We start from the raw sequence: 56407 nt of genomic DNA on the forward strand, positions 1-56407 counted from the left end.
GCCCGCTCTACCTTGCGTAACCCCCTGGATCGCCGTCGCCGCGGCAAGGTTCTATCCTCTCGCAGCATTCCAAGACACTCGTGTTTTATAGATTTCGCTGACTGTCAGCGAACGGTACCCGGCTGTCTTTCAGCCAGGGCCATGCCTGGAAACAGGCATCACATAATCCTCGTCGGTGTCGGCTCTTGCCTGTGCAAGGCCAGAAAAGAGGACGGTTTCGTTAAACCAAGGGAGCACAACAATAATGACATCTCACACCACCCGTTCGCGCATCCTGATGGGCGTTGGCAGCATGACGCTGCTCTGCCCGCTGATGAGCATGGCCGAAGGCTTCGTGGACGACACCAAGGCCACGCTCAACCTGCGTAACGCCTACTTCAACCGCAATTTCACCAACCCCGCGTTCCCCAACAGCGCGGCCCCGCAAAGCAAGGCTGAAGAATGGACGCAAAGCTTCATTCTCGACGCCAAGTCGGGCTTCACCCAAGGCACGGTCGGGTTCGGTGTCGACGTGCTCGGGCTGTATTCGATCAAGCTCGATGGCGGTCGCGGTACGGGCGGCACTCAATTGCTGCCGATTCACAGCGACGGGCGTCCTGCAGATGATTTCGGTCGTCTGGGCGTGGCGGGCAAGGCACGTTTTTCCAAGACCGAGCTGAAGGTCGGCGAATGGATGCCGGTGCTGCCGATCCTGCGTTCCGATGACGGCCGTTCGCTGCCGCAGACTTTCCAGGGCGGACAGATCACCTCCAAGGAAATCGACGGCCTGACGCTGTATGGCGGTCAGTTCCGCGGCAACAGCCCGCGTAACGACGCCAGCATGGAAGACATGTCGATGAACGGTCGCGGTGCCTTCACGTCCGACCGTTTCAATTTTGGCGGCGGTGAATACGTCTTCAACGAAAAACGCACTCAGCTCGGCGTCTGGTACTCGGAACTGCAGGACATCTATCAGCAGCAGTTCTTTAACCTGCTGCACAGCCAGACCTTCGGTGACTGGACCCTGGGCGCGAACCTGGGCTACTTCATCGGCAAGGAAGACGGCAACAAGCTGGCCGGCGATCTGGATAACAAGACCGCTTATGCCCTGCTTTCGGCCCGTTACGGCGGCAGCACCTTCTATGTCGGTCTGCAGAAGCTCAGCGGCGACACGGCCTGGATGCGCGTCAACGGCACCAGCGGTGGCACGCTGGCCAACGACAGTTACAACTCCAGCTACGACAACGCCAAGGAAAAATCCTGGCAGCTGCGTCACGACTATAATTTCGCCGTATTGGGCGTACCAGGTCTGACCCTGATGAACCGCTATATCAGTGGCGACAACGTGCACACCGGCAATATCACTGACGGCAAGGAATGGGGCCGGGAGTCGGAACTGGCGTACACCGTACAAAGCGGCACGTTCAAGAACCTGAACGTCAAATGGCGGAACTCCAGTTTGCGACGCGACTTCAGCGCCAACGAGTTCGATGAAAACCGTGTCTTCATCAGCTATCCGCTGTCGTTGCTTTGATGCATAGGACCAGGCCCTTCCGCTGGTCGGGCCTGGTCCTGCGCAAGCGTCCAGACGGCGGTTCACCAACGGGCCACTTAATACTTTGGGCGCGTTGACAAGCAGCGCGAGGGCTGCCGATAATCCGGCAAGTCATACGACAACAGATGACAAAAAATAACAATCAGGAAACTTCCTCATGGCATCGGCTCACACTACGCAGACTCCCTTCAATCGCCTCCTGCTGACAGGCGCGGCAGGCGGCCTGGGCAAGGTATTGCGCGAAACGCTGCGTCCCTACGCGAACATTCTCCGACTGTCCGACATCGCCGAAATGGCGCCGGCGGCTGGCAGCCATGAAGAGGTCCAGGTCTGCGACCTCTCCGACAAGAACGCCGTTCATCAGTTGGTCGAAGGCGTTGATGCCATCCTGCATTTTGGTGGCGTTTCCGTAGAGCGGCCGTTCGAGGAAATCCTCGGCGCGAACATCTGCGGCGTATTCCACATCTACGAAGCCGCCCGCCGTCACGGCGTGAAGCGCGTGATCTTCGCCAGCTCCAACCACGTCATCGGTTTCTACAAGCAGGACGAAACCATCGACGCCCATTCTCCGCGCCGCCCGGACAGCTACTACGGCCTGTCCAAATCCTACGGCGAGGACATGGCCAGCTTCTACTTCGATCGCTACGGCATCGAAACCGTCAGCATCCGCATCGGTTCCTCGTTCCCGGAACCGCAGAACCGCAGAATGATGAGCACCTGGCTCAGCTTCGATGATCTGACCCAACTGCTCGAACGCTCCCTATACACGCCCAATGTCGGCCATACCGTGGTGTACGGCGTATCGGACAACAAGACCGTCTGGTGGGACAACCGCATGGCCAGCCAGCTGGGCTATGTTCCCAAGGACAGTTCGGAAGTGTTTCGCGACAAGGTTGAAGCCCAGCCGATGCCGGCCGCCGACGATCCGGCCATGGTCTATCAGGGCGGTGCCTTCGTGGCCTCCGGGCCGTTCGGCGACGAGTAAACATCGCTCATTTACAACCTGAACAGCCTGGAGACACGAGCGCCATGGATGCCGAACTGATTCTGGATGCGCAAAACGCTACGGGTGAGAGCCCTGTCTGGAGTGCCCGCGATCAGGCGCTGTACTGGGTCGACATCCCGGCAGGCCACCTGCATCGCTGGAGCGTACGCGATGGCAGCACTCGCCACTGGAAAGCCCCGCAGATGCTGGCCTGCATCGCGGCCGACGGCAAAGGTGGCTGGGTGGCAGGCATGGAAAGCGGCCTGTTCCACCTGCAGCCCGGCGACGGTGAAAACCTGACCGCCACGCCTCTGGTCGAGGCCACGCACGCACGACCCGGCATGCGCTTCAACGATGGTCGTTGCGACCGTCAGGGACGCTTCTGGGCAGGCACCATGTTCATGGACATGAGTGCCGGTGCCGTGGTCGGCGCGATGTATCGCTACAGCGCAGGGCAACAGACGCTGGAACCGGTGCTGAAAGACTTCATCGTGCCCAACGGCCTGGCGTTCAGCCCGGACGGCATAACGATGTACCTGTCCGACTCGCACCCCAGCGTGCAAAAGATCTGGGCCTTCGATTACGACACCGACAGCGGCACCCCGCACAACCGCCGCCTGTTCGTGGACATGAACAACTATCTGGGTCGCCCGGATGGCGCAGCCATCGACGCCGATGGCTGCTACTGGATCTGCGGCAATGACGCCGGTCTGATTCATCGTTTCACCCCACAGGGCAAGCTCGACCAGTCACTGGTCGTGCCCGTGAAAAAACCCGCCATGTGCGCATTCGGCGGCCCGGACATGGACACCCTGTTCGTGACGTCTATCCGCCCTGGCGGCGATCTGAGCGATCAACCACTCGCCGGTGGTGTGTTCGCTCTACGGCCCGGCGTCAAAGGCCTGGAGGAGCCTGTTTTCCGGGATTGATCCACACACTGAGCCACAACATTGAAGCAACAGCACTGAACCCAATAGCACCGACCAAAAACAAGAAAATCGGAGATATCCATGGACTTCAAACGCACACTTCTCATCGCTGCACTTCCGCTCGCGTTCTGCATGTCTGGCATCGCGCAGGCTGAAGTAAAAATCAAGTTCGCCGAAGTGCACCCCGCCGGCTATCCGCCGGTCGTGGCCGAGCAGAATATGGGCAAAAAGCTGCAGGAAGAAACCAAGGGCGAGATCAGCTTCAAGATGTTTGCCGGCGGCGTGCTGGGCTCGGAGAAGGAAGTCGTCGAGCAGGTGCAGTCCGGCGCCATCCAGATGACCCGGGTCAGCCTCGGCATCGTCGGCCCGGTGGTACCGGACGTCAACGCGTTCAACCTGCCGTTCGTGTTCCGTGACCAGGCGCACATGCGCACCATCATCGATGGCGAAATCGGTCAGGAAATGCTCGACAAGATCACCAACTCGAACTTCAACATGGTCGCGCTGGCCTGGATGGATGGCGGCACGCGCAACCTGTACACCAAGAAGCCGGTACGCAGCATCGCCGACCTCAAGGGCATGAAGATTCGCGTACAGGGCAACCCGGTGTTCATCGACACCATCAACGACATGGGCGGCAACGGTATCGCCATGGCCACCGGCGAGATTTTCAGCGCCCTGCAGACTGGCGTGATCGACGGTGCGGAAAACAACCCGCCGACCTACTTCCAGCACAACCACTACCAGAACGCCAAGTTCTACACCATGACCGAGCACTTGATCCTGCCTGAGCCTGTGGTGATGTCGAAAACCACCTGGACCAAGCTCACGCCCGAGCAACAGACCCTGGTGAAGAAGCTGGCGCGCGACGCGCAGATGGAAGAGCGCAAGCTGTGGGACGCCGCATCGGCTGCCGATGAAGCCAAGCTCAAGGCCGCAGGTGTGGAATTCATCACCCTGACTGCCGAGCAGAAAAAGGCGTTCTACGACGCAACCCAGGCCGTGCGTGACAAATACGGCGCGCCTTACAAGGATCTGATCAGCCGTATCGAAGCGGTCCAGACCGATCCTGCGCTGATGGCAAAAACCCAAGCTGCCCAATAAGACAGTCCGATAACGCCGCGGGGGCGAGCGAGAGCTCGTTCGCCGCCGCTGTGGTGAGCCTCCATGAAAAATACGTTATTGCGCATCAACGACACGCTTTACCGGGTCTGTATCGGGATCGCGGGTCTGTCGGTCCTGATCATGACCCTGATCATTCCCTGGGGCATTTTCGCCCGTTACGTGCTGGGCAGCGGTTCCAGCTGGCCGGAACCGGTCGCCATTCTGCTGATGGTGGTGTTCACCTTCTTCGGCGCTGCAGCCAGTTATCGTGCTGGCGCACACATGGCCGTGGCCATGGCGGTCGACCGCATGCCGTTGCAGGTGCGCAAAGTGGCAACAGTGATCGTGCAGATTCTGATGGCCATCGTTGCGCTGTTCATGATCGTCAAGGGCTTCAAGCTGTGCGCCACCACCTGGAATCAGTTTCTGGGTGAAATCCCGTCTCTGCGGGTTGGCATCTCTTATCTGCCGATTCCCATCGGCGGCATCGTGACCCTGATTTTCGTGCTGGAAAGGATGTTCCTGGGTGACCAGAGTCACCGCTCCGTCATGCGGTTCGACGTCATTGAAGAAAGCGAAGGTGCCGCATAAATGGACGCATTAGTACTGTTGGGCAGCTTTATCGCACTGATCCTGATCGGCATGCCCGTGGCCTACGCGCTGGGCTTGTCGGCGTTGATTGGTGCCTGGTGGATCGAGATCCCCGCCGATGCCCTGATGATTCAGATCGCGGGCGGCGTGAACAAATTTTCGCTGCTGGCGATTCCGTTCTTTGTACTGGCCGGTGCCATCATGGCCGAAGGCGGCATGTCACGAAGGCTGGTGGCCTTTGCCGGGGTGCTGGTGGGCTTCGTGCGCGGCGGGCTGTCACTGGTCAACATCGTGGCCTCGACCTTCTTCGGCGCCATCTCCGGCTCGTCCGTGGCCGACACCGCTTCGGTGGGCTCGGTGCTGATCCCGGAAATGGAACGCAACGGCTACCCTCGGGATTTCTCGACGGCCGTAACGGTGAGCGGCTCGGTGCAAGCCCTGCTGACGCCACCCAGCCACAACTCGGTGCTCTACTCGCTGGCCGCTGGCGGCACGGTATCGATCGCTTCGCTGTTCATGGCCGGGATCATGCCGGGCCTGTTGCTCAGCGCGGTGATGATGGGCCTGTGCATGATCTTCGCCCGCAAGCGCAACTACCCGAAAGGCGAAGTGATCCCGATGCGTCAGGCGCTGAAAATCGCCGGTGAAGCACTGTGGGGCATGATGGCGCTGGTCATCATTCTGGGCGGGATCCTGTCGGGCGTGTTCACCGCGACCGAATCGGCGTCCATCGCCGTGGTCTGGTCGTTCTTCGTGACCATGTTCATCTACCGCGACTACAAATGGCGCGACCTGCCCAAGCTGATGCACCGGGCGGCACGGACCATTTCCATCGTGATGATCCTGATCGGTTTCGCCGCCAGCTTCGGTTACATCCTGACGCTGATGGAAATCCCGATGAAGATCACGACAGCGTTCCTGACGCTGTCGGATAACCGTTACGTGATCCTGATGTGCATCAACGTGATGTTGCTGCTGCTCGGCACCATCATGGACATGGCACCGCTGATCCTGATCCTCACCCCGATCCTGCTGCCTGTCGTCGCCAGTGTCGGTGTCGACCCGGTTCACTTCGGCATGATCATGCTGGTCAACCTGGGTATCGGCCTGATCACACCGCCGGTGGGTGCAGTGCTGTTCGTGGGCGCCGCGGTGGGTAAAGTCACCATCGAAGCGACCGTGAAAGCCCTGCTGCCGTTCTACGCCGCACTGTTCATGGTGCTGATGCTGGTGACTTACGTCCCGGCTATCTCGCTGTGGCTGCCAGGCGCTGTGCTCTGAATCCTCGTGACTGACTGTCAGCCCTCGCGAGCTCTTGTTCGCGAGGGTCATGACAGCGCTGCTTTTTCCAGCCAAGGAGGCTGGTCCCGCATGTCCGCCCCTGCCCTGTTTCCCCGTCACATCGCCGTCCTGATACTGGCGCTGCTGGCCTGCTCGTTCGCCGGCAATCACATTGCCGCACGCATTGCCTTCGACCATGACACCGGCCTGCTGCTGGCGATTCTGTGTCGCTCCGGTGTCACCCTGCTGGTGCTCGTCAGTCTGGTGCTGCTGCAACGCGAACGGCTCAACCTGCCCGCCAGCACCTGGCGCTGGCAACTGCTGCTGGGCTTGCTGATCGCGACCCAGAGCTTCTGCATCTATTCGGCCGTGGCCCGGATTCCGGTTGCCTTGGCTCTGCTGGTGGTCAACGTCTCGCCGATCCTGCTGGCGCTGCTGACCTGGGCGCTGGGCGGTTCAGCCCCGACGCGCCGCGCGGCGGCCTTGATGGGCGTGATTCTGTTCGGTCTGGTTCTGGCGCTCGATGTGCCGCACCGTTTGTCCAACCCCGGCAGCAGCGAGCCCCAGTGGCTGGAAGGCATTGCCTACGCCTTTACCGCGGCGGTGGTGTTTGCCTTCGCGCTGTGGATCACCGACAACAAGCTGTCCAGCATGCGCGGCACCGTGCGCAGCATGCTGACCATGGTCGTGGTGTTCATCGCCGCTGCTGTGGCCGGTGCCAGCGGTCTGCTGCCCGGCGGCGTGGACCTGCCGACCAGCCGCATCGGCTGGACCGCGCTGGCCAGTCTGGTGTTGCTGTACGGCGTCGGTTTTTCACTGCTGTTCATCTGCATGGCGCGCCTGGACATCGCCCGCAATGCGCCGGTCATGAACATCGAACCGGTGGCGAGCCTGCTGTTTGGCTGGCTGATTCTGGATCAACTGCTCAGCAGCGGCCAGGTCATCGGTGGGTTGATCGTCGTCAGTGGCATCGTCCTGCTGACCTGGCGCCGCGCCACACCGCCTTCACCGCCAAAATCCGTCACTACCGAAGAGGCTCCGCACCATGCCCGCGAACGTTCTGACCCTTGAAGACGGCCTGACCCGGCTGACCCTGGCGCCCGAGACAGGCGGCAGCATCGTCAACTGGACAGTCCTGAGCAGCGGCCAGCCATTGCTGCGCCACAGCTCCGACGAAGCCCTGGCCGCTGGTACGCCTCGCAAACTGGCGCTGTACCCACTGGCGCCCTGGTCGAACCGGATCGGCGACGGCGGCTTCGACACACCCGACGGCTGGCTCGCCCTGTCGCCCAACAGCGTCAACGATGCGTTGCCCATTCACGGCAGCGCCTGGCAACAAGCCTGGGATGTCGTCGAGCAGACTGAAACTCATGTTTGCCTGCAACTCGACAGTCAGATTCCCTTCGCCTATCAGGCACGAGTCCGCTACACGCTGCTCGACGGCCGGTTGAGCATCGAGCTGAGCACCACACATCTGGACAGCCGTGCAGCCTGGCACGGACTGGGCCTGCACCCTTATCTGCCGCGCACGCCCGAGACACGTCTGCAGGCCAAGGCTTCGCAGGTCTGGCTGTGCGACGAGGCAGGCCTGCCCACCGAGCTGCAGGATCTGCCAGACGAATGGAATTTCCGGAACGGCAACAGCCTGCCGCACGCGAAGCTGGACAACGGTTTTACCGAATGGGACGGCCGCAGCGTCATCCGCCAGCCCGATCTGGGCTACGAGCTGCATTGCGAGGCCAGCGGCAGCGAATACTTTCTGGTCTTCTGCCCGCCGGGGCTGGACTTCTTCTGCTTTGAACCGGTCAGTCACCCGGTCAACGCCCATCACCTGCCGGGGCATCCAGGGTTGAAGCTGTTGCAGCGTGGAGAATCCATGACGCTGGGGTTCAGCCTGCTTTATCGGGCGCTTTAGCCTGTCGATTCATTCTATGACCAGCACCGACCGGCCACTCATCCTGACAAGACCGGCGGGGCTGGCACAGTCGCCGTCGATCATTGAATCGATGTCGCCCAGCACGAAGACAGTCACCGCCCTGGCCCCCTGGTAGCGGCCGTCCACGATGTATCCGGTCCCTACGACAACCGAGCCCTTATCCTCCACCTCCTGAAGCGCCGTGTTGAACACGTAAGTACTGGTCGTCCGGTCGTCCCAATTGATCACCCATGTAATGGGCGAAGCCAGATTGCGCAGCCGCGGGCAGGACAAATCCGCCTGAAATCTCTGCTCCGCCGAGGCGCTGAAACTCAGGTAAGAGGAAGGCGACTCACAAGGCCCCCAGTAGCTTTTGGTGGTGATATCAACCGGCTTACGGGTATTGGTCAGGCCCGGAGACCACTTGGCGATGTGCACGCCGTTCACGCAAGTGACCTGATTCTCCGGTTCAGCCTCAGCCCGCTCGGGCACGATGAGCAGGGTTGTGCCCACGCAGATCAAAACAACTGTGGCCAGACAAACCAGACCTGATAAAAACCGCTCGACAGTGAGAGGCATGATCGGCTCCGTGAACGTGATGATGTTCAGCTACCGGTGTATCAGCCTGCGTCGTCGGTTTCTACTGTAGGAAATGACAGGAGCCGGGATATACCATTGACATATCCCAAATAGAATTTACTCTGGATCATTCATTTCCAGCGAAGGAGATTCCTTACATGGAGCAATCAACAGTGTTCAAAAGTAATCGCAGCCAAGCCGTTCGGCTGCCTAAGGCGCTGGCGCTTCCAGACGATGTGAAACGCGTGGATGTTGTCGCTGTCGGCAGAACCCGCATCATTTCGCCAGCGGGTGAGACGTGGAACAGTTGGTTCGATGGCGACAGCGTCAGCGCCGACTTCATGACAGAGCGAGAGCAGCCCGCCGATCAGTTGCGTGAGTCGTTCTGATGTTGAAGTACATGCTCGATACGAATATCTGCATCTTCACAATCAAGAACAAACCACTTTCTGTACGTGAAGCGTTCAATCTTCATCACGGGCAGTTATGCATAAGCGCAATCACCTTGATGGAGCTAATCTACGGCGCTGAAAAATCATTGAGTCCTGAAAGAAACCTGGCCGTCGTCGAAGGATTTGCTGCGCGCCTGGAAGTACTTCCATACGATAGTAATGCTGCGGCTCATACCGGGATGATCAGGGCAGAGCTGGCCAGATCGGGCACACCTATTGGCCCTTACGACCAGATGATTGCAGGCCATGCCCGCTCTCTTGGGCTGGAAGTCATCACAAACAACCTGCGCGAATTCCGTCGCGTCGAAGGCTTGCGCGTAAACGACTGGGTCGCCTAGTACACCATTCACCGCAGATAACGCTATCTGCCCCGCCAGCCCTGATAAAAGTCCGTTCAATCCACCTTCTTTCCCCTGTGATCCGTTCCCGCTTCGCCTGCGTAACACACAGGCATACCGAACCAAAACCAGACAACGACGATCAGAAGGTGGATCATGAGCATAACTGCCAGTCTCAGGACCTTCTGTCACTTGTCCACCCCATCCAGCGATTCGCCGATAACCCGACTTTGGATCAATGAAGTCAATGCCGTGGCCCGCCAGCAGGACCGCGATAGCTTCATGCGCATTTACGATCACTTCGCGCCGCGGTTGTTGCGCTATCTCACGGGACTGAATGTGCCGGAAGGTCAGGCCGAGGAGCTGGTGCAGGAGGTGCTGCTCAGGTTGTGGCACAAGGCCGATACGTTTGACCCGAGCAAGGCGAGTCTGGGCACCTGGCTGTTCCGGATCGCGCGCAACCTGTACATCGACAGCGTGCGCAAGGACCGCGGCTGGGTGCAGGTACAGAATTCGCTGGAACAACTTGAACGCCTGGAAGCACCACAGGACCGAACGCTCGATTACAGCCAGCGTCAGGAGCAACAACTGGCTTCGGCCATACAGAACCTGCCGACTGATCAAGCCAAGGTGCTACGCATGTCTTATTTCGAGGCGCTCAGCCATCGCGAAATCTCCGAACGTCTCGGCATGCCGCTGGGCACCGTCAAGTCCTGCCTGCGGCTGGCTTTCCAGAAGCTGCGCTCCCGGATCGAGGAGTCCTGATGAACAGCTTAAGACACCCGGATGATTCGACATTGATCAGCTACGCCGCGGGCGCGCTGGCACAAAGCATCGCGCTGGTCACGGCCGCGCATCTGGAGCGTTGTCCGGTCTGCCGGGCAAGGTTGAGGGAGGCCGAACAGATCGGCGGCGTGCTGATGCAGCAGCACAGCAGCACCGTGGTGCCGTTGCGTGGACGCGCCGCGATGCTTGAAAGGCTGAATGAGCCGGCTTCGCGCCAGAGCCCGGCGATCAACCCATTGCTGGCCTCCAATGAAGACCCCGACTTGATGCCCGCGTGCCTGCAGGCGCATTTCGGCCAGTACCTGAGTCAGTTGAAGTGGAAAACGCTCGCACCCGGCGTGCAGCGCGTGCGGGCCGAAGGTATCGCGCAGGGCACCCTCATGCTGCTCAAAAGCGCGCCCGGCGTCAGCATGCCGATGCACAGTCACAGCGGCAGTGAAATGACCATGGTCCTCAGGGGTTCATTCCACGACGAAATGGGCGATTTCAAGGCAGGCGACATTGCCGATCTGGACAGTGACGTCCATCACCAGCCTGTCGCCGATGGAGAATGCATCTGCCTGCTGGCCACCGATTCGCCGCTGCGCTTTCACGGCCTGTTTGCGCGCATCATGCAGCCGTTCATCGGCATCTGACCGAACGGCTGCAACGCACCTGTCAGCGCTGAATGCCGACACCCAGCGAGGCCAGCGCGTCCCAGTAGCCTGGGTACGTCTTGCCGACACAGTCCGGATCCAGAATGCGGATACCGGCGATCTTCAGACCCGCCAACGCAAAGCACATCGCAATGCGATGGTCGGCGTGGGTGTCGATCAAGGCGTCGACCGTCGTGCCCTCCAGTGCCGGATTGGCGTTTACCACCAGATCATCGCCCTCCTCGACCGCCAGCCCCGGCGCAATCGCGCACAGGCCGTGGGACAGCGCCGAAATGCGGTCGCACTCTTTCACACGCAAGTTGGCAATGCCGACGAAACGCACAGGCTGATTATTAAACGCGGCCAGCACGGCCAGGGTCGGGATGGCGTCCTGCATCTGCGAGCCGTCGATCACCGCCGGCATATTCGGGAAACTGGCGATGATGTGGCTGGCCAGTGCGTCAGGCTGAGTGAATGCGTCGGTGGCGACACCCAGATCGATATTGCCCTGAGTCAGCGCCTGAGCGGCCCACAGGTAGGTCGCAGCGGACGCGTCCGGCTCGATGTGGAAATCCGTGGCGCGGTAGCCGGTCGCCGAGACTTTCCAGGCGGCGTCGCCAATGGCCTGAACCTCGGCACCGAACGCCTGCATCGCCGCGAGGGTCAGGTCGACGTAACCGCGTGCGCCGATCTCGCTGCCGGTCAGGGCGACTTCCAGCGGCCCCTTGCCGCAGGCACCGGCCATCAGCAACGCCGACACATATTGGCTGGACAGATTGCCGTCGATCTCGATGCGCCCGGCGGCCAGACCGCCCTTGCCCTTGATGGCGACCGGCGGGCAGCCGGTAGGAGCGCTGACTTCAACGCCCATGCGCTGCAAGGCGTCGACCAGCGGGCCGATCGGGCGCTTGCGCATGTACTCGTCGCCATCAACCACGAAGTCGCCTTCGAAATTGGCCAGCGCTGCGGTCAGAAAGCGCGTCGCGGTTCCGGCGTTGCCCAGGAACAGCGCCTGCTGCGGCGCCTGCCAGTGACCTGAACTGGTGACCACGAAGGTGCTGTCATCCGGTTCATCGACCTGCACGCCCATCAGACGCAGGGCTTCGGACATCACGCGGGTGTCGTCACTTTTCAGCGCGCCGGTCAGGCGGCTGGTGCCTTTGGCCAGACCTGCCAGCAGCAGGGCGCGGTTGGTGATGGACTTGGAACCGGGCGGGCTGACACGCCCGACCAGCGGGCGCTCGACAGGCAAAACAGTGAGAGTGGCTTGAGATCGCATGATGTCCCTGAGCGTCAGCGGAAAAATGGCGATCCTAGCACGAGCAAGGTGCCGCGTTCATGGGTGAACGCAGGCCTTTTGGCAAGAACACAGCCTCAGCCCTGGTCGCCAGACAGCTTCTGCAGCTGAGCATTGACCGCCTGCAACTGATGACGGTTGGTGGCTACGTCGGTGACATCGTAGATCACCAGACACACATGGCTGATTTCGCCCGTGGTCGAGCGCAGCGGGAACAGGGTGGTGTTCTGGTACATGAACTCTTCCTGCCCGGTGATGGGCTGGTAGTTCTTGAAGCGCACCAGATAAGGCCGCTGCTCCCAGATCGTGAAGGCTGGCGTGCCCAGCGTCACGACGTTGTCGATTTTCTTGCTGAACCATGGCTGGTTTACGTCGGGGAACAGTTCGAAGAAGGTCTTGCCGATGGCCACGTAAGGCACCACGCCCGAACGGTTCTCCATGAAGGTGTTCCAGACCGACACCTGATAATTCAGGTCGAGCACCACGATGCCCACGTCGATGTTTTGCGTGACGGCCAGCAACCAATGCAGCTCGTTGATTTCGATAGCGTTGCTCATGGGGTCAGCTCATCAGGTAGGCGAGTTTTTTGGTCAGCAGATCGACCGAGTCTTCGGTGAACAGCATCAGCAGATCAAAATGAATGTTGTGGCCTTCGACGCTGTAGCTGATCTCCACCGCCAGAGTCTTTTTCCAGCGCTGGCTGTTGATGCGGATCAACTCGTCGATGCCGCCCTGGGCACCCAGCAATTGCGGATGGCCTTGCGAGAAGGCGATATCGATCTGCTCGGCAATCCCGCTCAGGCAGGCACCGATCAGAATGGTGGACAGGTCCAGCAGCATTTCCATGTCGGAAGAGTCGGGCGAGTTGCCGCCCATCAGCTTCGACACGCCGGAAATTTCCGAGTCGTGGAAGATCAACAGCGCTTCGCCGGCGATGCCGCCACCGATGTAGCCCTGACAGACTGCAGTCAGGCGCTGATCACTGTGCGCATCGGCGAGCGCCATGTGCAACTCGCCCACTTCGAGCATGTTCACGTTCGGCACCGGCAACTGCACAAACACACCCAGCACCTTGGCCAGCAATGCAGCGGCTCGGCCCATCGCGACGTTGACGGTTTCGCGGAATGCATCCTGAAAACTGATGACGCCCTGCCCCGCCGTGTGCTGCGCGGCAACAGCGGCAGGCAGCGCCGAAGGTTTGCCCAGCAGGCCAAGGCGTTCGAGCGTGCTTTTGAGTTCGTCCGGGTCAGCCGGCTTTTTCAGGAAGGCCAGCGCGCCCAGTTCCATGACACGGCGTACGGCCTCGTCCTGCACGTCTCCGGAGACCACGATGACCTTGGCGTCCAGGTGCTCTTCACGAATCGCCGCCAGCGTCTGATAACCGTCCATGACCGGCATGGTCAGGTCCAGCAGCACGACCTTGCCCAACCCGCTGCGGATCGCCTCCAGGCCTTCCTGACCTTGGGTCGCCATCGTTACCGACACATCCCAGTCGGCAGGCAAGGCCCGCATCAACTGCTTTCGCGCCATGTTGGAGTCGTCGCATATCAATAGCGCAAGAGTGGACATCGTGTAGTTCTCACTGCAAAAAATCAGGCTGCCAGAGGCAGATAGCATGGGTACGGCAACAGGGCTAAAACGACTACAGATCAACTGGCTGCAAGACTTATGTCATGATAGATATCATATAGACATCACTCCCGCCACATCTCGACGTGACACGTTGTCATACTAGAAGAGTTTCATAAGCCGTCACGTACAATCGTTATCAGGATTGGCCTGCCGCCAGTATTTTTTTCTGGATGCCTGTCACTTCGGCCGGAATGGTCCTATGATCAAATGATAGATTTACAAATAATCATTCGATAGTAGAGGTGAATCATGTCTCTCGCCATACGCGACTATCATCCGGCAATGATCCAGAAGCAGGATTTCTGGCAAAAGCTGGGCATTCCGCCGCGCGGCGACAGCCTGTACAAGGCGCTGCGCAATGGACTGCCCTATGAAATCTTCGAACGTCTGGCGCAATACACCGACCTCAACCGCTCGACCCTGGCCGAGCATCTGGGCATTGCGCCTGCGACGTTGCAACGTCGGTTGAAGGTGCGGCAGTTCAATTCAGAAGAAAGTGATCGTCTGTTTCGCCTGGCGGCGGTGTACAAGGCGACGCTGGATCTGTTCGAGGACGATACCGAAGCCACTCGCCTCTGGCTGGCCAACCCGGTCCATGGACTGGGCAATCGTCGCCCTCTGGAAATGCTCGCAACGTCTGCCGAAGCCCAGGCCGTGCTCGACCTGATCGGTCGCCTGGAACACGGGGTCGTGGCTTGATTCCGGTCTATCGTCTGGTCAAGCGCAAATGGCTGGCCCAGGCATTCGACGGCGAAGGCGCAAAACTCTATGGAGGGCGCTGGAACAGCAAGGGCAATGCCTGCGTGTATTGCGCGGGCAGCGAATCACTGGCGTTGCTGGAAGTGCTGGTTCACTTGGGCAATGCCGCAGTTGCACAGCATTACGCAATGCTTGAACTGCAGATCGCTGAAGAACACATCCTCAATGCACGCCTCGACACCCTGCCGCCCGACTGGCGCGTGGAACCGGCGCCACCCGCTACCGCGTCGTTCGGCGATGCCTGGCTGGCGTCCAGTGACAGCCTGGCGCTGGCAGTGCCCAGCGTGATCATTCCGCGAGAATCCAACTACCTGCTCAACGTGCGGCATCCGGCGTTCGCAACCGTCGTGGCGACCGCGCGGGACCTGGATTTTGCAGTGGATGCGCGTTTGGGTCGAATCACGACCTGACGAAGGCAGGCGCGGTCTGACAGCAAACAGCGACTGCGCCGACTCTTATCAAACAACCTGCAACCCACTGAAGAAACTGGATTTTGTGGGAGCGGACCGGGCGGCGTTCCGTTTGTCCGCGAATGCTGTAGTTCAGCCGATGAATATTCGTCGGATGTACAGGCCTATTCGCGGACAAGTCCGCTCCCACCAAGTTTGCTGCGCGACAGCGCTACGTCGAAGACGTGGTGGCGCCTCCCACAGTCCGATATCAGCTGCGCGACAGCGTGATGTCGGAGACACGTGCCTCTCTCTTATCCAGCAAACCTCACTCAGTAACAGGCAGCGGCATATTCTTCGGCCACAGCAGCCAGATATTGCCCTTCTGCTTCATGTCACCGGCCAGCTTGCCTGCTTCTTCACCCGTTCCCCAGAACAGGTCGGCGCGCACTTCGCCCGCAATGGCACCGCCAGTGTCCTGAGCCGCCACCGGCCGCACGATGCTGCTGCCGTCAGGTCGTGTGGTCGACAGCCACAACAGACTGCCCAGTGGAATCACCTTGCGATCGATCGCCACGCTGTAGCCCGCCGTCAGCGGCACATTGAGCGAACCGCGCGGGCCTTCGTTGCTGTCAGGATTACGGCCGAAGAACACGTAGCTGGGGTTGCTCGCCAGGAGCTCGGGAACGCGCTGGGGATTGGCCTTGGCCCAACCGGAGATGGCGCCCATGGTGACCTCCTCCTTCTTCAACTGGCCCTGCTCGACCAGCCAGCGTCCAATGGCCCGATACGGCCGACCGTTCTGATCGGCGTAAGCCAGACGCACTTGCGAGCCATCGTCCAGACGCACACGTCCCGAGCCCTGGATCTGCAGAAACTGCAGGTCCATCGGATCAGTCAGCCAGGCGACAACCGGCGCATTCAGGCCCTTGGCACCAATGGTGGCGGCATCGTCATAAGGCTTGAGTACCCGGCCTTCCAGACGACCGCGCAGGCGCTTGCCCTTGAGTTCGGGATAGATACTGTCCAGATTGACCACGATCAGATCGTCCGGGACGCCATACACCGGCACCTTCGCCGCTTCAGTCTGAGTCAGGCTGCCGGGATAGACCGGCTCGTAATAACCCGTGATCAAACCGTCGGCGCTGCCGTTATCAGCCCGCAGGCTGTAGACCTGCAACTGGTCGTGCAGAAATGTCTGGATCTGCTCGACACTCGGCACCGGCTCCAGACCGGCTGCGGCCGCACAGGTCGGCCCCCAGACGGCGTCGGCTTTCAAGCGGGTGCATGCGCTGCGCCATGAGGTGAAACCGGCCTGCAGATCAGCATCGGACACTGCGGGCAGCGCTTCCCAACCGGCCTGAGCATACGTGGTGTGAGGCGGTTTCGGCGCAGTGGTCGGCTTGTCGGACTTGTCACACGCAGCCAGCATCACCGCCAGCGGCAGGACCAGCGCCAGGCGCCGGTGCCAGGGTTTGAAAGAGAACGTCATCAGCGCGAATCCTTGTACAGCCGCATCAGGCTTGAGTTGAAAAAACGCCATTGTGGCCCAGGCGGGCGCTGTGACCTAGAGCCTGATGGACAGTTATACGAATCCTTCATCTCATAGGTTGTGTAGATGATTGCCATTGCCAACGGTGATTTCCGCTGACGATCCGCACTTTCTAGAATGAATCCAACTTTTGAATACATCCGACCTTTGAGGACTGATATGCGTATTGAAATCGGCATCAACGAGCAGGACCGCCAACAGATCGTCGACGGCCTGTCGCACCTGCTTTCCGACACCTATGTGCTGTACCTGAAAACCCACAACTTCCACTGGAACGTCACCGGCCCGATGTTCCGCACCCTGCACCTGCTGTTCGAAGAGCAGTACACCGAACTGGCGACCGCAGTGGATTCCATTGCCGAACGTATCCGCGCACTGGGCTTTCCGGCTCCAGGCACCTATTCGACCTACGCTCGTTTGTCGTCGATCAAGGAAGAACCGGGCGTGCCTGATGCTGCCGAGATGATCAGGCAGTTGGTGGAAGGTCAGGAAGCCGTGGTCCGCACCGCACGCGGTCTGTTTCCGCTATTGGAAAAAGTCAGCGACGAACCCACCGCCGACCTGCTGACACAGCGGATGCAGGTGCATGAAAAGGCTGCGTGGATGTTGCGTACGTTGCTGGAAGGGAATTGATGACTGAGCGTCTGGCACCCGCCCATTGAGCGAATGCCAGACGCTTTTTTGCCGTACTTCCCACGTTGCATGACTTCACGGCTGGCCGGGATGCGGCTCAGGGTAGTCACGACCTATCTCCAGAGGACTGGCGTAAGGGCTGTCCCATAGCTGACGGTGCAACGCGCCTATCCTGCTGGCCATGCTGCTGTCGTGCATCACCACTTCCAGATTTCGCGAGTTATCGAGATAGCCGCCGAGCCAGTTACTGGTTCCCACCCAGGCGATCTGATCATCGATGTCCATGGTCTTGCTGTGGATCACCCTCGCATAGGGAATGAAGCCTTGCGCGGCGACCGGCAGCGTCACGACTCGCACCTGCACGTTCGGCACCAGTGCCAGGCTCTTCAGGTACGCGACCTCCGGCATGCCGGTGTTCCAGTCCGAAACCATCAGTTTGATCGAGACGCCTCGCGCTGCAGCGCTGCGGATAGCGTTGTCGATCACAGCGTAATACGGCCGAGCCTTGTCCGGCCCGTATGACAAGGGCGCGTAGTCCAGCAGTTGCACACGCACCTCTCGCCTTGCTGCTGCCAGCAGACGCGGAAGCTCGAGCTGCGAATCGATAACCCCCGGCGGATTGTAGCGTTGCGGGCTGGCAACCAGATAATTGCCGACAGCCGAGGCAGCGGGTCCCGGTTCTGGTATCGGCGCAGGCTTACCTTCGGCGAGAGCCGCCTGGGCGCGCCAGTCCTGATCGAATATGGCCTGCACCTGCCGCACTACACCCGGCTCATCTATTCGCAGACCGGTTTCATGAATGTGTTCGAGCGAGCGCCAGTCGAAGTTTTGACTGCCTATGAACGCCTGTTGGCCGTCCACGACAAAAAACTTGGCGTGGATGATGCCGCTACCGGTCAGTCTGGCGTACGGCAGAACCTGCAGCGTGAGGTTTGGAATGCTGCGCAACCGCTCAAGCGTATTTGGATCTGAAAGCTTCAGACCTTTCTCCTCGAGAAGAAAGCGTATCTGCACCCCACGCTGACCGGCAGCGCCAAGGCTTTCAATCACCTTATCCATGACTGAGCCAGCTTGATCGGCAACATAGAACTGCTCGATGTCGATGCGCTCCCGGGCACCATCGAACAGCTCGCGCCAGACTTCGCCGGGCGCTCGCAGATCAGGGGTCTGAAGATCGGTGCCGACCGGAACGGTATGGACCAGCTCGAAGCCCTGGATAGCAAACCCGGCATGAGCAACCGAACTCATTAACCAGAACGCGACAGTCAGACCGAACTGACGCAAAGGCATACAGCTAAACGAAAGATTGGAAACCATGGGAATCTCGTCGCAGAGACCAGATGCACCGACGCGCGTCACAGACATGCGTCGGGTGCCGATCAGGCCGTCCGGAAGTTCAATGGGGCTGCAGTGACCGGATGCACCGTTTCGTCCTGAACCCGCGCACCACTGGAGGCACGGATCAGCAGAATTTTGAGCTGATCGTTGATGCGCTCAAGGCTGTTCTGGAAGAAGTTGTGAAAGACCACGCAGAAAAGCGCAATGGCAATGCCCAGTCCTGTGGCGTAAAGGGCCGTACCGATACCGGCAGAAATCTGCCCAGGGTCCGACACACCGGCGCTGGCCAGAGCCTTGAACGTGTCGATGATCCCCAGAATGGTTCCCAGAAGCCCCAGCAATGGGGCCGCCGTGGTAATGGTTTCAATGAGCCACAGGCTGCGGGACAGCGGTGCACGGGTGCTCAGGTACTGGGTTTCGATGACATCATCCAGATCCCTGCGAGACCCCTGCGCACTTTTCTGCGCCAGAACCGGAAGGACCATTTCCAGCGGCAGACCGGGCCTGCGCGTCAGCGCTTCGGGCAAGTCTTTTTCACCGTGCACGGATGTGCTGAGCGCCGCCCGCAGATCGCGAGCCTGACGGCGTACATAGGCAAAGTAGATACCTCGCTCGATGGCGACGAAAATCGCTATCGCGATAGCGGCGTACATCACATAAAACGTGATGTCGTGAAGCTGATTCATATCCATGACGCAGACCTCGGATCAGTGACAGTTAAAAGTTGGCTTCGAGAGAGACGGTAACCGTACGCTCGACACCGACGATGTAAGCCGGGTCGCCATCGCGGAAACCGCTGTAGGTCGCCGCGTTGGTCTTGGTGGTGTACACGCCGTCCAGGTATTCCTTGTCGAACAGGTTGTCGACGTTCAGGCGCAAGGTCGCGTCCTTGACGATTTTCTTGTCCACGGGCAGGTAGATACCGGCGCCAAGGTTGAAGATGGCGCGCCCGGGAATGCTTTCGTCGTTGGTCAGGTCACCATAAAGCTTGCTGGTGAGCTTGCCGCCGAAGGTGCCGTAGTAGCTGCCGTCGTCATAACCGATGTTGGCCGCCAGCATGTTCTTCGGCACGTTGGCGAACTGCTTGCCGCTGGTCGGCAGCTCGATGGCTGCGCCGTTATTGAACACCGTCAGGTCATCTTTCTGTTTGGCGCGGGTGTAGGTGTAAGAGGTGTAGTAATTGAAGTGATGGGGCAGCAGACCGCTCCACTCCAGTTCCAGACCGCTGTTGTCCACTGCACCGGCGTTGATGTCTGCAAAATCACCGTTGATATCTTTGGATGACACTTGCCGATCCTTGAACTGCATGTAGAACAGGGTCGCCGCCAGCGTCATGTCCTGATCGGTAAAGCGCCAGCCCAGCTCATGGTTCCAGCTGGTTTCCGGCTTGCTGTTGATAGAGCCGGCGCCCTGGTCGTAAAGCACGTAGTTCTGCGGCACCCGCATGTTGCGCGACAGGCTGTAGAACAACTGATCGCGCTCATCCAGTTGGTACTTGAGGCCGACGTTGGGCAACAGCTTGTTGTAGGTCTGGTCACGTTTTTCGGGACGTTCTGTCAGGCTGCCGTGGTTATCCCCTTCGCGCTCGACATTCATGTACGCCAGACCGCCAATCAGGGTCCAGTCCGGAGCGAAGTACCAGGTGTCCTGCGCCCAGACTTTCTGCGCGGGCGTCACGGTGTAACGGTCACGACCCTGAACCTCGTTGCCGTTGGCATCGACCACGTAGTCCGAATCAGGCCAGATGCTCTGCGGTTTGCCGTTGCTCTTCAAGCGAATGAATGGCTGGGTCTGCAACTGACGCGCGCGCTCATACCAATAGCCGACCTGCACACTATGCTCGTCGTTGACATCCCAGTTCAGCTTGGTGGTGATGCCCGGACGCCAGGTTTGTGTACGTGACGGCCGGTAGTAAACGCCAGTAGTCGACGAACCGTCTGCGTTGTAAGCGGCGGCCGTCGGCAGGTTGCTCAGGTCGAACACGCCCCCCTGGTTGGAGCCACGATTGAGCGGGAAGGATGAGCTTGCTACGCCGCTGCCATTGCCCCAGAAATAATACGGAATGACCGACAGCGACAGGTTGTCGGCGAGCTTGAATTGGGTATTGAGCACACCGGTGAACGTCTGGAACGGGTTCTGCGCCAACTCGTAATAGCTGGACAGTTTGCCGTTGCTGCCCAAGGCCGGCGTGGACGGGTACGGATCGAACTTGCGTCCGCCTTGCTGAAACTGGCCCTTGGTGAGCTGGCTGTAACTGTTGTTGTCCTGCTCGTGGTACTTGAGGATCAGGTTGGCGGTGTTGCCTGAACCCATGTCGAAAAAGCTGTTCCATTCAACCTTGTCGGCACGCACTGCGCCGTCGCCACGCCACTTCTCGCCTTCGGTGTGCGACAGCGAAAGCCAGTTGCTCAGCCCGTTGACCTCACCGGTATTCAGTCTGGCGAAGGTCTTATAGGTGCCATTGCTGCCTGCCACCTGTTTGACGAACGCTCCGGTTTCCTTGGTAGGTCGAATCGTCACAATGCCTATATTGCCGCCACTGGAACCGATGTGCGGACCGTCACTCTCGGCAGAGCCTTGGGTGACGAAAATCTGGTCGATGTTTTCAGGGTCGCCCAGCAGGTTGGAATACAGCGCGTAGTTGCCGGAGTCATTGATCGGCATGCCGTCGACCGACATGCCGACCTGATCGGAGTTGAGACCGCGCATGGTGAAACGGAAACCGGACAGGCCCGTGGCGTCTTCGCTGGAGATGTTCAGGCCAGGGGTGTATTTGAGCTTGTCGATCGCATTGCCTGTCGCAGTCTGCTTGTCGAGCGCTTCCTTGGTCACCGTGGAGCGCGCCTTGATACTGTCCTCCTGGACCATGTAACCGCCGCCTGAAGTTGCCTTGCCTTGCACGCCGATGGTGCCGACGTCGCTGCTGGTGTCAGCCATGACCATACCGTGGCTCATGCCGGCGGCGACCAAAGCAAGGTGAATTCTGGAAAACCTCATCACGTTGTTCCTTGTCAGTACTACTGCACGCTGTAGTTGAAGGTAGCGGTGAAGCGCTGCTCGCTGCGTCCGCCGAAGGCTTGCTCGGGAAATGGCTTGACCTGTTTGATACGTCGAAGACTGCTGGTCGCCGCTCGGTTCAGCAGCATGCTGGAGGCCTGACTCTGAATTCCGGAGTCCAGCACTCGCCCCTGACGGTCAACCAGCAGCCAGACGATCACCTCGCCACTCGGACGCTCCAGCGATGCCTGGCGTCCGGTGGGGTACTGTTTGTAGCCGTCCAGCTCGTTGCGTAATCCCTTGAGGTAGCCGCCCTCAAGCCCCTGCGTGTCGACTTTGGGCGGTGCGGGAGGCGCGGGAGGCGCTACCGGAGCAACAGGCGCGCTGACCACAGGCTGACGAGGTGCAGGAACCGGCTCAGCGGGCTTGGCCACTGCTGGAGCAGGTTTGGGTCGAGGCTTGGGTTCTGGCTTCGGTTTCGGCTCGGGTTTAGGCACCGGTTTTGGCGGCGGAGGCGGCGGCTCGGCCTCTTCGCTATCAACCACAGGCACGGGTGGCGGTGGCGGTTCATCAGGCTGAACCGGCTCAACCGGCTGAGTCTCTGGCGGGATGACTGGCTCCGGCGCAGGTGGCTCTGGCTCGACCAGTGCCAGCTCCACAGCCGACTCGTCGTAAACCGGCTCCATTTTCAATGGCCGGGTCTGCATTCCCATCACGATCGCGATGAGGGCCAGCAATGCAGGCAGACCGCCGAGCCATTGCCGTATGCGAAACAGGACATACATATCAGGATTTACGCGTGGCGATGGAGACGGACGTAAAGCCACCCAGGCGCAGGGTATCCATGATCTCGACCAGCCGCGCCACTTCAACGCCCTTGTCGCTGTTAACGATGATCGTGGTTTTGGTGTCGGGCTTTTCCAGTGCTTTCAAGGCGGGCACCAGGGCGTCAACCGTTGTGGCCTTGCCATCGAGCTGCAGCTCGCCATTGAGGCCCAGGGTGAGAATCGACTTGTTCTGCGGTTTGAGCTGTTGAGAACTGCTGGCACTGGGTAGCTGAGTCTTCATCCCCAATGCCGGGATGACATTCAAGCTCACCAGCACGAAAAACACCAACAGGAACATCATCACGTCGATCATCGGGATCAGCTCGATGTGTGCCTTGCGCTTCTTGGGTTCGTCCCACGTTCTCATGCTGTCTTCCGCCTCTGTCAGAGGCCGAGAATCTAGCAACGGAATATGTCCGATCGGTTAGTTTTTGATGACCATTGCATGGCTCTGAATCGCAGTTTTCGTGACACTTGAAGGGTTCTTGCGCCTGTCACGAAATCGACATGCAAGCGCTGCACATTCGGGCGTTCCCTTCGACGGATTTCTCAGATGAGCTCCGAGCTGCCCAGTATTCAGACCTCGCGCCTGTTGCTCGCCCCGCTTAGACCCGAACAGGCGACAACGCTGGCACATCTGGCCGATGATCCTGTGATTGCCGCCATGACCGGCATGTTGCCCTCCCCTTACACGCTTGCACATGCCACCGCCTTCATCGCAGAAGGCGCTGAGCAATTCGCCAATCACAAGGCGTTATGTCTGGGGGTACATCTGGGAACCGAAGAGTTGATCGGTGTCGTCTCCATGCGGCTGGCCATGCCACATCGCAGCGCCTGGCTGGGCTACTGGACCGGTGCTCCCTACCGCAACAAAGGCTACATGCGTGAAGCCGCGCAAGGTTTGCTGGACCATGGATTCAACGTCATGAACCTCAATCGCATCGCGGGTCAGTGCTTCAGCGACAACCTGGCCAGCGCCAAAGTGTTACAGGCATGCGGATTGGCTTATGAAGGCCAGATGAAGGAAGTGTTCCTGAAAAACGGCGTGTTCAAGGACATGCTGCTTTTCGGGCTGTTGCGTTCGCAATATGAATCGCTGGAGCCGCGTCATGACTGATTTCGATCCGGATCGTCGTCGCATCATTACGGGTGTATCCGGCGCTGTCCTGCTGTCAATCCTCAGCCCGTTTGCTCGCAGTGCAGGTGTTGATTATCCATTCACTCTGGGCGTAGCGTCCGGAGACCCGCTGCCGGACGGCTTCGTGATCTGGACCCGCCTGGCACCACAAGTGACGACGGCCATGGGTGACGGCGGTCTGGACAAACCGGTGGCGGTACGTTGGAAAGTCGCCAGCGATGCAGCGATGACCCGGGTGGTACGCACCGGACAGACCATGGCCCAGCCGCGCTTTGCGCATTCGGTGCATGTGGAAGTAAGCGGCCTGCAGCCAGGACGTCCTTATTGGTATCAGTTCGAAAGCCTTGGCGCACAAAGCACGACAGGCCAGGCCTGTACGTTACCGCCATTGTCCGCCATGCCGACGGCCCGGTTTGGATTCGTCTCCTGCTCACACTGGGAAGCCGGCTACTTCAGCGCCTACAGGCATCTGGCCAACGAGCGGCCGGACCTGGTGTTTTTCCTGGGTGACTACATCTACGAATCCGGGATATCCCCGCAAAAAAACAGCCTTCCACGGCACCATGTCACGTCCGAGCCGATGGATCTGGCCGGTTATCGAAACCGCTATGCGCAGTACAAGACCGACCCGGACCTGCAGGCGCTGCATGCCTGCGCCCCGAGCATTGCGACCTGGGATGATCACGAAGTACAAAATGACTACGCAGCCCAATGGTCGCAGGACCCCAACGTCTCGACAGAGAGCTTCCTGCGTCGTAGGGCCGCTGCCTATCAGGCGTTTTACGAACACATGCCCTTGCGCGCCAGCAGCCTGCCAAAAGGCGCCGACATGCGTATTTACCGTCATATCGACTACGGGCGTCTGGCGCGCTTTCACGTACTGGACGGTCGCCAGTACCGCTCCGAACAGCCTTGCATCCAGGCCAACGGCAGCCATAGAGGTCGTGTCGTAAGTAATGACTGCCCGGACCTGCGCGATCCGAAACGCACCATGCTTGGATGGGAACAGGAAGCCTGGCTGGACCACAGTTTTGCCCGCTCTGCGGGGCAATGGAACGTCATCGCGCAGGACTTGCTGGTCGCCCCCCTGACGCAACGCAACCCGGATACGCAGGCACTGGGACGCTGGACCGACGGCTGGGATGGCTACATCGCGACACGGGAGCGAATGCTCGCGTCTCTGGAACGTCACAAGACTCGTAACCCGGTGTTCTGGGGCGGAGATATCCACTCATTCTGGACCACCGACCTGCACGCCGACGCCAACAACCCGGACTCCAGGATCGTCGCCACCGAATTCGTCGGCACTTCGGTCACCTCCAGCGGACCTCCGTTTGACGCTTTCAACTCTATTCTCGGACTTAATCCGCACATAAAGTTTTTTGACAGTCGTCAACGCGGCTATGTGTCAGTGGAGCTCAGCGAACAACAAATGCTGACCCGTTTCCAGATCGTTTCCGACGTACTCAACCCTGCTGCAACCGTCTCCACGCTCAAGCGCTTCGTGATAGAAGCAGGCAAGACTGGCGCGACGCAGGATTAGGGTTGATTGTTTCCTGCCTGTGAGCGCTGTCCAGGGGCGCGCCAATTACTTCAACTGATTGGCAAACCGCCCCACCGCACCCACCACCTGTTTCGCACCTTCCTGAATCTCGATAATCACCGAGCCTGCCTCGTTGGCCAGCATCAGGCCCTGCTCTGCCTGGCTGCGACTATTGGCCATGCCGCGTACGGCTTCGTCGGCCAGCGCCTGGTTCTGTTGCACGACGCTGACGATCTCTTCGGTTGCGGCGCTGGTACGGCCGGCCAGTTGCCTGACTTCGTCCGCCACCACCGCAAAGCCACGGCCCTGCTCGCCGGCGCGGGCGGCTTCGATGGCAGCGTTGAGGGCTAGCAGGTTGGTTTGCTGGGCGATGCCGCCGATGGTCTGCACGATAGAGCTGATCAGCAGCGATTGCTTGCCCAGTGCCTCGATGCCTGACGACGCCGATTCCATCTCCTGGGAGATTTTGCGCATGGTCTGCACGGTGTTCTGCACCACCTCTGCGCCGCGCTGGGCGCTGACATCGGTCTGCTGGGAAATCTCGAAGGCCACACTCGCTGCCTGGCTGACGTCTTCTTCACGCGAGACCTGATCGGTCACCACGGTTGCGAACTTGACGACCTTGTAGAGCTTGCCCTGAGCATCGTGAACAGGGTTGTAGGTCGCTTCCAGCCAGACATCACGGCCACTGCTGTCGACACGCTTGAACCGGCTGGCCACGAATTCGCCGCGGTTCAACGTCGCCCAGAAATCCTTGTACGACGCCTGACTCACTTCGTGCGGATCGCAGAACAGGCTGTGATGCTTGCCCTTGATCTGCGCCAGGTTGTAGCCCATGCCGCGCAGGAACTGATCGTTGGCTGTCAAAACGTGGCCGCTCAGGTCGAACTCGATCACCGCCGTGGAGCGCAGCAACGCCTGAATGAACGCCGAGTTCTCGGCTGCGGTTTCAACGGTCTGGGTAATGTCAGAGCCGTAGCACTGCAGGTGCATCAGCTTCCCGCTGTCATCCAGAACCGGCTGCCACATGGCGCGAATCCACGCCAGGCTGCCATCGGCACGCAGAAAGCGGTAGTTGTCGATGACCGACTCGCCCTTCTGAACCGCCGCCTTTAGGTTGCGGTAGCAGTCGAGTTGCTTGACGTAGGGTGGCACCAGATCATCCAGATTCCTGCCAAGCAGTTGATCGGCGCTATAGCCGAGCATTCTGAGGAAATTGTCATTGGCATGAGCAATGCGATTGCTGGCGTCCAGAGTCAACCCCACCATGCGCGCGTCGATACCTTTCTGCATCTGCCGATAAACGGACAACTCGGCCTGCTGTGCCTGTAATTCCTTTTTCAAGCGGGTATTGAACATGACTGCACCGTTCGTGTGGGTTGTACGACGTTATCGGCACAAGCGTAGTCGGGATTAGTACGCTTTGTCTGAAATGCGAAGCAGCTTCAGATCCCGGCAAATTTTCACGACTCGGGCTAACCTGTACTGGCATGGCCGTGATGGCCACCGGGCTAGGCGCGTCGTATCCAAGCCTTTCACCCTGAAACTCCCCCTCGCTTGAAGCGCAGGCAACCTCGAAAGCGTCGGGATACACGTTCCTTGCTGGAGTCAAACACCTCATATGAAAGCAATCATTACCGGCATCACGGGTCAGGACGGCGCCTATCTGGCGCAATTGCTCCTTGAGAAAGGCTATACCGTTTATGGCACCTATCGCCGGACCAGCTCTGTCAATTTCTGGCGCATAGAGGAACTCGGGATTCAGCACGATGCGAATCTCCATCTGGTCGAGTACGACCTGACCGACCTGTCCGCCAGTATCCGTTTGCTGCAAAACACCGAAGCGACCGAGATCTACAACCTCGCAGCGCAGAGTTTTGTTGGCGTGTCATTCGAACAACCTCTGACCACGGCTCAGATCACCGGCATTGGCGCGGTCAACCTGTTGGAGGCGATCCGGATCGTTAATCCGAAAATCCGCTTTTATCAGGCCTCGACGTCCGAGATGTTCGGCAAGGTCCAGTCGATTCCTCAGATTGAAAGCACACCCTTCTATCCACGCAGCCCCTACGGTGTCGCCAAGCTCTACGCGCACTGGATGACGATCAACTACCGTGAGTCCTACGGCATCTTTGGCGCCAGCGGCATTCTGTTCAACCACGAATCGCCTCTGCGCGGCCGTGAGTTCGTGACACGCAAGATCACTGATTCGGTTGCCAAGATAAACATGGGCCTGATGGACTCCTTCGAGCTGGGCAACATGGACGCCAAGCGCGACTGGGGATTTGCCAAGGAGTACGTCGAAGGCATGTGGCGGATGCTGCAGGCTGAAACGCCGGACAGCTTTGTGCTGGCCACCAACCGTACCGAAACCGTCCGCAGTTTCGTGAGCATGGCGTTCAAGGCCACAGGCGTTACGGTCCAGTGGGAAGGCGAAGCCGAGTCCGAACGCGGGATCGATGCGGCCACCGGTAAGGTCCTGGTGTCCGTCAATCCGAAGTTCTACCGGCCTACCGAAGTGGAACTGTTGATCGGCAATCCTGCCAAAGCCCGTGAAGTACTGGGTTGGGAACCGAAGACCCACCTTGAGGAACTGTGCCGCATGATGGTTGAAGCGGATCTTCGTCGAAACGAAAAAGGTTTTTCCTTCTGATGAGCATCGCCGGTAAACGCGCATTGATAACGGGCATCCACGGTTTCACGGGAAGCTTCATGGCCAGAGAACTCGCAGCCCAGGGTTGCGAGGTTGTGGGCATGGGCAGCCAGCCGTCGGACAGCGATAACTACCATCAGGTCGATCTGCTGGATGTGAACGGGCTGACTGCGCTGCTTGCCGGGATCCAGCCGGATATCGTCGTCCACCTCGCTGCGCTGGCCTTCGTGGGTCACGGATCACCGGAAGCGTTCTATCAGGTGAACCTGATCGGCACACGCAACCTTCTTGAGGCCATCGAAGCCAGCGGAAAAACGCCCGATTGCGTCCTGCTCGCCAGCAGTGCCAACGTCTACGGCAATGCGTCCTCCGGCATGCTGGATGAAACAACGATTCCTGCGCCTGCCAACGACTATGCCGTGAGCAAGCTTGCCATGGAGTACATGGCAAGCCTCTGGCACGCCCGGCTGCCGCTGGTGATCACGCGTCCGTTCAATTACACCGGAGTCGGGCAAGCCGAAAACTTCCTGCTGCCCAAGATCGTGTCCCACTTCACACGAAGAGAAAGCACGATCGAACTGGGCAACCTGGACGTATGGCGGGATTTCAGTGATGTACGCGCCGTCACCAGCGCCTATCGAGGTTTGCTGGAAGCCCGGCCTTTGGGGAAGACCCTCAACGTGTGCTCGGGTGTGACCCACTCGCTGCGTGAGGTGATCGAGATGTGCCAGGAAATCACCGGGCATGAAATCGAGGTTCGCGTGAACCCTGATTTCGTTCGCGACAATGAAGTGAAAACCTTGTGTGGGTGCAACGTCCAACTCAAGCGATCAGTGCCGGGATGGAGTACACCGCACCTGCGCGAAACACTGGAGTGGATGTTGTCTGCCCACTGATGATCAGCGACCTGAACAGGCCTGCCTGCGAAGAGGGCTGGGCCTGTTTCTCTTCTTGTGAGGCATTGAAACAGACTTCCGAGAGCCTATTTTCTTCGACACACTTCGACATCTTCCTGCGTCTGCAGTTTGGTATCGATTCCTAACCGGTAGCGGCAGTATTCAATAATCCACTTTCGCTCTTCATCCGTCAGGCGCTCAACCCGGCGTATCTCACCATCGTTGGCGTGAATGTTATAAAACTTCACTTGAAAGGTCGGGTGCTTCTTCAGGAACCACACCGTCTCGATATCGCCGTCTTCAAGGGCTTCGTAATAGCCGACATACAACACGGCCAAAAGAGTCAGCACAGCTGCAATGAGTAGTTTCTTCATTCTTGCGATGTCGGCGGAGGTAGCAGTCCGGTTTGGGTTCTGAGGTTTCTGACCAGCTCCATACCGATATTTCCAGGACAGATTTTCCCTTCGGACGCTTGTCCCGGATACTCCCTGTGTCCGCCAAAGTGCTTGATGACGAAAACACTTTTGAGTGCGCCGATGAGGTGCTTTAGCGCGTCGATCTGCACGGCCGGGATCACGTTTGTCGTGCTGTAGCCCAGGCTGTCCAAGGCCATTCGCCCTGTGGCAACCCAGTCACCGCCCTCTTCCGGCGTGGTGAGGTTTTCCAGCAAGACAATGCCGATCAAACCGGTATTGAATTTTAAAACGCTTGATCCCAGAAGCCGGATGTCACGCCCCTCAAAGATCTTTCCTGTGCAATCGATGCCGTAGTGATAGCCGATATCGTCGTATTTCTGGCTCAGATGGCCTTGCTGAATATCCAGCATCTGCGCTGCACCGGGTGTGCAGCTGTGGCTTCGCCCGGCGTGGTGCAAGGCAATCATGCTGTAATCCCAATCCTTTTCCATATCGGGTTTGCCTTTCAAAGCACCCCATGCGGAACGCTCAACAAACGTTGCGCTCAAGGACCGAACCTTTTTTATGATGGCCTCGCGTGTCGCTGCGCGGTCGTTGACGGTGATTGGGATCGGGCACATCCGTTCACCCGGCTTGATCTCCTGCGCAGTGGCTTGAGTGTTGAACAGGGCAGCCATCACTGATCCTCCGACAGTTCATGAAGCGTTCTTGCCGGAGCACTGAACTTGACGTGCAGCGATATGCTGGCGTCCGGCGTCGGGGTTTTGATGTGGGCCACACCATTGGCATCGGTCACGCCAGTTGTCTGTACACCGTCGACTGTGGCCACGTAATCACGCAATGCCAAGGGCTTGCCTGTCTCACTGTCAGTAATGCTGAACGACTGTCCATACATCTTTTGAATAGACAGTGGCAGAGGGGGGACGAACGGTGCTGGGGTATGCGAGTCACCGATGATCACAGTGCCGGAGCCACCCACCACGATGTCTCCGTGAGTGCCCACACTGTCAACCACAGCGGCGTTTTTACCGTTGATGAAAACCGTCGCGGACACTCCCGAAACCAGCGAACTGCCGCAGGTGCAGGTATCACCTTGGCGAGCTGCCGCCAGCCCATCGAAGAAAACGTCGGCAGATCCGGAAGCAATGGCCTTGCTTCCATGTCCGGGCATCGGGCAACGGGTCGGATCCGTTATACGTGCAGCGGGCTTTGCCATGCATGACTCCTGTCGGCAGTTGAAGAATAAGGTCCTGATCAAACTCTTTACCGCTCGCATATTAGAATCGCCAATGTCGACGCTCAATAATGGCCAACCAGCATCACTCTTTAAGTAAGACGGGAAAGCAGAAATCAGTGATCTGTTGGTAATTCGATTCTGATCCGGGAGAACCTGACGCACGCTGCGTGAAGGCTGTTCGCTTCTTGTGCACGCCTCCACCCCAGTGCTCATCAATGGCGCGTCAGTCCGCGTTCTCTCTCTCAAAAAAAACCTCCAACCCTCAGTACTCAAGCCTGAGGCCCACCCGGCACGAATCCTGCTCTGGCACATTCAATCTTGTATACATGAATGAACACGCCCATGACTGCTCTCGATATCGCTGCCATTCAGACGTCACTCAGCACCGGCCAGACCTCACTGTCGACCTTCCTTCAGGACCTGCATGCGCAGATTGACGCAGACGACCGTCCGGAAGTCTGGATTCACCGCGAGCCGCTTTCCCGTTTGCTCGAAAGAGCAAAGACGCTCGGCGTTCTGGCGGAAGAACTGGGCGATGCGCTGTACGAAAGGGTGCCGCTGTTCGGCATTCCTTTCGCGGTGAAGGACAATTTCGATGTCGCGGGTCTGCCCACCACGGCGGCCTGTTCCGAGTTTGCCTATCAGGCTCAGACCACCGCGCATGTGGTGCAGCGCTTGCTGGACAGCGGCGCGGTCTTGATCGGCAAGACCAACCTGGATCAGTTCGCGACGGGATTGGTGGGGGTTCGCTCGCCCTATGGCGCGGTGCGCAATGCCTGTGATCCGGCGTATGTCAGCGGCGGTTCAAGCTCGGGTTCTGCCGTGGCCGTTGCCCGGGGTCATGTGTGTTTTGCATTGGGCACGGACACGGCGGGGTCGGGCCGGGTGCCTGCGGGTTTCAACGGGATCGTCGGGCTCAAGCCGAGCCTGGGGCTGTTCAGCAGTCGCGGTGTCGTTCCGGCCTGTCGCACGCTGGACTGTCCGTCGATCTTCGCCAACGACGTGGCGCAGGCCTGGCAGGTCGCGCAGGTCATGGCTGATTTCGATGCACTGGATTCGGCCAGTGTCGCGGTGCAGGCGTTGCCGGTATTGCGTCGGGCGCGGCGGGTCGCCGTCCCGCAACCCTGTGAGTTCTTCGGCGATACCCAGGCAGCCGCTGCGTTCGACAAAGCGCTGAAGTCACTCGAAAGCGATCCACTGGTCACGCTGACCTACGTTGCATTCGATGTCTTTGCCGAGGCCGCCGCCCTGCTCTATCAAGGCCCATGGGTCGCCGAACGGCGCGCTGCGGTCGGTGCGTTTTTCGAGACGAATGCGGCAGACATTCACCCGGTGGTGCGCGGAATTTTGCAGAGCGCCGATCAGTTCGACGCAGTGGACGCTTTCAAGGCGCGTTATCGCCTCGCCGAGCTGACTCGCGCGGCGCAAGCGCTGCTGGCCGAGGTCGATGTGCTGGTGGTGCCGACCGCGCCCTGCATGCCGACCATCGAGGCCGTGCTGGCCAATCCGGTCGAACTCAACTCGCAGCTGGGTTACTACACCAACTTCGTCAACCTGATGAACATGAGTGCGCTGGCCATTCCGGCGCATCGTCGAGATGACGGTCTGCCTGCCGGTATCACGCTGATCGGTCCGGCGGGCGCTGACCAGCGTCTGGCTGAAATCGCAGCAGGCTGGCAAGCGTATTTCGGTGCGAGCGATCAGCGCGACAGCGTGGCGCTGGCGCCCCTGCCCTTCAATGTCGCGACCGTTCAGGTCGCTGTGGTCGGCGCTCACTTACAGGGGCAGCCACTTAATTGGCAACTGCTTGAAGGCGGCGCTCGCCTGCGCAGCCTGACCACGACCAGTGCCGAATATCGACTCTATGCGCTGGCCAACACCACGCCAGCCAAACCCGGACTGGTTCGTGTGCCTGAACAGGGCGCGAACATCGAAATCGAGGTCTGGGAAATGCCGCTCAGCCTTTTCGGCGCGTTCGTCGCCGCCATTCCTGCACCGCTGGGCATCGGCTCGTTGCAGCTCGCCGACGGCCAATGGGTCAAGGGTTTCATCTGCGAACCCGGCGGGCTTGCGGGCGCACAGGACATCACCGAATTCAAAGGCTGGCGCGCCTATTGCGCCGCGAACACCACGTCTTCCAAGACTCATTGATCAGGGGTAGCAACAATGTCGAATGTCGATCGTCGCAGTTTCATGAAACTGGCGGGCATTATCGGTCTAAGCGCGGCGCTGCCGTTCAGTCGGGTCTATGCCGCCGATGCCCCGCTGGTGGTGGGTTTCATCTACGTGGGCGCCCGCGATGACTTTGGTTACAACCAGGCCCACGCGCAGGCGGCCGCCATTATCAAGACGCTGCCCAACGTCAAGGTGATCGAGGAAGAGAACGTCCCGGAAACCGTGGCCGTGCAGAAAACCATGGAAGCCATGATTCGTCAGGACGGCGCGACACTGATCTTTGCGACCTCTTTCGGTTACTTCGATCCGCACGTGGTCAAGGTGGCGAAGAAATACCCGGACGTGCGTTTTGCCCACTGCGGCGGACTGTGGAAGGCCGGTAGCGACCCAATGAACGCAGGCAGCTTCTTCGGCTACATCGACGAAGCCCAATACCTGAACGGCGTGGTTGCCGGGCACATGAGCAAGTCGAAAAAGCTCGGCTTTGTCGCCGCCAAGCCGGTGCCGCAGGTGCTGCGCAACCTGAACGCGTTTGCCATGGGCGCGCGCTCGGTGGACCCGAGCATTGTCACCACCGTGATTTTCACCGGTGACTGGTCATTGCCGATCAAGGAAGCAGAAGCCGCCAACAGCCTGATCGATCAGGGTTGCGATGTGCTGACCTGCCACGTCGACGGCCCCAAGGTGATTGTCGAAACGGCCGAGAAACGTGGCGCGATGACCTGCGGTTATCACGCCAGCCAGGCGGCGCTCGCGCCCAAAGGCTATCTGACCGGTGCCGAATGGAACTGGGAAACGCCCTACAAATCTCACGTCGCCGCGATCCAGCACGGTGCGCCGATGATCAATTTCCTGCGCGGCGGTTTGCGGGATGGTTTCGTCAAGACGTCGCCCTACGGACCCGCCGTCAGTGCCGAAGCCAAGAAAAACGCCGACGCGATCAAGGCGCAGATGATGGCCGGCGGCTTCGTGATTTACAAAGGCCTGCTCAAGGACAACAAAGGCAAGGTCGTGATCGCCGACGGCGTGTCTCAGGCGCAGACCGATATCGCGCTGGAAAGCATGAATTATCTGGTGGAAGGCGTTGTTGGCCAGATCTGAGGAGCGCCCGATGTTGGTCTCGCGAACCCTGCGGCGTATTGCCGTAGCGCTGTTGCCGGGCCTGCCGACGCTGTTGGCGGTGCTGTCGTCATGCGTGCTGTTTCTGCTGTTCCTCACGGTTCAGGGCAAGCCTGCGTGGCAGGCCCTGCATCTGGTCGGCGAAGGCGCATTCGGCTCCTGGTTTGCGCTGGAAAACACCTTGCAGCGCGCCGCGCCGCTGATGCTGACCGCGCTCTGCGTGGCTCTGCCCGCGCGGGCCGGGCTGATCATCATTGGCGGCGAAGGTGCCCTGGTGCTCGGCGGGCTGGCAGCAGCGGTCACGCCGCTCTGGCTGCCGCCGGTGGCGCCCTGGCTGATGCTCGGTTGCATGGGCCTCATCGCGATGCTGACCGGTGCACTGTGGATCGGTCTGAGTGGCTGGATGCGCCAGCACCGGGGCGTCAACGAGACCATCAGCAGCCTGTTGCTGTCGTACATCGCGCTCGCGCTGTTCAGGCAAATGGTCGAAGGACCGCTGCGCGATCCGGCGAGCCTGAACAAGCCGTCCACGCCGCCGCTGGATGAGGCCTATATGGTCGGCACCATCAGCGACAGTTTCGAAGTGCACTGGGGGCTTGTAGCCGGGGTGATTGCCTGTCTGCTCGCGTACGTATTAGTGCGCCACAGCGTCAAGGGTTTCGCCCTCGCGGTCGTCGGCGGCAACGTGCGCACGGCGTTGATGATCGGCCTGCCGGTGGATCGACTGATTCTGCTGAGCTGCCTGCTTGGCGGTGCTGCAGCCGGTCTGGCAGGCATGTTCGAAGTCACGGCGGTACAAGGCAGCGCCAATGTCGCGATGATCGCGGGGTATGGCACCAGCGGCATTCTGGTCGCGTTCGCCGCTCGCCATCATCCGCTGGCGATCATCTTCTGCGCGATTCTGCTGGGCGGCCTGGAAGCCAGCGGTGGCCTGTTGCAGCGGCGTCTCGGGCTGCCGGATGCCACCACGCTGATTCTCGAAGGACTGCTGTTCACCAATCTGTTGCTCTGGGAAGCCCTGAGCGGGCGGCTGGCGGCCTGGAAGATCAGGCTCGCGCAACCGCAGCCGGTCGTCGAAAAAGGAGCACTGCAACGTGGCTGATATCGACCTGAGCACCTTTTTGCTGGCGCTGCTGGCCGGTTCGATCCGCGTCGGCACGCCCTTCCTGTTTGTCAGCCTGGGCGAATGCCTGACGGAAAAGAGCGGCCGCATCAATCTGGGGCTGGAAGGCATTCTGGTGGCTGGCGCGATGTCGGGCTATGCCGCTGCATGCCTGACGGGCTCAGCCTGGCTGGGCGTGTGCGCAGCTGCCGGCGTCGGCCTGCTGCTGGGCCTGTTGCACGGCATCGCCTGTTCGTTGCCACGCGTCAACGATATTGCGTTCGGTATTGCGTTGATTCTGCTCGGCACCGGTCTGGCGTTCTTTCTCGGCAAGGCGTTCATTCAGCCGCAGGCCCCCATGCTGCCGTCACTGGCGCTGGGTGCGTGGAGCGATGAAGAACGTTTGCGTTCGGCCTTGAACATCAACGTACTGTTTTTCATTGGTGTGGCGCTGGCGTTCGCGTTGCATTGGGGCCTGCGCAGCACGCGCTGGGGCCTGATGCTGCGACTGGTGGGTGATCACGCCGAGACCGCTCAGGCGCTGGGCTATCAGCCGATCAAGGTGCGCATCGTCGCGACGGCCATTGGCGGCGCGCTGGCAGGCATTGGCGGTGCGTACCTGTCCCTGTATTACCCCGGCAGCTGGAACGAAGGCTTGTCCAGCGGTCAGGGCCTGATGGCCGTGGCGCTGGTGATTTTCGCCCGCTGGCGGCCGCTCGCGTGCCTGTGGGCGTCGCTGTTGTTCGGCGCAGCCGGTGCGATTGGTCCGGCGTTGCAAGCCGTGGGCATCAGCAGCGGCTACTACCTGTTTGCGGCCGCGCCCTACGCGCTGACCTTGGGCGTGATGTATGCGACCTGCCGCCGTGGCCGAACGCTGAACGGCGCGCCCGGCGAATTGAGCATGACCCGATGAATACAGTTCCAGAGGAGGCATGACATGGCAAGTGGTCTTGGTGGCTTGAACAAATCGCCCAACGGCGTGGTGATCGGTCTGGCGCAACTGGCGCTTCCCGACCCGCACACCCGCGAGGCACTGTGGGCGCAAACCGAAAAAGTGGTGTCGATGGTCGCCAAGGCAAGGCGCAGCAACCCCGGCATGGACCTGATCGTGTTTCCCGAGTATTCGCTGCACGGTCTGTCCATGAGCACGGCACCGGAGATCATGTGCAGCCTGGACGGTCCCGAAGTCGCGGCGCTGCGTCAGGCCTGTCGGGATCACCGCATCTGGGGCTGTTTCTCGATCATGGAAGCCAACCCGCACGGCAACCCGTTCAACAGCGGTCTGATCGTCGACGACATGGGCGAGATCCAACTGTACTACCGCAAGCTGCACCCGTGGGTGCCGGTCGAGCCCTGGGAACCGGGCGATCTGGGCATACCGGTGTGCAACGGTCCACGCGGCAGCAAGCTGGCGCTGATCATCTGCCACGACGGCATGTTTCCCGAGATGGCCCGCGAGTGCGCCTACAAAGGCGCGGACATCATGCTGCGCACGGCGGGTTATACCGCGCCGATTCGCCATTCGTGGAAGATCACCAACCAGAGCAACGCCTTCACCAACCTGATGCAGACCGCCAGCGTCTGCATGTGCGGTTCCGACGGCACGTTCGATTCGATGGGCGAAGCGATGTTCGTCGATTTCGACGGCACGATCATGGCCGAGGGCGGCGGACGTGCCGATGAAATCGTCTGCTGCGAACTGCGCCCGGATCTGGTCCGCGAAGCGCGGATCAACTGGGGCGTGGAAAACAACATCTATCAGTTCGGCCATCGCGGTTATGTCGCCGTCAACGGCGGCGCGCAGGACTGTCCCTACACCTACATGCACGATCTGGCCGCCGGGCAGTATCGCCTGCCGTGGGAAGCCGACGTGGTGCACACCGATGGCCGCGCCTGCGGCTTCGATACGCCCGAGCGTACGTTCAAACCCACTCCGACGACGTGGAAGGAGTCATAACGATGAGCGAACGTTACCTCGCTTCCGAGCCTTATCCTTGGCCGTGGAACGGCAAGCTCAACGCACGCAACACCGCGCTGATCGTGATCGACATGCAGACCGACTTCTGCGGCGTCGGCGGCTACGTGGACAGCATGGGCTACGACCTGGCATTGACCCGGGCGCCTATCGAGCCGATCAAGGGGTTGCTGGCGCTGATGCGTCCGCTGGGTTTCACCATCGTTCATACCCGCGAAGGCCATCGCCCGGACCTGAGCGACCTGCCCGCCAACAAGCGCTGGCGCTCACAGCGTATCGGCGCGGGCATTGGCGATCCCGGCCCGTGCGGCAAGATTCTGGTACGCGGCGAACCCGGCTGGGAACTGATCGATGAACTCGCTCCGCTGCCCGGCGAGATCGTGATCGACAAGCCCGGCAAGGGTTCTTTCTACGCCACCGATCTTGAGCTGGTACTGCGTAACCGGGGCATCGAAAACCTGATCCTCACCGGCATCACGACTGACGTGTGCGTGCACACCACCATGCGTGACGCCAACGATCGCGGCTTCGAATGCATTCTGCTGGAAGACTGCTGCGGCGCGACCGACCCGGCCAACCATGCCGCTGCCCTGAGCATGATCAAGATGCAGGGCGGTGTGTTCGGTGCGGTCGGGCATTCGTCGATGCTTCGCGATGTGTTGGGAGCGTGACCATGCGCGCCCTGAGTCTGGAAACCATTGGCGCCAGCAAAAGCTTCGGCGCGTTTCGTGCGCTGGATGACGTGTCGTTCAAGGTGCGGGCCGGGACGGTCCATGCGTTGCTGGGCGAAAACGGCGCCGGCAAAAGTACGCTTGTCAAAGGCATCATCGGCTACGGCCCGTTGCAGTCGGGCAGCATTCTGGTCAATAACCGCGAGCACGAAATCCGCAATCCACGCGACTCGCACCAGTTGCAGATCGGCATGGTGTATCAACACTTTACTGTCGCGCCGGGCCTGAGCGTGGCGGAAAATCTGGTGCTGTCGCGTGGCGATCTGCCGTGGCGTATCGACTGGACCGCAGAGCACGAACGCCTGCAGGCCTTCATGGAACGCATGCCGTTTCGCCTCGACATTCAACGACCCGTCAGCAGTCTGGCAGCCGGTGAAAAGCAGAAGCTGGAAATTCTCAAGCAGCTGTATCTGGAACGTCGGCTGGTGATTCTCGACGAGCCGACTTCAGTGCTCACGCCGCAGGAAGCCGACGAGGTGCTGGGCCTGATGCAGCAGATGGCGCACCGTGGCGAGCTGACGGTGCTGATGATCACCCACAAGTTTCGCGAGGTCAGCACCTACGCCGACGACGTCACCGTGTTACGCAAGGGTCGCTGGGTGGCGAGCAGCGCGGTCGCCGACACCACGACGCAACAAATGGCCACGTGGATGATGGGCCATGCGCAAACCAACAGCGTCAGCGGTGATCGGCCGCCCGTGCCTGAACATGCTCCGCAATTGCAGGTCGAGCAGCTTGATGTGCCCGGCGACAAGGGCACGCTGGCAATCAAAAAGCTGAGCCTGTCAGTGCGGCCCGGAGAAATCCTCGGCATTGCCGGTATCTCTGGCAACGGCCAGCGCGAACTGACCGAAGCGCTGTTGGGCCAACGGCCGTTCAGCGCCGGACGCGTGCTGATCGACGGTCAGCCTTATCACGCCAGCCGCCAACAGATGCAGCGCCTGCGCGTGTTCAGCCTGCCGGAAGAGCCGCTGCGCAATGCGTGCATCGGCGGGCTCAGCGTTGCCGACAACCTGGCCCTGCGCAACTTTGACCGCCCACCGCTGTGCCGTCAGGGCTGGCGCATCGACCGTAGCGCGGTCGCCGCTCAGGCGCGCGGTCTGATCGAACGTTTTCAGGTCACGCCCAACGATCCGAACCGCCCCATCGGCACCTTGTCCGGCGGCAACGTGCAACGCGCGGTGCTGGCTCGCGAACTGACCTCGGACATCGCCGTATTGATCGTCGCCAACCCGGTGTTCGGTCTGGATTTCGCGTCCGTGGCGCTGATCCACCAACGCCTGATCGACGCTCGCAACAGCGGCGCCGCCGTGCTGTTGTTGAGCGAAGACCTCGACGAACTGCTGACCCTGGCAGACCGTATCACCGTGATCCACGACGGCGAGCTGGTCTTCGAAACACTCGCGAACACCGCCGACCGCACCGAACTGGGCCGACACATGGCGGGCGCTGAACATTCGCACAAGGAGTCCGCATGATCGACGTCAGCGCCCGACCGACCCGCTTTGCCTTCGACCCTGCCAGCACGGCGCTGGTGATAATCGACATGCAGCGCGATTTTCTCGAACCCGGAGGTTTCGGCGCTGCGCTGGGTAACGACGTGCTGCCGCTGCAAGCCATCATCCCGACGGTTCAACAGCTATTGGCGCTGGCACGCGATCAACACATGACCGTGATCCACACCCGCGAATCCCATGCCGAAGACCTCGCCGATTGCCCACCCGCCAAACTTGAACACGGCCTGCCGGGCCTGCGCATCGGCGATGCCGGACCGATGGGCCGGATTCTGGTGCATGGTGAGCCGGGCAATCAGATCATCGACGCCCTGGCTCCGATTGCTGGCGAGTGGGTCATCGACAAACCCGGCAAGGGAATGTTTTTCGGCACGGGCCTGCATGGAAGACTGAGCACAGCGGGCATCACTCACCTGATCTTCGCCGGCGTGACCACGGAGGTCTGTGTGCAGAGCAGCATGCGCGAAGCCAATGATCGCGGTTACCGCTGCCTGTTGATCGAAGACGCCACCGAGAGTTACTTTCCCGCCTTCAAGCAAGCGACGCTCGACATGATCACCGCACAGGGCGGCATTGTCGGTCGAGTGACGTCGTTGTCAGCCCTGGAGCAGGCACTACAGACAAGGAGTACACACTGATGGATATCAACCTGCCCCATGTGGTGGCCGCCGTCACCGATGCGTTCATCGATTACGAACGCGCGTTGCTGGCCAATGAACTGACAACGCTGGATGACTATTTCTGGAATTCGGAACACACCGTGCGTTACGGCGTGGCGGAAAACCTGCACGGTGCTGAAGCCATTGCGCTGTATCGACGCCATTGCCAGCCCGTCGGTCCCGGACGGCAACTGGTGCGCACGGTCGTCAGCACTTTCGGCGAAGACTTCGCGACCGTCAGCACCGAATTTCACGATGGCGTCACTCAACGGCTGGGGCGCCAGATGCAGACCTGGACCCGTTTCGAGGGCGCGTGGAAAGTCGTTGCCGCGCATGTCAGCATCGACCTGAGCACGCTGGAGTGAAGGCTGTGAACACGCCCCACTCCACCAACGCGCTGGCCGAAGACGTCTACCGTCGACTGAAACAGGAAATCTTCGACTTCTACCTGCTGCCCTACGACCGCTTCACCGAGAACCAGTTGGCCGACCGTTATCAGGTATCACGCACGCCGGTTCGTGATGCGCTCTACCGCCTGCAGCGCGAGGGTTATCTGGAAGTCGAGTTTCGTCGGGGCTGGTCGGTCAAGCCGCTGGACTTCACCCAGATCGACCAGCTCTACGATTTGCGCATCGTGCTGGAGTGCGCGGCCGTCGAACGTATCTGCGCCTCTGCCGAGGTTCACCCGGAACTCAACATCCTGCGTGGACACTGGCTGGTGGACAAAAGCCAACGGCACACTGACATGCAAGTGGTCGCCGATCTCGACGAGCAGTTTCATACTCAACTGGTGGCTGCGTCAGGCAATCAGGAAATGGCCCGCGTGCACCACGAAGTCACCGAACGCATCCGCATCGTCCGGCGCCTGGACTTCTTCAAGAGCGCGCGCATTGAACACACCTACCTCGAACACGCTGCCATCCTCAACGCCCTTCAGGCCCGCAAGCGTGATGAAGCGCTGTTGCTGCTGCGCTCTCATGTGGAGATCAGCAAGCTGGAAGTCCGCAAGCTGACCATCTCGATGCTGACCGATGCGCGGCGTCAGCATCAGGCGTGAGCGGCAAGGTAGAGGCTCACCTGAAGCGGCGTGACCGGGCAACCAGACGGTCACATCTCGACATCATTAATTGCATCTCATAGCCCGGCTTCTTATCATCGCCGCGGGTGTATCGACGCATGTCGCGCGGTGCAGGTTAAAAGTGACGCGTTGGTCGGGCCGCCAACGGAGAGTCATTGTGTCTGACAGAAAGCACGCCGCCCCGGTTATTCCCCGCCCTCAGGTTCTGACAGAGCGCGCCTTGTCCGCACTGGAAAGGTTCTCGCACATCGAAGCGGTCAGCGGCATCGTGCTGCTGCTTGCAGCGTTGACGGCGCTGGTGTGGGCCAACAGCCCCGCCGCTGAAAGTTACGAGCATTTCTGGCACACCCAGGTGAGCCTGGGATTGGGTGATTTCAGAATCTCCCAGTCATTGCACTTTCTGGTCAACGACGGGCTGATGACGATCTTCTTTCTGGTCGTCGGTGCAGAGATCCGTCAGGAAATCAGGGATGGCGCACTGGCAAGCATGAAGCTGGCGATTCTGCCGCTCGGGGCTGCACTGGGCGGCGTCATGGTGCCCGCCATCATCTACATCGCGCTGAACCACGGAACCGCCGCCAACGCAGGCTGGGCAGTCCCGACCGCCACTGACATCGCTTTTGCGGTGGGCGTCCTCGCGTTGCTGGGCAAATCCATTCCCAGTGGCGTGCGTATTCTGTTGCTGGCACTGGCGATCATCGACGATATCGTCGCCATTCTGATCATTGCCGTGTTCTTCACCGAAAGCCTGAACTACAACGGCCTGCTCATCGCCCTTGGCGGTCTCGCACTGGTGCTCGTGCTGCAGCGCATGGGGATCGGCAAGGCTTACGCCTACATTGTGCCGGGCGCCATCGTCTGGTTCGGGCTTTGGAAAACAGGGGTTCATCCGACGCTGGCAGGCGTGATCCTGGGCCTGATGACGCCGGTCAATTCCCGGCCAGCCAGAGAGCGTCCTATGGAAACGATCGGACGCACCTTTCAGGAGCTGATGGGCCGCTTTTCTCACGCCAATGACGACCCGAAAGAACTGGCAAAGCCCCTCAAGCAGCTCAGGCAAGCGCAGCGCGAAGTCCTGCCACCGGTGCTTCGTGTTCAGGTGGCGCTGCATCCCTGGGTCGCGTTCGGCATCATGCCGCTGTTTGCGTTGGCCAATGCCGGGGTGAATCTGGAAGGGGCCAACCTGGATAACACAATGTCCCAAAGCGTGTTTCTGGGCGTGATGCTCGCGCTCGTGCTGGGCAAACCGTTGGGCGTCATTCTCGCCAGCCTGACGCTGGTCAAACTCAATATCTGCAAGCTACCGGAAGGCGTGACCTGGGCGGGCGTGATTCTGGTCGGGTTGCTGGCCGGTATCGGCTTCACCATGTCCATTTTCATCGCATCCCTGGCGTTTTCGGATGAAGCCCTGCTGTCGTCGGCCAAACTCAGCGTGCTGGCCGCCTCGTCAACCGCCGCGATCATCGGGCTGATATGGGGCAAGCTTAAATTCGGAAACCGGTGATCGATCTTTGCGCTCCGATAACGGTCCATAAGGTTCGCCAGACGGATTGCCCAGCGAACGGGCAGTCCGCCCACACACGTTAGCGCACGAGGTTTCATGCAGATCGAACTTCAGGAGATCAGCGATCACCTTCATCGCTTCCCGCCTTTCGACGTATTGCCCAAAGACACGCTGGACATGATTGCCCAGCGAATCGAGGTCAGCTACTTCAGGGCAGGCAGCGTCATTCTCGAAGCAGGGTCGCAGATCACTGATCTGCACTATGTGCGCAGCGGCGCGGTTGAGATCTACCGCCGCACGGGAGAGCTCTACAACCGGCTGGTCGAAGGTGACATTTTCGGCCAGGCGGGGCTTTTGCGAAGCAACAAGGTTCGCTTCCCGGCCAAAGCACTCGAAGACAGCCTGATCTATTTCATCCCTTCGGACATGTTTGCCGAGCTGTGCGAACGCCATGACAGCTTCGCCGATTTCGTCGAAGCCGAAGGTCACTCGCGACTCAAATCAGCAGTCGAAGCCCAGGGACGCGCCAGCGAGCTGATTCAACTCAAATCGTTGGCGCTGATTTCCCGCTCGCTGGTCTGGGTTTCGCCACAGACCAGTGTGCAGCAGACAGCCCAGTTGATGAGCAAGGAAAGCGTTTCCTGCGTGGTGGTCCTCGACAAGCCTGCCGACGGTGCCGAAAAAATGCTCGGTATTGTCACCGACAGAGACCTGCGTAACCGCGTGGTGGCGGCCAATCTGAGTGGCGATACCGAAATTACGCAGGTCATGTCGGCCGACCCTGTAACGATTCAGGCCAACGACTCGGTATTCGAAGCGATGCTGTGCATGCTCAGGCACAACATTCACCACCTGCCGGTCATGGATCGCGGCCGTACGAAGGGCCTGATCAACCTTTCGGACATCATTCGACACGAGTCACAGAGCAGCCTGTATCTGGTCAACAGTATTTCCAACCAGACGTCCGTTTCGGGCCTGCAGTCCTTGTTGCGCGATCTTCGTGGCACGTACATCCGTATGGTTCGTGACGGCGCAACCGCACACATGATCGGCAGTGCCATTTCCGGAATCGGCCGCGCCTTTACGCAGCGTCTGCTCGAACTGGGCGAGCGGGAACTGGGACCGGCTCCCGTTCCGTACTGCTTCATGGCGCTGGGTTCCATGGCGCGGGACGAACAGTTGCTGGTCACCGACCAGGACAACGCGCTGGTACTGGACGACAGTTTTGATCCCGGCCTGCATGACGACTACTTCAAAAAGCTCGCCGCCTTCGTCAGCGACGGACTGGCGGCGTGCGGATACAGTTATTGCAAGGGCGGCATCATGGCCACCAACGCGCAGTGGCGTCAGCCGTTGCATGTCTGGAAATCCTATTTCACGCAGTGGATCGAAAAGCCCAGTGCTGCGACCCTCCTCAACAGCTGTATTTTTTTCGATCTGGACGGCGTATACGGGCAGCTGCATCTGGTTGAAACGCTCAAGACGCTGTGCGCCGACAAGTCGAAGGAAAACCCCGACTTTCTGGCAGCGATGGCCAGAAATGCGCTCAATCGGACGCCGCCGCTGGGCTTCTTCCGAACCTTTGTGATGGAAACCGATGGTCGCCAGAAGCAGATCATCAATCTGAAGGGACGCGGGACTGCGCCATTGACCGACCTGATTCGCGTCCATGCACTGGCCTGTGGCTCAACCGCGCAGAACTCGTTCGATCGCCTGGACGCCATCAGCGCGACACGCTTGATCCAGCCGGAGGGCCTGCAGCACCTGCGCTATGCGCTTGAGTTTTTATCGATGGTGCGGATTCGTCATCAGGCGGAGGCGATGGAACAGGGACAGGAACCCGACAATTACATCGAGCCGGAGCGTTTCACTACCAGCGAGCGCCACAACCTGAAAGAGGCCTTTCAAGTGCTCAGCAGCGCGCAGAAATTCCTGCGTTTTCGCTATCCGGGCCAATCGCGGTCATTGCGATGAGCCGGACCGTGAAGCCAGGCCAAGACGTTGCGCCCCTGAATTGGCGAGAGACGTTTGACCGACTGGCGCAAACGTCCCGCCATCCGCTCCTGCAGAACTACTATCGCTCCGGCGTTCCGGGAGCAGATGAGCCTCTGGACGAGATCCCGTTGCTCGCCATGGACCTGGAGACCACTGGGCTGAATGCCGAGTCCGACAACATCGTCAGCATTGGCATCATGCCCTTCATCCTAAAGCGCATACAGTGCGGCCGGTCACTGTACTGGGTAATAAAACCTCCCACCGAGCTGAGCAGCGCTTCAGTGGTGTTTCACCACATCACCCACGCAGACATCCACAGTGCGCCGCAGCTGTCCGACGTGATGGAGCAGTTGCTGGCCGCGATGGCAGGCAAGATCATGGTGGTGCATTACAGAGCCATCGAGCGCAACTTCCTCGATCAGGCATTACGCAGACAGATTGGTGAAGGGCTTCAGTTTCCGGTCATCGACACCATGCAACTGGAAGCGCGTCTGTACCGAAAAAAACGTGGGTGGATTGACCGCTTGCTGAGGCGTCAGCCGGTGTCGATCCGGCTGGCCGACAGCCGCAGTCGCTACCATCTTCCGCAGTACCTTGCGCACCATGCCTTGACCGACGCACTGGCAACGGCGGAGCTGCTGCAAGCGCAGATAGCCACGCACTATGCGCCATCGACGACCGTGGGTGAGGTATGGAGTTGATGACTGGAAGCGAAGGATGACCTGAACGCAGCGACCCGAAGGCTCGCTGCGTTCAGTCGTCAGATCAGGAGCGTGGCTCGGACAGCAGCCCCTTGACCAGCGAGATACAGCCCAGCATCAGCACAATCGCAAACGGCAGACCGGTCGAAACCGCCATCGCCTGCAGTGCGACCAGGCCGCCGCCCAGCAACAGGGCAATGGCGATAACGCCTTCAATGACGGCCCAGAAAACACGCTGAGGAACCGGCGCGTTGACCTTGCCGCCAGCGGTGATGGTGTCGATCACCAATGAGCCGGAGTCGGACGAGGTGATGAAGAACACGATCACCAGAACGATACCCAGGAACGAGGTGATTTCCTTGAGCGGGAGCTCGCCCAGCATGGCGAACAGCTTCAGCTCGAGCACGGCATCCTTCACGCTGACCACGCCTTGCAGCGTTGCCTGATCGATGGCCGTGCCGCCAAACGTCGTCATCCAGAACACCGACACCAGCGTTGGAACCAGAAGGACCGAAATCAGGAACTCGCGGACCGTACGCCCACGACTGACGCGTGCAATGAACATCCCGACAAAAGGAGACCAACTGATCCACCATGCCCAATAGAACGCTGTCCAGCCTTGCGTGAACTCGGTATCGGTACGTCCGAACGGGTTGGAAAGTGCGGGCAGGTATTCGACGTAGTTGACCAGGTTATGGAAGAACCCGGTAAAAATGGCCACTGTCGGACCCACCACGATAATGAAGACGAGCAAAAGTAGCGCAAGTCCCATATTGACCTGCGACAGCAACTTCACGCCCTTATCCAGACCAGCAAGTACCGACCACAGTGCAATCAGCGTAATGCCCACGATCAGCACGACTTTGCTCAAATTGCTGGATTTGATACCAAACAGATATTCGATACCCGCAGCAGCCTGCTCGGCACCAATCCCCAGCGAAGTGGCCAGGCCGAAGAGCGTGGCAAACACCGCCAGAATATCAATGATATGCCCGGGCCAGCCCCACACTCGCTCACCCAGCAACGGGTAGAAGATGGAGCGGATCGAAAGCGGCAATCCCTTGTTGTAGGAAAACAGTGCAAGCGATAACGCGACAATTGCGTAAATGGCCCACGGATGCAGACCCCAATGGAAAATGGTCGCCGCCATCGCCAGATCGGCCGACGCCTTCATGTCGCCCTGCGCGCCGCCCAATGGCGCCCAGTCGGTACGCAAGCCCGCCGCATCGACACTGACACCATCCATTGCCGCAGAATAGTGGGACATCGGCTCGGCAACGCCATAGAACATCAGCCCGATGCCCATGCCTGCGGCGAACAGCATTGAGAACCAGCCCACATACGTGTAATCCGGTTTGGCTTCCCTGCCGCCAATACGAACCTTGCCGAGCGGCGACACAATAAGCGCCAGACACAGCACGACAAAAACGTTGGCCACGCTCATGAACAGCCAGGCCAGATGCCCGGTCAACCAGTTGCGTATCGCGTTGAAGAGCGGCTCTACTTCGGCCTGAAGTGCAAGTGTCAGCACGACAAAGAGCACCACCGTCGCGGCCGAGATAATGAAAACCTTGCCGTGGATATCAAGCGAGAACGAGAACTGGCCCTTGATATTATCCTGGCCAATCACATAGTCCGTATCGATCAGATTAGCGTCGCCGCTCGGTGCCGGGATGCCTTCGATACTGGCATTCTGCGTTTGTTCCGGCACATCATTTTCAGGTTTTTTATCCACAAGAACCTCCTTTATAAACAGCACGCTACAACATGCAGCCGTCTGAATCCTCGCTGTTCCTATGGTAAAACGAGTCTAAGCGTTTCATGGTAACAATAGATGACAACGCACTAAGCCGTTGCCACGACCACCCGGACCAGACCTACGCCCGGCCCACAAAGTTCAGAATGCCGCCTCAACACTGATCGTGCCCATCGCTCCGCGTGGGCATGCCTCCCGTGACGCTCCGCGTCACAAATGGCACAGATTGCGGATTCATTGAGTCGAGCGCATAACGATGTGCGCAGGAGCGTGGTGACGATCGTCAACAACACGCAGGACACTCAATCGACAACGCGCCGGGCACGCGCTGAAAGAGCATCAGAAAGCCATCATTTCCTCGACGCGCCAGTCGATGATCAGGCTATGATCGGGACGACCTGACCCGGACGTTCCTGAACATGCCCGTTGACCTCCAAGCGCTCTACCCCAAGCTCATCCATCTGATGCTGGATACGGTCTTTGTGGTCGACAGCGACAACCAGATCGTATTCGTCAGCGATGCGTGCGAGACGCTGTTGGGCTATCGCGCTGCCGAGCTGGTCGGGACGCAGATTACTGGCTATATGCACCCTGAAGACCTGGCGGCCACGAAAGCGTCTATCGACCGGGTCATGAACGGGCAACCGCACTTCGATTTCCGTAACCGTTACCTTCGCAAGGATGGAAGCATCGTCTACATCCTGTGGGCGGCGTTCTGGTCTGAAGAAGTCGGCGCACGGATCGGCGTCGCGCGTGATGTGACGGCGCTGGCCAAGGCCGAGAAAGAGTTACGCTTTCTGGCCCATCATGATCCTTTGACAGCGCTGACCAACCGCTCGCTTTTCAACGAACGGCTTGACGAAGCCTTGCGAGTTGCACGTCATGACCAGAGCTCTTTGGCGCTGCTGTTCCTGGACGTCAATGATTTCAAGGGCATCAACGACGTGCACGGGCATGCTGCGGGCGATCAGGTGCTGTGCACGGTGGCTCGGCGACTGGAACGTTGTATTGGAAATGCAGGCACAGTGGCCCGCGTTGGCGGTGACGAGTTCACGGTTTTGCTGACGGATATCCCGTCCCGTGAAGCGGTTTCCATAAAAGTCAGACAGATTCTCGAGGCCATGGCTGAACCGCTGCATCAGGCATCTGGCGCGATAGCCATGCCGTCCTGCAGCATCGGCGTCGCGTGTTATCCGGCAGATGGGGAAGACGCCGACACCCTGCTCAGCCATGCGGACGGCGATATGTACCGGGTCAAAAGGCAGCGGCCTTTCAGCAATAAAATGTAACCAGCTGAATAAAAAACCGTTTCTTATCAAACAACCTGTAAACCACTGAAGAGGCTCAATTTGTGGGAGCGGACCGGGCGGCGTTCCGTTTGTCCGCGAAAAGGCCGGTACATCCGATGCATATGCAGTGGCTGAAAAACTGCATTCGCGGACAAGTCCGCTCCCACTGAGTTTGCTGCGCTACAGCGCTACGTCAAAGACGTCGTGAGGCCTCCCACAGTCTGGGGTCTGCGACGAGACAACACCGAACCTCAACGCTTGACCGTCTCCTCCAGCGTGAAGCGACCCAGCGGGTTCTGGCCGAAGTGTTCGATGTTCTTGCGCGACACGCTGATGTACGGGCTGTAGTAGAGGTCGATCCAGTTCACGTCGGCCTTGGCCATTTTCTGCAGGTCGATGTACATCTGCTCACGTTTTTTCGGGTCCATTTCCACGCGGGCGGCGGCAACCAGCTCCTTGACCTTGTCGTTCTTGTAGCGGGTCATGTAGTTCATGTTGGTGTCATGCCCGAGCACGAACGTGGTCTTCTGGTCCGGGTCGAGGATGTCGTTGGTCCAGTACATCACGGAGATGTCGTAGTCACCGGCGATCAGCATGTCCCAGCTCTGGCTCGGGTCGACTTTCTGCAGCGTGGTGGTCACGCCAACCTTGGCCAGTTGCTGTTGCAGCATGACGGCGATCTGCTCGTCGACTTCGTTGCCTGCGTTGACGATGTAATTGAGTTTCAGGTCTGAAGCGCCCGCGTCGGCCAGCATTTTCTTCGCTTTCACCGGGTCGTAAGGGCGTTGCAGGTTGTCAGCATAGTGATACAGCGCGCCTTTGGGGATGTAGGAATTGGCAACAGTACCCAGTCCGAAGGTGGCGGCTTCTACGAGGGATTTCTTGTCGATGGCCATGTCCAGCGCCTGACGCACTTCCACTTTCGCCAGTGCGCCATGCTCATGGTTGATCAGCAGGTGATCTTCGCGGGTGGACGGGTCTTCATGTACGACCAGACCGGCGTCTTTCTTCAGAGTCTCCACGCGGGAAAACGGCACGTAGATCGCGGCATCCAGCTCGCCGGCCTGGACCTTGAGCATGCGAGTGTTGTCGTCCGGTACCGAGATCCACTCAACACCGTCAAGGCTGACGGTCGAGGCTTCCCAGAAGTTGGGGTTCTTTTCCAGAATCACCCGGTCGCCACGTCGCCACTCCTTGACGGTAAACGCACCCGACCCCACCGGTTTTTCCGCGTAGGCTTCTTCGCCCAGACTTTTCATGGCTTTCTCGGAAAGAATCGAGACGTTGGGCAGCGCCAGTTGCGAGAGGAACGAAGCCGACGGATGTTTCAGGGTGATCACCAGCGTGTGCGGGTCGCTTGCCACAGCGGTGTCGATGATTTTGTACGAGTCGCTCCACAGCGAGCCTTTGTCATCACGAATGCGCAGCAGGCTGAACACCGCATCGCTGGCAGTCAGCTCGGAGCCGTCGGAAAACTTCGACGGGCGCATCTTCAAGGTGTAGGTGAGTCCGTCCGGTGAAATGCTCCAGCTTTCTGCCAGCCCCGGCACCAGTTTCGTGCCCTTGTTATCAACGCGGATCAGCACGTCGTAGACGTTGGAAAACACCCAGTTATCGATGTTCTGCGCGCTCTTGATCGGGTCGAACGTGGTGCCGTCTTCGCGACGGCCGATGGTCAGCACGCCAGCGGCTTCCGCCACCCCGGCAGCCAGAGAACAGGCCGCCAGCATGGCGACGGTCAGCAACTTCACAGGTCGTGCTTTCATATACGGAAACTCCTTGTCGGTATCGAGAACGGATAGTGATTACGGGATCAGAAAACGGGTTCTTCAAGCACACAGTCGTAGCGCTGTTCGCCCACATGACGCGTGGGCGGTGCGATGCTGGAACAATCGGCTCGGGCAAAACGGCAGCGTGGATGAAACGCGCAGCCGTCCGGCAGATGCAGCGGGCTCGGCGGTTCGCCCTGCAGCGGTTCGCTGGGTAACGGGCGGTCCGGATCGATTTCCGGGATCGCCTGAATCAGGGCGGCGGTGTAGGGATGACGCGGGCTGAGAAACACCGACTCGACAGGTCCTTCCTCGACGATGCGGCCCAGGTACATCACTGCCACCCGATCACAGAGCCGGCGCACGATGGCCAGGTCGTGAGCAATGAACAGAATGGCCAGGTTCATGCGCTGGCGCAGTTCCAGCAGCAGGTTGATGATCTGGCCCTGAATCGACACATCCAGCGCGGCCACGCACTCGTCGGCAATGATCAGCCGCGGCTCGATGGCCAGCGCGCGGGCGATACCGACCCGCTGACACTGCCCGCCGCTCAGGGCGCCGGGCTTACGGTCGGCGAACTCCGGGCGCAGGCCGACCATGTCCAGCAGTTCGATAACGCGCGCCGGAATGTCGGGCCTGGCGACCTTGCGCTGCACATGCAGCACCTCAGCCAACGTGGCGCCGATGGTCATGCGTGGATTGAGCGAAGAGAACGGGTCCTGAAAGATCATTGCCGTTTCGCTGCGCAGGCGTTGCAGATGAATGCCGCTGCCCTGCGCCACGTCCACGTCATCGAAAACGATCTGCCCGGAAGTCACGTCATTCAGGCGCAGAATGGCGCGGCCCAGCGTGCTCTTGCCGCTACCGGACTCGCCCACCAGCCCCAGCGTCTCGCCTGCGCCGATGGTCAGAGACACACCGTTGACGGCCTGCACCCATTGTTTGTGCATGCCCAGAAAACCGGTTCCGGAAGCCGGGAAACGCACGACCAGATCATTCACGTTCAGCAACGTCGGGCCGCTCATGAGTGCACCTCTTCGGTGTGCGTCGACGTCACCGGTAACGGGTAATGGCAGGCAGCGGCGTGGTTGTCGCCGACAGAACGCATGAACGGTAACTGTGCAGCACAATCCGGACCGGCGTGCGTGCAGCGCGTATGGAACCGGCAGCCTTCGGGCAGTGCATCGAGCAGCGGCGGCTGACCGGGAATAGTGCGCAACAGCGCATTGCCCGCACTGCTGGCGGGCTGACACTCGATCAGGCCGCGCGTATAGGGATGTCGCGCACGGGCCAGCACATCGCGTTTGCTGCCGTGCTCGCACAGGCGACCGGCGTACATCACGGCGATGGAGTCGCAGGTTTGCGCCACCACGCCCAGGTCGTGGGTGATCATGATCAGCGAAAGCCCGTGGCGATCACGCAAGTCGAGCAACAACCGCAGGATCTGCGCCTGAACGGTCACGTCGAGCGCGGTGGTCGGCTCGTCGGCAATCAGCACCTGCGGCCCGCAGCCCAACGCAACGGCAATCATGGCGCGCTGGCGCATGCCACCGGAAAACTCATGGGGATAGTTGTCCACGCGGGACGCCGGATCGGGAATACCGACCTGACGCAACAGGTCGATGGCCTGTGCCCTCGCCTCGCGCTTCGACGCCCCCTGATGCAGACGAAAGCCTTCGCCGATCTGCTCGCCGATGCGCATCAACGGGTCGAGGTGGCTGCTGGGGTTCTGGAAGATCATGCCGATGCGACGCCCACGCATGGCGCGCATCCGTGCCGCGTCGAGTGTGAGCAGATCGACATCGTTGAGCAGCACCGATCCACCGCGCACCTGCAGGTCCGGTGATGGCATCAACTGCATCAAGGCCCGGCAGGCCATGGTCTTGCCCGAACCGCTCTCACCGACCAGACCGAGAATCTCACCCTGATGCAGCTTGAATGACAGCCGATCCACCAGCGTCACCTCGCGGCCACGGTTGCAGGCGACCACGCTCATGTCGTTGACCTTCAGTACCGGCGTGTTCATCGACGTTCTCCCAACGTTTCGGCCACGCCGTCCGCCAGCAGGCTGAAGCCCATGGCCAGGGTGACGATGGCCAGGCCCGGAAACAGACAGATCCACCAGGCCGTGGTCAAAAACGCCTGACCTTCGGCAACCATCGTGCCCCACTCCGCCAGCGGCGGCTGTACGCCCAGTCCCAGATAGCTGACCGCTGCGCCACTGAGCAGCACCAGCACCGCATCGGACATGGAAAACACAATCGAGCCGAACAGCGCGTTGGGCAGCAGGTGGCGAAACAGAATGCGCAGGTGGCCGAAGCCCAGACTCTTGGCCGCGAGGGCAAAGTCACTTTCCTTGAGCACCAGAATCTGCGAGCGGATCAGACGCGCATACGACACCCAGCCCACCAGCGCCATGGCGATATAGAAGCTGGTCAGGCCGGGGCCGAGAATTGCGATGATCGCCAGCATCAGCACCAGAAACGGGAACGCCAGCACGATGTCGATCACGCGCATGCACAGGTTGTCGACGCGACCGCCAATGTAGCCGGACAGCGCGCCGACAAAGGTGCCGATCATGAACGGGAAGATGACGCCGAGCACGCAGATCTGCAGGTCGACACGGGCCGCCCAGATCACGCGGGAAAGAATATCGCGCCCGAAATTGTCGGTGCCGAACGGGTGGGCCAGGTGCGGCCCCATCAGGCGCAATTCGGTGTTCTGGAAGATCGGATCATAGGGCGCCAGCCACGGCGCGAATATCGCCAGCAGCAGCCACATGCCCAGCAGCGAACCACCGAGCAGCATGGCCAGCCGACCATTGCGCAAGCGTAGACGCAGACGCGTACGCCATTGAGCAGGAGCATGGGTCTGGGCCGTGTTCATTTGATGTTCACCCGTGGATCGACCGCAACCGTGGCCACGTCCGCCAGAAAGTTCACCATGACCGTCCCGCAGGCCAGCACCATCGCGACGCCCTGCACCACCATGTAGTCGCGGCTGAAGATGCCACGCACCAGCAATTGACCAATGCCCGGAATGGCGAACAGGCTTTCGATGACCACGGTGCCGCTGATCAGCCAGCCGATGTTCACTGCCAGCAGGTTGATGGACGGCACCAGCGAGTTGGGCAGCACGTGACGGCGAAACAGGGCGCCTTCACTGACGCCTCTGGCTCGGGCTGCGGTGACGTGATCGGCCTGCAACTCCATCAGCATGCTGGCGCGCAGGTTTCGCACCAGCACTGCGGACAGCGCCAGCGCGATGGTCAGGCACGGCAGCACCATGTGATGAAGCTTGTCGAGCCAGTCGTTGCCATAGCCAGATACCGGAAACCAGCCCAGCTTCACGCTGAACAGCAGGATCAGCATGATCCCCAGCCAGAACGCGGGCATGCCCAGTCCGGTGGTGGTGAACACACGAATCAGGTTATCGCCCCAACTGCCTTTATTGCGCGCGGCCAGCGTGGCGAGCGGGATAGCAATCAGCAGCGCCAGCAGGACGCTGCCCAACACCAGAAACAGGGTCGGTTCCAGGCGTGTGACGATCAGTTTCAGGACATCGATCTTGTACAGCAGCGACTTGCCCATATCGCCCTGCAGCAGGTTTTTCATGAAATAGACGTATTGCATCCACATCGGCTGATCGAGCCCGTATTGAGCGCGAATGTTGGCCAGCGCATCGGGCGTGCTGCGTGCACCCAGCAGGATGCGCGCCGGGTCACCGGGGATCGAGCGCACCAGAATGAAGGTCACCAGGCTGATACCGAACAACACCGGCAGCAGCTGCAACGGGCGCTGGAGAATGAAACGATAACGACCCAGATTCATTGCGTGTCCCGAGGTGGTTGAAGAAAGATCGAGCAGGACCGAAAAATCGCTGCGGGCCTCTCATGATAGAACGACACGTCAGAACCGTTGGAAAACGCCCTTCGCCTACCGTTATCCCCGGCAGGTCATGACTCAACCCTATCGCGCCGTCCATCGGGTGACAGCTAGCAATTCTTATAGGTTTTCAACGCGCAGATCGTCCGGATTCATGCGCGTGGCACTTTCCTTGCTTCGTTCATTGCTATAGTTGTCGTTCGATGGGTCGAGTGACAAAGGAAGTCATGCCATGCACGTGAGGTTGTCGGATTTCAATACACGTCTACAGTCTGCAGCCACGCTGGACCAGCAGATGGACTGCGCATGGATGCTTGCGTCGGGGCTCGGTTTCGACTCGGTGGTTTACGATTACAGCCCGGTGCCCGTGGCCCATGATGGTGCACTGATCACCCCTTCACTGCTGACATTGCGCAATGCCCCCGAAGACTGGCATACGCTCTGGTGCCGCAAGGGCTATTACCAGATCGACCCTGTTCAACAACTGGCGGTAAACAGCGTCTCGCCATTTGTGTGGTCTTACCAACCGAAGGCGGAAACCGTATTGCGCACGGTGATCAAGGACCTGCACACACCCGTGGTGCGATATCTGAACGAATTCCACATGACCTGCGGCGTGACCGTGCCAATCCACATGCCTAAAGGTGGCTTCGCAACGCTCACCGGTATCTGCTCGGACAGCAGCGACGCGGCACTGGAAGACGCCCGACAAAGTCTCGCCGAGTTCGGCCTGCTGGCTCATGCCTTTCAGGAAGTGGCTTACCCGATGTTCGACGAGGCCATGCACTCGTGCACGGCAATCAAACTCACGCGCCGCGAACGCGAATGCTTGCGCTGGTCTGCCGAAGGCCTGACCGCCAGGGAAATTGCCCAGCACCTCAATCGCTCCGTCGCCACCGTGACACTGCACCTCAACTCTGCCATGCAGAAGCTCGGTGCGAAGAACCGCGTACAGGCCGTGGTGCGCGCCGTACATTATAGGTTGCTGGACAGCTGACCCTTTGTTTCGGGCCAAAACCTATCATTTCTTACAGTTATCGCTGACGAAAAACAGCGCTAAGGTGCCCCGATCCATAACCGGGAGACCGACAGCATGTCAGAGATAATGATCCAGGAAGGTTACGCACCCTTTGGCCAGTACCAGACCTGGTATCGCATCACTGGCGATCTGCGTGGTCCCCACACGCCGCTGGTCATCCTTCACGGAGGTCCCGGCTGCACCCATGACTACGTGGATGCGTTCAAGGACATCGCCAGCACCGGCCGCGCCGTCGTTCATTACGACCAGTTGGGAAACGGCAAGTCGACTCATTTGCAGGGCGAAAAAGCGGATTTCTGGACAGTCGAGCTGTTTCTGGCGGAGCTGGACAACCTGCTGATGCATCTGGATATCGCCAACAACTATGCCCTGCTGGGTCAGTCCTGGGGCGGCATGCTCGCCTCCGAACATGCTGTACTCAGGCCATCCGGCCTTAAAGCATTGGTCATCGCCAACTCGCCAGCCGACATGCACACCTGGGTCAGCGAAGCCAACCGCCTGCGCCGGGAGCTGCCGGAAGCGGTACAGAAAACGCTGCTGCGGCACGAGCAGGCGGGGACTTTGCAGGACGAGGAATACAAGGAAGCGTCTCGCCTCTTTTATAACCGTCATGTGTGCCGTGTTAAGCCATGGCCTGAGGAAGTGCAGCGTACGTTCGACCAGATTGATGAAGACCCGACCGTTTACCACGCCATGAACGGACCGACCGAGTTTCATGTGATCGGCACCATGAAAGACTGGACCATCATTGATCGCCTGCACCTCGTTCAAGTGCCGACGCTACTGATTTCCGGCCGTTATGACGAAGCCACGCCGCGAGTGGTAAAGCCTTACGAGGACAACGTCCCCGGCATTCAGGCGGTGGTTTTCAAAGAGTCCAGCCACATGCCGCACGTGGAAGAGCGCACGGCCTGCATGGGTGTCGTCGCGAAATTTCTGGATGGCGCGGCGCATCTGCAAACGCCTGATGCAACGCCACGGCGTCAGGTCGAAAGTGAAGAGCATTTACTCCATGCGATCGGCCTCGTCCGCTCTCGATACACTCGTTTGAGGTTAATACCGGTCGGATACTTACAAAACTGCGTAACCTCACTCTCAAAAAGCGCTAAAAACGTAGAGTAAATACTTAACTAATATCCTCTATTAGCGGGATAGATAAAATCTATAAACCCGTTTTTGACGCCCTTAAAAAGCGCCAGGCTACTTCCAGTAACGTGTATTTAAATGAATAATCTTTAATGAGCATTCGACTCAATAAAGTTCGACTCCGGCAGAAATATTGTTCATACGAAGGGGACATTCTATCCCCCGCAAGACGCTTTGCCGCCGGAGGCAGACATGAACCTCAGATCCCTCAATATTTCACGCAGGGCCTCGCTCTGTTTCGGCATCATCACGGTCCTGCTGGTCGGGCTCGGTGCCTTTTCGTACGTTCAGATGGGCCATCTTCGGGCGGCCGAACAAAACATTTCGCTGAATTCGCTTCCCAGCGTTCAGGTCATCGATGACATTCAGGTCGCCCTGCTCCATGCGCGCCTGGAAAGTATCCGAATGCTGGCTACCACTGAGCCGGCCTCCCATTCTACGGCCGTCGCCAAAACCAATGACGCCATCGGAGCGCTCCAGTCGAGCAGTGAGTTCTACCGAAAGAACCTGATTTCCGGCGAGCAGGACCGGGTCA

General features: G+C 59.8%; 55 protein-coding genes and 2 pseudogenes (1 of these 57 cut by a window edge). 36 read left to right on the forward strand and 21 right to left on the reverse strand.

From position 1 onward, the window contains the following. Window positions 1-244: 244 nt before the first annotated feature. The 8 genes from QRN20_RS15500 (at window position 245) to QRN20_RS15535 (ending at window position 8339) form a co-directional block, all read left to right on the forward strand. Complete coding sequence (locus QRN20_RS15500) at window positions 245-1513, forward strand: OprD family porin (protein WP_285360716.1); 1269 nt, start codon at window positions 245-247, stop codon at window positions 1511-1513. A gap of 178 nt (window positions 1514-1691) precedes the next feature. Then, a complete protein-coding gene (locus QRN20_RS15505) occupies window positions 1692-2519 on the forward strand; it encodes an NAD-dependent epimerase/dehydratase family protein (protein ID WP_122412249.1) in 828 nt (275 codons plus the stop codon). A 44-nt stretch (window positions 2520-2563) separates the two neighbouring features. Then, window positions 2564-3448, forward strand: coding sequence for a glucurono-1,5-lactonase (locus tag QRN20_RS15510; RefSeq protein WP_122711196.1), 885 nt, complete (start codon window positions 2564-2566; stop codon window positions 3446-3448). 81 nt (window positions 3449-3529) lie between these two features. After that, complete coding sequence (locus QRN20_RS15515; RefSeq protein WP_058432086.1) at window positions 3530-4552, forward strand: TRAP transporter substrate-binding protein; 1023 nt, start codon at window positions 3530-3532, stop codon at window positions 4550-4552. Between the two features lie 63 nt (window positions 4553-4615). Next, the gene (locus tag QRN20_RS15520) at window positions 4616-5143 is read left to right on the forward strand and encodes a TRAP transporter small permease (RefSeq protein WP_004883291.1); all 528 of its coding nucleotides are present in this window, start codon (window positions 4616-4618) and stop codon (window positions 5141-5143) included. After that, the gene (locus QRN20_RS15525) at window positions 5144-6424 is read left to right on the forward strand and encodes a TRAP transporter large permease (RefSeq protein ID WP_122208556.1); all 1281 of its coding nucleotides are present in this window, start codon (window positions 5144-5146) and stop codon (window positions 6422-6424) included. Window positions 6425-6514: 90 nt separating this feature from the next. Continuing rightward, window positions 6515-7495, forward strand: coding sequence for an EamA family transporter (locus QRN20_RS15530; protein WP_122434558.1), 981 nt, complete (start codon window positions 6515-6517; stop codon window positions 7493-7495). Next, window positions 7470-8339: an aldose 1-epimerase gene (locus QRN20_RS15535; protein ID WP_122434557.1), complete on the forward strand. Its 870-nt coding sequence runs from the start codon at window positions 7470-7472 to the stop codon at window positions 8337-8339. The genes QRN20_RS15530 and QRN20_RS15535 overlap by 26 nt, the downstream gene beginning before the upstream one ends. Before the next feature lie 9 nt (window positions 8340-8348). On the opposite strand, the gene QRN20_RS15540 is transcribed toward QRN20_RS15535, so the two are convergent. Then, complete coding sequence (locus tag QRN20_RS15540) at window positions 8349-8918, reverse strand: hypothetical protein (protein ID WP_285360722.1); 570 nt, start codon at window positions 8916-8918, stop codon at window positions 8349-8351. 158 nt (window positions 8919-9076) lie between these two features. On the opposite strand from QRN20_RS15540, the gene vapB reads away from it, so the two are divergent. From vapB to QRN20_RS15560, 4 genes are all read left to right on the forward strand, one after another. Continuing rightward, complete coding sequence (vapB, locus tag QRN20_RS15545; protein ID WP_057410687.1) at window positions 9077-9307, forward strand: type II toxin-antitoxin system VapB family antitoxin; 231 nt, start codon at window positions 9077-9079, stop codon at window positions 9305-9307. Further along, entirely contained in the window at window positions 9307-9708 is a 402-nt protein-coding gene (vapC, locus tag QRN20_RS15550; RefSeq protein WP_057410686.1) for a type II toxin-antitoxin system tRNA(fMet)-specific endonuclease VapC, read from the forward strand. The genes vapB and vapC overlap by 1 nt, the downstream gene beginning before the upstream one ends. A 252-nt stretch (window positions 9709-9960) precedes the next feature. Further along, complete coding sequence (locus QRN20_RS15555; protein ID WP_025994245.1) at window positions 9961-10473, forward strand: sigma-70 family RNA polymerase sigma factor; 513 nt, start codon at window positions 9961-9963, stop codon at window positions 10471-10473. After that, window positions 10473-11129 carry a ChrR family anti-sigma-E factor gene (locus QRN20_RS15560; protein ID WP_058432083.1) on the forward strand — a complete coding sequence of 219 codons (657 nt, stop codon included), beginning with the start codon at window positions 10473-10475 and terminating at the stop codon, window positions 11127-11129. The genes QRN20_RS15555 and QRN20_RS15560 overlap by 1 nt, the downstream gene beginning before the upstream one ends. Before the next feature lie 22 nt (window positions 11130-11151). Here QRN20_RS15560 and aroA read toward each other — a convergent pair whose 3' ends face one another. From aroA to QRN20_RS15575, 3 genes are all read right to left on the reverse strand, one after another. Next, entirely contained in the window at window positions 11152-12408 is a 1257-nt protein-coding gene (aroA, locus tag QRN20_RS15565) for a 3-phosphoshikimate 1-carboxyvinyltransferase (RefSeq protein ID WP_122414800.1), read from the reverse strand. A 95-nt stretch (window positions 12409-12503) separates the two neighbouring features. Further along, a complete protein-coding gene (locus QRN20_RS15570; RefSeq protein WP_025994242.1) occupies window positions 12504-12983 on the reverse strand; it encodes a PAS domain-containing protein in 480 nt (159 codons plus the stop codon). Between the two features lie 4 nt (window positions 12984-12987). Then, window positions 12988-13995, reverse strand: coding sequence for a response regulator (locus QRN20_RS15575; protein WP_029242047.1), 1008 nt, complete (start codon window positions 13993-13995; stop codon window positions 12988-12990). A gap of 312 nt (window positions 13996-14307) precedes the next feature. On the opposite strand from QRN20_RS15575, the gene parS reads away from it, so the two are divergent. Beyond that, window positions 14308-14757 carry a type II RES/Xre toxin-antitoxin system antitoxin gene (gene parS, locus QRN20_RS15580; RefSeq protein WP_285360726.1) on the forward strand — a complete coding sequence of 150 codons (450 nt, stop codon included), beginning with the start codon at window positions 14308-14310 and terminating at the stop codon, window positions 14755-14757. Continuing rightward, on the forward strand, window positions 14754-15227 hold the full coding sequence (locus tag QRN20_RS15585; protein ID WP_058432081.1) for an RES family NAD+ phosphorylase: 474 nt from the start codon (window positions 14754-14756) through the stop codon (window positions 15225-15227). Before parS ends, QRN20_RS15585 begins: the two co-directional genes overlap by 4 nt. Window positions 15228-15534: 307 nt before the next feature. Here the strand turns inward: QRN20_RS15585 and mltA are convergent, their stop codons facing one another. Beyond that, entirely contained in the window at window positions 15535-16698 is a 1164-nt protein-coding gene (gene mltA / locus QRN20_RS15590; RefSeq protein WP_029242044.1) for a murein transglycosylase A, read from the reverse strand. A 219-nt stretch (window positions 16699-16917) separates the two neighbouring features. Here mltA and QRN20_RS15595 point away from each other — a divergent pair, with 219 nt between their 5' ends. Continuing rightward, complete coding sequence (locus QRN20_RS15595) at window positions 16918-17391, forward strand: Dps family protein (RefSeq protein ID WP_004883263.1); 474 nt, start codon at window positions 16918-16920, stop codon at window positions 17389-17391. 75 nt (window positions 17392-17466) lie between these two features. On the opposite strand, the gene QRN20_RS15600 is transcribed toward QRN20_RS15595, so the two are convergent. The 5 genes from QRN20_RS15600 to QRN20_RS15620 all read right to left on the reverse strand — a co-directional run bounded on the left by QRN20_RS15600 (window position 17467) and on the right by QRN20_RS15620 (window position 22920). Then, a complete protein-coding gene (locus tag QRN20_RS15600) occupies window positions 17467-18681 on the reverse strand; it encodes a phospholipase D-like domain-containing protein (RefSeq protein ID WP_422917617.1) in 1215 nt (404 codons plus the stop codon). Between the two features lie 89 nt (window positions 18682-18770). Then, window positions 18771-19421, reverse strand: coding sequence for a MotA/TolQ/ExbB proton channel family protein (locus QRN20_RS15605; protein WP_088235979.1), 651 nt, complete (start codon window positions 19419-19421; stop codon window positions 18771-18773). 25 nt (window positions 19422-19446) lie between these two features. Next, entirely contained in the window at window positions 19447-21726 is a 2280-nt protein-coding gene (locus tag QRN20_RS15610) for a TonB-dependent receptor (protein ID WP_029242041.1), read from the reverse strand. Window positions 21727-21746: 20 nt separating this feature from the next. Next, window positions 21747-22511 carry an energy transducer TonB family protein gene (locus QRN20_RS15615; RefSeq protein ID WP_122412254.1) on the reverse strand — a complete coding sequence of 255 codons (765 nt, stop codon included), beginning with the start codon at window positions 22509-22511 and terminating at the stop codon, window positions 21747-21749. A 1-nt stretch (window position 22512) separates the two neighbouring features. Then, window positions 22513-22920: an ExbD/TolR family protein gene (locus QRN20_RS15620; protein WP_003380333.1), complete on the reverse strand. Its 408-nt coding sequence runs from the start codon at window positions 22918-22920 to the stop codon at window positions 22513-22515. Between the two features lie 186 nt (window positions 22921-23106). Between QRN20_RS15620 and QRN20_RS15625 the strand changes: the two genes are divergently transcribed. Then, window positions 23107-23670, forward strand: a complete 564-nt coding sequence (locus QRN20_RS15625) for a GNAT family N-acetyltransferase (protein ID WP_029242039.1) — start codon at window positions 23107-23109, stop codon at window positions 23668-23670. Continuing rightward, window positions 23663-25234 (forward strand): alkaline phosphatase D family protein, encoded by a 1572-nt coding sequence (locus QRN20_RS15630; protein WP_122412255.1) that lies wholly within the window; start codon window positions 23663-23665, stop codon window positions 25232-25234. Before QRN20_RS15625 ends, QRN20_RS15630 begins: the two co-directional genes overlap by 8 nt. A gap of 45 nt (window positions 25235-25279) precedes the next feature. On the opposite strand, the gene QRN20_RS26920 is transcribed toward QRN20_RS15630, so the two are convergent. Both QRN20_RS26920 and QRN20_RS26925 read right to left on the reverse strand, forming a co-directional pair. Then, on the reverse strand, window positions 25280-25837 hold the full coding sequence (locus QRN20_RS26920) for a methyl-accepting chemotaxis protein (RefSeq protein ID WP_374729072.1): 558 nt from the start codon (window positions 25835-25837) through the stop codon (window positions 25280-25282). Between the two features lie 30 nt (window positions 25838-25867). Continuing rightward, window positions 25868-26593: pseudogene (locus tag QRN20_RS26925) on the reverse strand (PAS domain-containing protein); the annotation flags it as partial. A 262-nt stretch (window positions 26594-26855) separates the two neighbouring features. Between QRN20_RS26925 and gmd the strand changes: the two are divergent. Both gmd and QRN20_RS15645 read left to right on the forward strand, forming a co-directional pair. Next, window positions 26856-27887 (forward strand): GDP-mannose 4,6-dehydratase, encoded by a 1032-nt coding sequence (gene gmd, locus QRN20_RS15640; protein ID WP_058432076.1) that lies wholly within the window; start codon window positions 26856-26858, stop codon window positions 27885-27887. After that, window positions 27887-28783, forward strand: a complete 897-nt coding sequence (locus QRN20_RS15645) for a GDP-mannose 4,6-dehydratase (protein ID WP_122412257.1) — start codon at window positions 27887-27889, stop codon at window positions 28781-28783. Before gmd ends, QRN20_RS15645 begins: the two co-directional genes overlap by 1 nt. Window positions 28784-28869: 86 nt before the next feature. Here the strand turns inward: QRN20_RS15645 and QRN20_RS15650 are convergent, their stop codons facing one another. Genes QRN20_RS15650 through QRN20_RS15660 form a run of 3 tightly spaced genes read right to left on the reverse strand, consistent with a single transcriptional unit; the run spans window position 28870 to window position 30415 of the window. After that, window positions 28870-29157 carry a hypothetical protein gene (locus QRN20_RS15650; protein WP_029242034.1) on the reverse strand — a complete coding sequence of 96 codons (288 nt, stop codon included), beginning with the start codon at window positions 29155-29157 and terminating at the stop codon, window positions 28870-28872. Further along, window positions 29154-29876 (reverse strand): peptidoglycan recognition protein family protein, encoded by a 723-nt coding sequence (locus QRN20_RS15655; RefSeq protein WP_029242033.1) that lies wholly within the window; start codon window positions 29874-29876, stop codon window positions 29154-29156. The genes QRN20_RS15650 and QRN20_RS15655 overlap by 4 nt, the downstream gene beginning before the upstream one ends. Further along, entirely contained in the window at window positions 29876-30415 is a 540-nt protein-coding gene (locus QRN20_RS15660) for a PAAR domain-containing protein (RefSeq protein ID WP_122412258.1), read from the reverse strand. Before QRN20_RS15660 ends, QRN20_RS15655 begins: the two co-directional genes overlap by 1 nt. A 363-nt stretch (window positions 30416-30778) precedes the next feature. Between QRN20_RS15660 and atzF the strand changes: the two genes are divergently transcribed. The 13 genes from atzF (at window position 30779) to QRN20_RS15725 (ending at window position 44989) form a co-directional block, all read left to right on the forward strand. Next, window positions 30779-32587, forward strand: coding sequence for an allophanate hydrolase (atzF, locus tag QRN20_RS15665; RefSeq protein ID WP_163001080.1), 1809 nt, complete (start codon window positions 30779-30781; stop codon window positions 32585-32587). Between the two features lie 15 nt (window positions 32588-32602). After that, window positions 32603-33712 carry a BMP family ABC transporter substrate-binding protein gene (locus QRN20_RS15670; protein ID WP_122412260.1) on the forward strand — a complete coding sequence of 370 codons (1110 nt, stop codon included), beginning with the start codon at window positions 32603-32605 and terminating at the stop codon, window positions 33710-33712. A 10-nt stretch (window positions 33713-33722) separates the two neighbouring features. Beyond that, a complete protein-coding gene (locus QRN20_RS15675; RefSeq protein WP_122412261.1) occupies window positions 33723-34832 on the forward strand; it encodes an ABC transporter permease in 1110 nt (369 codons plus the stop codon). Next, window positions 34825-35745 carry an ABC transporter permease gene (locus tag QRN20_RS15680; protein WP_122412262.1) on the forward strand — a complete coding sequence of 307 codons (921 nt, stop codon included), beginning with the start codon at window positions 34825-34827 and terminating at the stop codon, window positions 35743-35745. The genes QRN20_RS15675 and QRN20_RS15680 overlap by 8 nt, the downstream gene beginning before the upstream one ends. Before the next feature lie 24 nt (window positions 35746-35769). Beyond that, window positions 35770-36789, forward strand: a complete 1020-nt coding sequence (locus tag QRN20_RS15685) for a formamidase (protein ID WP_122412263.1) — start codon at window positions 35770-35772, stop codon at window positions 36787-36789. 2 nt (window positions 36790-36791) lie between these two features. Then, window positions 36792-37478, forward strand: a complete 687-nt coding sequence (gene biuH, locus QRN20_RS15690) for a biuret amidohydrolase (RefSeq protein WP_122412264.1) — start codon at window positions 36792-36794, stop codon at window positions 37476-37478. A gap of 2 nt (window positions 37479-37480) precedes the next feature. After that, the gene (locus tag QRN20_RS15695; RefSeq protein ID WP_122412265.1) at window positions 37481-39016 is read left to right on the forward strand and encodes an ABC transporter ATP-binding protein; all 1536 of its coding nucleotides are present in this window, start codon (window positions 37481-37483) and stop codon (window positions 39014-39016) included. Beyond that, the gene (locus QRN20_RS15700) at window positions 39013-39690 is read left to right on the forward strand and encodes a cysteine hydrolase family protein (RefSeq protein WP_122412266.1); all 678 of its coding nucleotides are present in this window, start codon (window positions 39013-39015) and stop codon (window positions 39688-39690) included. Before QRN20_RS15695 ends, QRN20_RS15700 begins: the two co-directional genes overlap by 4 nt. Next, complete coding sequence (gene hpxZ, locus QRN20_RS15705) at window positions 39690-40076, forward strand: oxalurate catabolism protein HpxZ (RefSeq protein WP_029242025.1); 387 nt, start codon at window positions 39690-39692, stop codon at window positions 40074-40076. The genes QRN20_RS15700 and hpxZ overlap by 1 nt, the downstream gene beginning before the upstream one ends. A 5-nt stretch (window positions 40077-40081) precedes the next feature. Then, complete coding sequence (locus QRN20_RS15710) at window positions 40082-40768, forward strand: GntR family transcriptional regulator (RefSeq protein WP_096767251.1); 687 nt, start codon at window positions 40082-40084, stop codon at window positions 40766-40768. A 178-nt stretch (window positions 40769-40946) separates the two neighbouring features. Next, on the forward strand, window positions 40947-42293 hold the full coding sequence (nhaA, locus tag QRN20_RS15715) for a Na+/H+ antiporter NhaA (protein WP_122412268.1): 1347 nt from the start codon (window positions 40947-40949) through the stop codon (window positions 42291-42293). Window positions 42294-42389: 96 nt separating this feature from the next. After that, a complete protein-coding gene (locus tag QRN20_RS15720; RefSeq protein ID WP_122412269.1) occupies window positions 42390-44267 on the forward strand; it encodes a DUF294 nucleotidyltransferase-like domain-containing protein in 1878 nt (625 codons plus the stop codon). Further along, on the forward strand, window positions 44264-44989 hold the full coding sequence (locus QRN20_RS15725; RefSeq protein ID WP_285360744.1) for a 3'-5' exonuclease: 726 nt from the start codon (window positions 44264-44266) through the stop codon (window positions 44987-44989). The genes QRN20_RS15720 and QRN20_RS15725 overlap by 4 nt, the downstream gene beginning before the upstream one ends. Before the next feature lie 64 nt (window positions 44990-45053). Here the strand turns inward: QRN20_RS15725 and QRN20_RS15730 are convergent, their stop codons facing one another. Beyond that, entirely contained in the window at window positions 45054-46724 is a 1671-nt protein-coding gene (locus tag QRN20_RS15730) for a BCCT family transporter (protein ID WP_285360746.1), read from the reverse strand. A gap of 440 nt (window positions 46725-47164) precedes the next feature. Between QRN20_RS15730 and QRN20_RS15735 the strand changes: the two genes are divergently transcribed. Further along, complete coding sequence (locus QRN20_RS15735) at window positions 47165-48034, forward strand: sensor domain-containing diguanylate cyclase (RefSeq protein WP_058432421.1); 870 nt, start codon at window positions 47165-47167, stop codon at window positions 48032-48034. 251 nt (window positions 48035-48285) lie between these two features. On the opposite strand, the gene QRN20_RS15740 is transcribed toward QRN20_RS15735, so the two are convergent. The 5 genes from QRN20_RS15740 to QRN20_RS15760 are packed head-to-tail and all read right to left on the reverse strand — an operon-like array spanning window position 48286 to window position 53633. Next, entirely contained in the window at window positions 48286-49800 is a 1515-nt protein-coding gene (locus QRN20_RS15740; RefSeq protein ID WP_029242018.1) for an ABC transporter substrate-binding protein, read from the reverse strand. 47 nt (window positions 49801-49847) lie between these two features. Next, on the reverse strand, window positions 49848-50828 hold the full coding sequence (locus QRN20_RS15745) for an ABC transporter ATP-binding protein (RefSeq protein ID WP_122412272.1): 981 nt from the start codon (window positions 50826-50828) through the stop codon (window positions 49848-49850). Then, complete coding sequence (locus tag QRN20_RS15750) at window positions 50825-51829, reverse strand: ABC transporter ATP-binding protein (RefSeq protein ID WP_122412273.1); 1005 nt, start codon at window positions 51827-51829, stop codon at window positions 50825-50827. The genes QRN20_RS15745 and QRN20_RS15750 overlap by 4 nt, the downstream gene beginning before the upstream one ends. After that, window positions 51826-52689 carry an ABC transporter permease gene (locus tag QRN20_RS15755; RefSeq protein WP_029242015.1) on the reverse strand — a complete coding sequence of 288 codons (864 nt, stop codon included), beginning with the start codon at window positions 52687-52689 and terminating at the stop codon, window positions 51826-51828. The genes QRN20_RS15750 and QRN20_RS15755 overlap by 4 nt, the downstream gene beginning before the upstream one ends. Beyond that, window positions 52686-53633, reverse strand: coding sequence for an ABC transporter permease (locus QRN20_RS15760; protein ID WP_029242014.1), 948 nt, complete (start codon window positions 53631-53633; stop codon window positions 52686-52688). Before QRN20_RS15760 ends, QRN20_RS15755 begins: the two co-directional genes overlap by 4 nt. 286 nt (window positions 53634-53919) lie before the next feature. Here QRN20_RS15760 and QRN20_RS15765 point away from each other — a divergent pair, with 286 nt between their 5' ends. From QRN20_RS15765 to QRN20_RS15775, 3 genes and pseudogenes are all read left to right on the forward strand, one after another. After that, window positions 53920-54684 (forward strand): LuxR family transcriptional regulator, encoded by a 765-nt coding sequence (locus tag QRN20_RS15765; RefSeq protein WP_029242013.1) that lies wholly within the window; start codon window positions 53920-53922, stop codon window positions 54682-54684. Between the two features lie 96 nt (window positions 54685-54780). Then, window positions 54781-55677, forward strand: a pseudogene (locus tag QRN20_RS15770) (proline iminopeptidase-family hydrolase); the annotation flags it as partial. A gap of 387 nt (window positions 55678-56064) precedes the next feature. Continuing rightward, a protein-coding gene (locus tag QRN20_RS15775) for a methyl-accepting chemotaxis protein (RefSeq protein WP_122412274.1) crosses the window boundary here: on the forward strand, window positions 56065-56407 show its 5' end (the start). The gene runs 1283 nt beyond the window's last position; only the first 343 of its 1626 coding nucleotides appear in the window; its start codon is at window positions 56065-56067; its stop codon lies off the right edge, out of view.

It is taken from the genome of Pseudomonas sp. fls2-241-TYG-175 (assembly GCF_030209155.1).
Lineage (GTDB): Bacteria > Pseudomonadota > Gammaproteobacteria > Pseudomonadales > Pseudomonadaceae > Aquipseudomonas > Aquipseudomonas viridiflava.

What these genes read in the sequence shown, in the direction of transcription:
- QRN20_RS15500 (WP_285360716.1), top strand. Translation starts at nt 245, where the DNA reads ATGACATCTCACACCACCCGTTCGCGCATCCTGATGGGCGTTGGCAGC.
- QRN20_RS15505 (WP_122412249.1), top strand. Translation starts at nt 1,692, where the DNA reads ATGGCATCGGCTCACACTACGCAGACTCCCTTCAATCGCCTCCTGCTG.
- QRN20_RS15510 (WP_122711196.1), top strand. Translation starts at nt 2,564, where the DNA reads ATGGATGCCGAACTGATTCTGGATGCGCAAAACGCTACGGGTGAGAGC.
- QRN20_RS15515 (WP_058432086.1), top strand. Translation starts at nt 3,530, where the DNA reads ATGGACTTCAAACGCACACTTCTCATCGCTGCACTTCCGCTCGCGTTC.
- QRN20_RS15520 (WP_004883291.1), top strand. Translation starts at nt 4,616, where the DNA reads ATGAAAAATACGTTATTGCGCATCAACGACACGCTTTACCGGGTCTGT.
- QRN20_RS15525 (WP_122208556.1), top strand. Translation starts at nt 5,144, where the DNA reads ATGGACGCATTAGTACTGTTGGGCAGCTTTATCGCACTGATCCTGATC.
- QRN20_RS15530 (WP_122434558.1), top strand. Translation starts at nt 6,515, where the DNA reads ATGTCCGCCCCTGCCCTGTTTCCCCGTCACATCGCCGTCCTGATACTG.
- QRN20_RS15535 (WP_122434557.1), top strand. Translation starts at nt 7,470, where the DNA reads ATGCCCGCGAACGTTCTGACCCTTGAAGACGGCCTGACCCGGCTGACC.
- QRN20_RS15540 (WP_285360722.1), bottom strand. Translation starts at nt 8,918, where the DNA reads ATGCCTCTCACTGTCGAGCGGTTTTTATCAGGTCTGGTTTGTCTGGCC.
- vapB (WP_057410687.1), top strand. Translation starts at nt 9,077, where the DNA reads ATGGAGCAATCAACAGTGTTCAAAAGTAATCGCAGCCAAGCCGTTCGG.
- vapC (WP_057410686.1), top strand. Translation starts at nt 9,307, where the DNA reads ATGTTGAAGTACATGCTCGATACGAATATCTGCATCTTCACAATCAAG.
- QRN20_RS15560 (WP_058432083.1), top strand. Translation starts at nt 10,473, where the DNA reads ATGAACAGCTTAAGACACCCGGATGATTCGACATTGATCAGCTACGCC.
- aroA (WP_122414800.1), bottom strand. Translation starts at nt 12,408, where the DNA reads ATGCGATCTCAAGCCACTCTCACTGTTTTGCCTGTCGAGCGCCCGCTG.
- QRN20_RS15570 (WP_025994242.1), bottom strand. Translation starts at nt 12,983, where the DNA reads ATGAGCAACGCTATCGAAATCAACGAGCTGCATTGGTTGCTGGCCGTC.
- QRN20_RS15575 (WP_029242047.1), bottom strand. Translation starts at nt 13,995, where the DNA reads ATGTCCACTCTTGCGCTATTGATATGCGACGACTCCAACATGGCGCGA.
- parS (WP_285360726.1), top strand. Translation starts at nt 14,308, where the DNA reads ATGTCTCTCGCCATACGCGACTATCATCCGGCAATGATCCAGAAGCAG.
- mltA (WP_029242044.1), bottom strand. Translation starts at nt 16,698, where the DNA reads ATGACGTTCTCTTTCAAACCCTGGCACCGGCGCCTGGCGCTGGTCCTG.
- QRN20_RS15595 (WP_004883263.1), top strand. Translation starts at nt 16,918, where the DNA reads ATGCGTATTGAAATCGGCATCAACGAGCAGGACCGCCAACAGATCGTC.
- QRN20_RS15600 (WP_422917617.1), bottom strand. Translation starts at nt 18,681, where the DNA reads ATGCCTTTGCGTCAGTTCGGTCTGACTGTCGCGTTCTGGTTAATGAGT.
- QRN20_RS15605 (WP_088235979.1), bottom strand. Translation starts at nt 19,421, where the DNA reads ATGGATATGAATCAGCTTCACGACATCACGTTTTATGTGATGTACGCC.
- QRN20_RS15610 (WP_029242041.1), bottom strand. Translation starts at nt 21,726, where the DNA reads ATGAGGTTTTCCAGAATTCACCTTGCTTTGGTCGCCGCCGGCATGAGC.
- QRN20_RS15615 (WP_122412254.1), bottom strand. Translation starts at nt 22,511, where the DNA reads ATGTATGTCCTGTTTCGCATACGGCAATGGCTCGGCGGTCTGCCTGCA.
- QRN20_RS15620 (WP_003380333.1), bottom strand. Translation starts at nt 22,920, where the DNA reads ATGAGAACGTGGGACGAACCCAAGAAGCGCAAGGCACACATCGAGCTG.
- QRN20_RS15625 (WP_029242039.1), top strand. Translation starts at nt 23,107, where the DNA reads ATGAGCTCCGAGCTGCCCAGTATTCAGACCTCGCGCCTGTTGCTCGCC.
- QRN20_RS15630 (WP_122412255.1), top strand. Translation starts at nt 23,663, where the DNA reads ATGACTGATTTCGATCCGGATCGTCGTCGCATCATTACGGGTGTATCC.
- gmd (WP_058432076.1), top strand. Translation starts at nt 26,856, where the DNA reads ATGAAAGCAATCATTACCGGCATCACGGGTCAGGACGGCGCCTATCTG.
- QRN20_RS15645 (WP_122412257.1), top strand. Translation starts at nt 27,887, where the DNA reads ATGAGCATCGCCGGTAAACGCGCATTGATAACGGGCATCCACGGTTTC.
- QRN20_RS15650 (WP_029242034.1), bottom strand. Translation starts at nt 29,157, where the DNA reads ATGAAGAAACTACTCATTGCAGCTGTGCTGACTCTTTTGGCCGTGTTG.
- QRN20_RS15655 (WP_029242033.1), bottom strand. Translation starts at nt 29,876, where the DNA reads ATGGCTGCCCTGTTCAACACTCAAGCCACTGCGCAGGAGATCAAGCCG.
- QRN20_RS15660 (WP_122412258.1), bottom strand. Translation starts at nt 30,415, where the DNA reads ATGGCAAAGCCCGCTGCACGTATAACGGATCCGACCCGTTGCCCGATG.
- atzF (WP_163001080.1), top strand. Translation starts at nt 30,779, where the DNA reads ATGACTGCTCTCGATATCGCTGCCATTCAGACGTCACTCAGCACCGGC.
- QRN20_RS15670 (WP_122412260.1), top strand. Translation starts at nt 32,603, where the DNA reads ATGTCGAATGTCGATCGTCGCAGTTTCATGAAACTGGCGGGCATTATC.
- QRN20_RS15675 (WP_122412261.1), top strand. Translation starts at nt 33,723, where the DNA reads ATGTTGGTCTCGCGAACCCTGCGGCGTATTGCCGTAGCGCTGTTGCCG.
- QRN20_RS15685 (WP_122412263.1), top strand. Translation starts at nt 35,770, where the DNA reads ATGGCAAGTGGTCTTGGTGGCTTGAACAAATCGCCCAACGGCGTGGTG.
- biuH (WP_122412264.1), top strand. Translation starts at nt 36,792, where the DNA reads ATGAGCGAACGTTACCTCGCTTCCGAGCCTTATCCTTGGCCGTGGAAC.
- QRN20_RS15695 (WP_122412265.1), top strand. Translation starts at nt 37,481, where the DNA reads ATGCGCGCCCTGAGTCTGGAAACCATTGGCGCCAGCAAAAGCTTCGGC.
- QRN20_RS15700 (WP_122412266.1), top strand. Translation starts at nt 39,013, where the DNA reads ATGATCGACGTCAGCGCCCGACCGACCCGCTTTGCCTTCGACCCTGCC.
- hpxZ (WP_029242025.1), top strand. Translation starts at nt 39,690, where the DNA reads ATGGATATCAACCTGCCCCATGTGGTGGCCGCCGTCACCGATGCGTTC.
- QRN20_RS15720 (WP_122412269.1), top strand. Translation starts at nt 42,390, where the DNA reads ATGCAGATCGAACTTCAGGAGATCAGCGATCACCTTCATCGCTTCCCG.
- QRN20_RS15725 (WP_285360744.1), top strand. Translation starts at nt 44,264, where the DNA reads ATGAGCCGGACCGTGAAGCCAGGCCAAGACGTTGCGCCCCTGAATTGG.
- QRN20_RS15735 (WP_058432421.1), top strand. Translation starts at nt 47,165, where the DNA reads ATGCCCGTTGACCTCCAAGCGCTCTACCCCAAGCTCATCCATCTGATG.
- QRN20_RS15740 (WP_029242018.1), bottom strand. Translation starts at nt 49,800, where the DNA reads ATGAAAGCACGACCTGTGAAGTTGCTGACCGTCGCCATGCTGGCGGCC.
- QRN20_RS15745 (WP_122412272.1), bottom strand. Translation starts at nt 50,828, where the DNA reads ATGAGCGGCCCGACGTTGCTGAACGTGAATGATCTGGTCGTGCGTTTC.
- QRN20_RS15750 (WP_122412273.1), bottom strand. Translation starts at nt 51,829, where the DNA reads ATGAACACGCCGGTACTGAAGGTCAACGACATGAGCGTGGTCGCCTGC.
- QRN20_RS15755 (WP_029242015.1), bottom strand. Translation starts at nt 52,689, where the DNA reads ATGAACACGGCCCAGACCCATGCTCCTGCTCAATGGCGTACGCGTCTG.
- QRN20_RS15760 (WP_029242014.1), bottom strand. Translation starts at nt 53,633, where the DNA reads ATGAATCTGGGTCGTTATCGTTTCATTCTCCAGCGCCCGTTGCAGCTG.
- QRN20_RS15765 (WP_029242013.1), top strand. Translation starts at nt 53,920, where the DNA reads ATGCACGTGAGGTTGTCGGATTTCAATACACGTCTACAGTCTGCAGCC.